38 protein-coding genes (2 of these 38 cut by a window edge) are annotated in these 57,671 nt (G+C 68.9%); 17 read left to right on the forward strand and 21 right to left on the reverse strand.

Annotated features, from left to right (window positions below):
- From AC3WLN_RS02460 to AC3WLN_RS02470, 3 genes are all read left to right on the forward strand, one after another.
- A protein-coding gene (locus AC3WLN_RS02460) for an EAL domain-containing protein (RefSeq protein ID WP_492479315.1) crosses the window boundary here: on the forward strand, positions 1-330 show its final stretch. It extends 2,568 nt beyond the left edge of the window; 330 of the gene's 2,898 nt are visible here — the last part of the coding sequence; its start codon lies beyond the left edge, outside the window; its stop codon occupies positions 328-330.
- A gap of 131 nt (positions 331-461) precedes the next feature.
- Positions 462-818: a hypothetical protein gene (locus AC3WLN_RS02465; RefSeq protein WP_492479316.1), complete on the forward strand. Its 357-nt coding sequence runs from the start codon at positions 462-464 to the stop codon at positions 816-818.
- A gap of 69 nt (positions 819-887) precedes the next feature.
- Positions 888-1,832 (forward strand): ferredoxin reductase domain-containing protein, encoded by a 945-nt coding sequence (locus AC3WLN_RS02470; protein WP_492479317.1) that lies wholly within the window; start codon positions 888-890, stop codon positions 1,830-1,832.
- Positions 1,833-1,960: 128 nt separating this feature from the next.
- Here the strand turns inward: AC3WLN_RS02470 and AC3WLN_RS02475 are convergent, their stop codons facing one another.
- On the reverse strand, positions 1,961-4,420 hold the full coding sequence (locus AC3WLN_RS02475; RefSeq protein ID WP_492479389.1) for a glycogen/starch/alpha-glucan phosphorylase: 2,460 nt from the start codon (positions 4,418-4,420) through the stop codon (positions 1,961-1,963).
- 585 nt (positions 4,421-5,005) lie between these two features.
- On the opposite strand from AC3WLN_RS02475, the gene AC3WLN_RS02480 reads away from it, so the two are divergent.
- Positions 5,006-6,601: an alpha-amylase family glycosyl hydrolase gene (locus AC3WLN_RS02480; protein ID WP_492479318.1), complete on the forward strand. Its 1,596-nt coding sequence runs from the start codon at positions 5,006-5,008 to the stop codon at positions 6,599-6,601.
- A 193-nt stretch (positions 6,602-6,794) separates the two neighbouring features.
- Complete coding sequence (gene glgA, locus AC3WLN_RS02485; protein ID WP_492479319.1) at positions 6,795-8,300, forward strand: glycogen synthase GlgA; 1,506 nt, start codon at positions 6,795-6,797, stop codon at positions 8,298-8,300.
- Positions 8,301-8,418: 118 nt separating this feature from the next.
- On the opposite strand, the gene glgB is transcribed toward glgA, so the two are convergent.
- The 5 genes from glgB to treZ all read right to left on the reverse strand — a co-directional run bounded on the left by glgB (position 8,419) and on the right by treZ (position 24,412).
- Entirely contained in the window at positions 8,419-10,722 is a 2,304-nt protein-coding gene (glgB, locus tag AC3WLN_RS02490; protein WP_492479321.1) for a 1,4-alpha-glucan branching protein GlgB, read from the reverse strand.
- Complete coding sequence (treS, locus tag AC3WLN_RS02495) at positions 10,723-13,980, reverse strand: maltose alpha-D-glucosyltransferase (protein ID WP_492479322.1); 3,258 nt, start codon at positions 13,978-13,980, stop codon at positions 10,723-10,725. It abuts the gene before it with no gap.
- Between the two features lie 172 nt (positions 13,981-14,152).
- Positions 14,153-17,533: a maltotransferase domain-containing protein gene (locus tag AC3WLN_RS02500; protein ID WP_492479323.1), complete on the reverse strand. Its 3,381-nt coding sequence runs from the start codon at positions 17,531-17,533 to the stop codon at positions 14,153-14,155.
- Between the two features lie 169 nt (positions 17,534-17,702).
- Positions 17,703-22,610, reverse strand: a complete 4,908-nt coding sequence (locus AC3WLN_RS02505; RefSeq protein ID WP_492479325.1) for a malto-oligosyltrehalose synthase — start codon at positions 22,608-22,610, stop codon at positions 17,703-17,705.
- A complete protein-coding gene (gene treZ / locus AC3WLN_RS02510) occupies positions 22,610-24,412 on the reverse strand; it encodes a malto-oligosyltrehalose trehalohydrolase (protein WP_492479326.1) in 1,803 nt (600 codons plus the stop codon). The genes AC3WLN_RS02505 and treZ overlap by 1 nt, the downstream gene beginning before the upstream one ends.
- Before the next feature lie 245 nt (positions 24,413-24,657).
- Here treZ and AC3WLN_RS02515 point away from each other — a divergent pair, with 245 nt between their 5' ends.
- Positions 24,658-24,864, forward strand: coding sequence for a hypothetical protein (locus AC3WLN_RS02515; RefSeq protein ID WP_492479327.1), 207 nt, complete (start codon positions 24,658-24,660; stop codon positions 24,862-24,864).
- A 26-nt stretch (positions 24,865-24,890) separates the two neighbouring features.
- Here the strand turns inward: AC3WLN_RS02515 and glgX are convergent, their stop codons facing one another.
- Both glgX and AC3WLN_RS02525 read right to left on the reverse strand, forming a co-directional pair.
- Positions 24,891-26,990: a glycogen debranching protein GlgX gene (glgX, locus tag AC3WLN_RS02520; protein ID WP_492479390.1), complete on the reverse strand. Its 2,100-nt coding sequence runs from the start codon at positions 26,988-26,990 to the stop codon at positions 24,891-24,893.
- Positions 26,991-27,057: 67 nt separating this feature from the next.
- Entirely contained in the window at positions 27,058-28,479 is a 1,422-nt protein-coding gene (locus AC3WLN_RS02525) for an alpha,alpha-trehalose-phosphate synthase (UDP-forming) (protein WP_463775172.1), read from the reverse strand.
- A 411-nt stretch (positions 28,480-28,890) separates the two neighbouring features.
- Between AC3WLN_RS02525 and AC3WLN_RS02530 the strand changes: the two genes are divergently transcribed.
- From AC3WLN_RS02530 to AC3WLN_RS02550, 5 genes are all read left to right on the forward strand, one after another.
- The gene (locus AC3WLN_RS02530; protein ID WP_492479328.1) at positions 28,891-29,370 is read left to right on the forward strand and encodes a hypothetical protein; all 480 of its coding nucleotides are present in this window, start codon (positions 28,891-28,893) and stop codon (positions 29,368-29,370) included.
- 10 nt (positions 29,371-29,380) lie between these two features.
- Positions 29,381-29,776 (forward strand): phage holin family protein, encoded by a 396-nt coding sequence (locus tag AC3WLN_RS02535; RefSeq protein WP_056475805.1) that lies wholly within the window; start codon positions 29,381-29,383, stop codon positions 29,774-29,776.
- On the forward strand, positions 29,773-30,165 hold the full coding sequence (locus tag AC3WLN_RS02540; RefSeq protein ID WP_492479330.1) for a DUF3618 domain-containing protein: 393 nt from the start codon (positions 29,773-29,775) through the stop codon (positions 30,163-30,165). Before AC3WLN_RS02535 ends, AC3WLN_RS02540 begins: the two co-directional genes overlap by 4 nt.
- Before the next feature lie 39 nt (positions 30,166-30,204).
- A complete protein-coding gene (locus AC3WLN_RS02545; RefSeq protein ID WP_492479331.1) occupies positions 30,205-30,954 on the forward strand; it encodes an ElaB/YgaM/YqjD family protein in 750 nt (249 codons plus the stop codon).
- 141 nt (positions 30,955-31,095) lie between these two features.
- Positions 31,096-31,647: an RBBP9/YdeN family alpha/beta hydrolase gene (locus AC3WLN_RS02550; RefSeq protein ID WP_492479332.1), complete on the forward strand. Its 552-nt coding sequence runs from the start codon at positions 31,096-31,098 to the stop codon at positions 31,645-31,647.
- A gap of 3 nt (positions 31,648-31,650) precedes the next feature.
- Here the strand turns inward: AC3WLN_RS02550 and AC3WLN_RS02555 are convergent, their stop codons facing one another.
- From AC3WLN_RS02555 to AC3WLN_RS02590, 8 genes are all read right to left on the reverse strand, one after another.
- Positions 31,651-32,682 (reverse strand): YcjF family protein, encoded by a 1,032-nt coding sequence (locus tag AC3WLN_RS02555; protein ID WP_492479334.1) that lies wholly within the window; start codon positions 32,680-32,682, stop codon positions 31,651-31,653.
- Between the two features lie 23 nt (positions 32,683-32,705).
- On the reverse strand, positions 32,706-34,145 hold the full coding sequence (locus tag AC3WLN_RS02560) for a YcjX family GTP-binding protein (RefSeq protein WP_492479335.1): 1,440 nt from the start codon (positions 34,143-34,145) through the stop codon (positions 32,706-32,708).
- 113 nt (positions 34,146-34,258) lie between these two features.
- Positions 34,259-35,503, reverse strand: a complete 1,245-nt coding sequence (locus AC3WLN_RS02565) for a hypothetical protein (protein WP_492479336.1) — start codon at positions 35,501-35,503, stop codon at positions 34,259-34,261.
- 54 nt (positions 35,504-35,557) lie between these two features.
- Positions 35,558-36,076, reverse strand: coding sequence for a SixA phosphatase family protein (locus AC3WLN_RS02570; RefSeq protein WP_492479337.1), 519 nt, complete (start codon positions 36,074-36,076; stop codon positions 35,558-35,560).
- 14 nt (positions 36,077-36,090) lie between these two features.
- Positions 36,091-37,071, reverse strand: a complete 981-nt coding sequence (locus AC3WLN_RS02575; RefSeq protein WP_492479339.1) for an aldo/keto reductase — start codon at positions 37,069-37,071, stop codon at positions 36,091-36,093.
- A gap of 97 nt (positions 37,072-37,168) precedes the next feature.
- Positions 37,169-38,020, reverse strand: a complete 852-nt coding sequence (locus AC3WLN_RS02580; protein ID WP_492479341.1) for an AAA family ATPase — start codon at positions 38,018-38,020, stop codon at positions 37,169-37,171.
- Positions 38,021-38,115: 95 nt separating this feature from the next.
- Positions 38,116-38,766, reverse strand: a complete 651-nt coding sequence (locus tag AC3WLN_RS02585; RefSeq protein ID WP_492479343.1) for a hypothetical protein — start codon at positions 38,764-38,766, stop codon at positions 38,116-38,118.
- Complete coding sequence (locus tag AC3WLN_RS02590) at positions 38,763-40,013, reverse strand: ATPase (protein WP_492479344.1); 1,251 nt, start codon at positions 40,011-40,013, stop codon at positions 38,763-38,765. Before AC3WLN_RS02590 ends, AC3WLN_RS02585 begins: the two co-directional genes overlap by 4 nt.
- Before the next feature lie 257 nt (positions 40,014-40,270).
- On the opposite strand from AC3WLN_RS02590, the gene AC3WLN_RS02595 reads away from it, so the two are divergent.
- Positions 40,271-42,115, forward strand: coding sequence for a cation:proton antiporter domain-containing protein (locus tag AC3WLN_RS02595; RefSeq protein ID WP_492479345.1), 1,845 nt, complete (start codon positions 40,271-40,273; stop codon positions 42,113-42,115).
- An 18-nt stretch (positions 42,116-42,133) separates the two neighbouring features.
- Here AC3WLN_RS02595 and AC3WLN_RS02600 read toward each other — a convergent pair whose 3' ends face one another.
- Positions 42,134-42,724 carry a hypothetical protein gene (locus AC3WLN_RS02600; protein WP_492479346.1) on the reverse strand — a complete coding sequence of 197 codons (591 nt, stop codon included), beginning with the start codon at positions 42,722-42,724 and terminating at the stop codon, positions 42,134-42,136.
- A 239-nt stretch (positions 42,725-42,963) separates the two neighbouring features.
- Here AC3WLN_RS02600 and AC3WLN_RS02605 point away from each other — a divergent pair, with 239 nt between their 5' ends.
- Both AC3WLN_RS02605 and AC3WLN_RS02610 read left to right on the forward strand, forming a co-directional pair.
- Complete coding sequence (locus AC3WLN_RS02605) at positions 42,964-44,139, forward strand: vWA domain-containing protein (protein WP_492479347.1); 1,176 nt, start codon at positions 42,964-42,966, stop codon at positions 44,137-44,139.
- 110 nt (positions 44,140-44,249) lie between these two features.
- Complete coding sequence (locus AC3WLN_RS02610; protein ID WP_492479348.1) at positions 44,250-44,648, forward strand: bleomycin resistance protein; 399 nt, start codon at positions 44,250-44,252, stop codon at positions 44,646-44,648.
- Here AC3WLN_RS02610 and AC3WLN_RS02615 read toward each other — a convergent pair.
- On the reverse strand, positions 44,623-44,943 hold the full coding sequence (locus AC3WLN_RS02615) for a 2Fe-2S iron-sulfur cluster-binding protein (RefSeq protein ID WP_492479350.1): 321 nt from the start codon (positions 44,941-44,943) through the stop codon (positions 44,623-44,625). The genes AC3WLN_RS02610 and AC3WLN_RS02615 overlap by 26 nt on opposite strands.
- Positions 44,944-45,125: 182 nt before the next feature.
- Positions 45,126-45,476: an Hpt domain-containing protein gene (locus AC3WLN_RS02620; protein ID WP_492479351.1), complete on the reverse strand. Its 351-nt coding sequence runs from the start codon at positions 45,474-45,476 to the stop codon at positions 45,126-45,128.
- A gap of 276 nt (positions 45,477-45,752) precedes the next feature.
- Here AC3WLN_RS02620 and AC3WLN_RS02625 point away from each other — a divergent pair, with 276 nt between their 5' ends.
- Positions 45,753-53,405 carry an apolipoprotein A-IV repeat region-like domain-containing protein gene (locus AC3WLN_RS02625; RefSeq protein ID WP_492479352.1) on the forward strand — a complete coding sequence of 2,551 codons (7,653 nt, stop codon included), beginning with the start codon at positions 45,753-45,755 and terminating at the stop codon, positions 53,403-53,405.
- Between the two features lie 80 nt (positions 53,406-53,485).
- On the opposite strand, the gene AC3WLN_RS02630 is transcribed toward AC3WLN_RS02625, so the two are convergent.
- The gene (locus AC3WLN_RS02630) at positions 53,486-53,953 is read right to left on the reverse strand and encodes a DUF1489 family protein (protein ID WP_463775119.1); all 468 of its coding nucleotides are present in this window, start codon (positions 53,951-53,953) and stop codon (positions 53,486-53,488) included.
- An 80-nt stretch (positions 53,954-54,033) separates the two neighbouring features.
- Positions 54,034-55,179, reverse strand: a complete 1,146-nt coding sequence (locus AC3WLN_RS02635; protein ID WP_492479353.1) for a hypothetical protein — start codon at positions 55,177-55,179, stop codon at positions 54,034-54,036.
- A gap of 273 nt (positions 55,180-55,452) precedes the next feature.
- On the opposite strand from AC3WLN_RS02635, the gene AC3WLN_RS02640 reads away from it, so the two are divergent.
- A complete protein-coding gene (locus AC3WLN_RS02640) occupies positions 55,453-56,616 on the forward strand; it encodes an MFS transporter (protein WP_492479354.1) in 1,164 nt (387 codons plus the stop codon).
- A gap of 60 nt (positions 56,617-56,676) precedes the next feature.
- Positions 56,677-57,671: the 5' portion of an ABC transporter permease gene (locus AC3WLN_RS02645; RefSeq protein WP_492479355.1), read on the forward strand. The gene runs 148 nt beyond the window's last position; the window shows 995 of its 1,143 coding nt (coding positions 1-995); its start codon is at positions 56,677-56,679; its stop codon lies beyond the right edge, outside the window.

The raw sequence follows: 57,671 nt of genomic DNA on the forward strand, positions 1-57,671 counted from the left end.
CACGACCTCGGCGCCGGCCTGTCGCTCGACGATTTCGGCACCGGGTACTCGGCGTTGTCCTATCTGCAGCGCTTTCCGTTCGACACGATCAAGATCGATCAATCTTTCGTGCGCCAGATCTCGACCGGGCAGACCGCGATTTTGCGCTCGATCGTGAAGATGGCTCAGGAACTCGGACTGTCGATCGTGGCCGAAGGTGCGGAATCGGAAGTCGACACGCAGATCCTGTTCGAGCTCGGCTGTGAGTATGCTCAGGGTTTCGCATTCGGCGAACCGATGTCGATGCTCCAGGCCAGGCAATTGCTTGGTGCAGCTCCGGAAGCTGCCTGAACCAGATCGACCGGATGCTCCGTATTGTACGGCATTCGATTAAACCTCCCTTAACCATGATCCGGCATTCTCAGCCACGAGTTGATGTGCGGGCGGCAGGGCGCGGCGCGCCGGCCGAGGGAGATGGCGTCATGGCGCAGGCTGCGTTGCGGATCACGGACGACGAGATCGACACCGGCCTCGTCCGGCGCCTGATGGCGCGCCCGCTCCGCCCGGCTCCCGAGCCTGTGCCGGCGGTTCCGCAGGTGCCGGTTCGCGCCCCCACACCGCTCGAGGCGCCGTCGGCGGCCGCCTCCGGCGAAGTGTCCCGGCTCAAGGCCGAGGTCATGGTCATGAAGGCCGTTCTCGGAGCCGAGCGTCGGGAAGCCGAGCGGCTTCGCGCCTGCATCACCCGGATCGACGGCGCCGAGCCGCTGACCCCGGAAGCCAAAGCCGTCCGCGATCGCTGGGCGGCCCTGGTCGACCACCTGCTCAACGAACCGCGCTGAGACGTGCGGGTCGTCGCACGACCCCGCCGAACACCGCCCGTCCCGTTCCCCACTACCTGAAGGACGACCATGAGCGCCCGCTGCTCGCTCGTCGTCAACGGCAAGTCCGTGCGCGTCTCCACCGGGGATACCCCGATGGAGGCTGCCCTTGCCGATGGGATGATCGCTTCCACACCCGGCCCCGGGGGCCAGGGCTCCGGCCCTGCCCCACGGCGCGCGCAGAGCCGCGCCCATCGCGGCGAGGCCGTCAAGCTCTCACTGCCCCGGGCGGCGGCCATCGAGCCGCCCTCACGCCTGGTTCTGCCGAGCAGACCGGCCGCCGTCCAGAAGCGGACCGGAACGGTCACCGAGATCACTGCCCTGGGTACGCACACCTTTCAGGTCGTCGTCACGATCACCCGCAGGCTCGCCCTGGAGCCCGGACACGGCGTCGAAGTGACCTTCGAGAACTTTGCGCCCGTGATCCTGAGCCCGACCCTGCGCGTCGACGGCTCCGCCGAGCTCAATGAACTCGTGTTCCACCTGCGCCAGGACCGCGAGGGCTTCGGGCTCGGGCACGAACTGGTGGAGGCCTTGGAGCTCGACCACCCGGTGAAGGTGAAGGGTCCTGTCGGTCGCGGCTTCTACCGGGCCGGCGGCGGACGCCTCGTGCTGGTCGCCTCGGAGACCGGGTTCGCCCCCATCTGGTCGATCGCGCATGCGGCGCGCTACATCGAGCCCGCCCGCGAGATCGTCCTCGTCGTCGGCGCGCGCAATCCGCTCGACCTCTACATGTGTCCGGCCCTCGACTGGCTGCGCGCCACCGGCGTAACCCGGATCGTCACGGTCTCGGACCGGACGCGCCAGCGTCCCCCCGATGTCCGTCCGGGCCCTCTCACGGCCCACCTGCCCTCCCTGCGCAGCACCGACGTCGTCCATGTCGCCGGCGACGCCTCGACGGTGGGCGCCGTCGAGGTTCTCGCGGCAACGAGCGGGGCCCGGTGCCATCCGGTCCTGATCGACGCCGGGATCTGAGACCGGCCGCCATCCGACCGGGTGACGGAACAAGGAAAGGCGCATCCCGGGTCACCGGGATGCGCCTTTTTCCATTTCATCAAAAGCCCGCACGGAGGCCGGCCCCGCAGGGGGCCGGAGGAACCCGATCACCCGAGCCGGACGCGCCAGATCTCCTCGGCATATTCACGCATGGAGCGGTCGGAGGAGAACCAGGCCATGCGGGCGGTGTTCAGGATGGCCGTCCGCCACCAAGCCTTCGGATCGGTCCAGGCCTTGTCCACCGAACGCTGCACCCGCCAGTAATCGTCGAAATCGACGGTCAGCAGGTAGCGGTCGTTGTGGCGCAGGTCGTCGACGATCGGCCGGAAGCGGCCGGGTTCCTTCGGCGAGAAGCCGCCGGCCTCGATCAGGTCGAGGGCGGCTTTCAGGCGCGGAGACGCGGCGATCGCGGCTTCGGCATAGTTCGACTCCGCCATCCGGGCCTGTACGCCGGCGGCGTCGAGACCGAAGATGAAGATGTTGTCGGCGCCGACATGGTCGCGGATCTCGATGTTCGCGCCATCGAGGGTCCCGATGGTCAGCGCACCGTTGAGGGCGAGCTTCATGTTGCCGGTGCCCGAGGCTTCCATGCCGGCCGTCGAGATCTGCTCGGAGAGATCGGCGGCCGGAATGATGGCCTCGGCGAGGCTCACCGAATAGTTCGGCAGGAACACCACCTTCAGGCGACCGGCCACGTCCGGATCGGAATTCACGACCTTCGCGACATCGCAGGCGAGCTTGATGATGAGCTTGGCCTGTACATAGCTCGGCGCCGCCTTGCCGCCGAAGATCTTCACCCGCGGCGTCCAGGCGGCCTTCGGATCGGCCTTGATCGCCTGATAGAGGGCGACGGTCTCGATCACGTTGAGGAGCTGGCGCTTGTACTCGTGGATGCGCTTGATCTGCACGTCGAAGAGGGCCGACGGATCGATGCTGATTCCCGTGCGGTCGGCGACGACCTGGGCCAGGGCGACCTTCCGAGCCCGGCGCATGGCGGCGTAGCGGGATTGGAAGTTCGAGTCGGAGGCGACGTCGGCGAGTCCGGCGAGCAATTCCGGCGTATCGAGCACTTCGGGGCCGACCGCCTCGACCGCGAGCGCCGTGAGTTCCGGGTTGGCGTTGTGCAGCCAGCGCCGGAAGGTGATGCCGTTGGTCTTGTTGACGATCTTGTCGGTGTCGAGGGCGTGCAGCTCCTTGAACACGGTCGAGCGCATCAGGTCGGTATGCAGGGCCGAGACGCCGTTCACCCGCCGGGCGCCGAGGAAGGCGAGATGGCCCATGCGGACCCGCTTGCCGTGGCTCTCGTCGATCAGAGAGACGGCCGCGAGCTTTTCGGCCGAGCCGCGGCCCTGCTTGCCCTGCTCCTCAAGATGCATCCAGTTGATGAGATAGATGATCTGCATGTGTCGCGGCAGCACCCGCTCCATCAGCTCGACCGGCCAGGTCTCCAGTGCCTCGGGCAGGAGCGTGTGGTTGGTGTAGCCCAGGGTATGCGTGGTGACGTGCCAGGCATCCTCCCAGTTGAAGCCGTGGTCCTCGAGCATGAGCCGCATCAGCTCCGGCACCGCGATGGCCGGATGCGTGTCGTTCAACTGGATCGCCGCATGGTCGGGGAGCGAGCGCAGGTCGCCGCGCTCGGCGATGTGGCGACGCACGAGATCCTGCAGCGAGGCCGACGTGAAGAAGTATTCCTGCCGCAGGCGCAGTTCCTGGCCTTCGGCGGAGGAATCGCTCGGATAGAGCACACGCGAGATCGCCTCCGCGCGGGAGCGGCTTGCCACCGCGCCGACATGATCTCCGCCGTTGAAGCGCGCGAGTTCGATCGGCGCCTCGGCCTCGGCCTTCCAGAGGCGCAGGGTATTCACGTGCCGCCCGCGCCAGCCGACCACCGGAACGTCGTGCGCCACCGCCCGCACCGTCTCGGCCGGGTGCCAGTGGCGGCGGATCACGCCCTCGGAGACCGACGACATGGTGACGTGGCCACCGAAGCCGATGGTGTAGGTCGCCTCCGGCCGGGGAAACTCCCAGGGATTGCCCTCGGCGAGCCAGGTCTCCGGCGCCTCCTTCTGCCAGCCGTCCTCCAGGGATTGCCGGAACAGGCCGTGATCGTAGCGGATGCCGTAGCCGATGGCCGGAATCGACAGGCTCGCCATGCTTTCCATGAAGCAGGCCGCCAAGCGGCCGAGGCCGCCATTGCCCAGGGCCGCATCCGGCTCAGCGGCTTCGACATCGCCGAGTTCGACGCCGAGTTCGCGCAGCGCCGCACCGGTGGTCTCGACGAGGCCGAGATTGTTCATCGCATCGGAGAGGAGCCGCCCGATCAGAAATTCGAGGGACAGGTAATAGACGCGCTTGTTGGGGATCGATGCGTCGCCGTCGAGGCAGGCATCGACGATCCGGTCGCGGAGGGCGAGGGCCGTGGCGGCGAACCAGTCGCGCTCGCGTGCGGTCCGGGGTGTCTTGCCGATCGCGTAGGCGAGCTTCGCGAGGATCGCCTCGCGCAGGTCGGTCACCGCGTTGCCCGATGTCTTGGCGACCGGCCGGGCCCGTTCCTGAACGGCCGGCATCGGCGCGCGCACCGCCTGTTCCGCGCCAGCCGCCAAGGGGGCGACGTCGGTGTTGTCTCGTCCGATGAGCTTGTCGTTCAGCACGTCTCAGTCCCCCCTTCTCGGCCGAGAAACTTGCAAGCGAGGGCCGGGACGACAACCCTGAGATGGTCCCGCCCCCGGCATTCCTGTCTTGCGTTCGGCCTCGTCCCCTTCGTCGTCGGATCCGGCGCGACGCCACCGGAGTAGCGCTGCGTCGGTCGTCTCTCGCTCGCCTCACGTTCGATGATGCCGCGGGAGCGATTTCCCGCACGTCACCAATCTTGCGAAATCCGTACTTCCTTCGAATGAAGTACTTGGCTTGCCTGAGCATGCCGCCCGTGAGGCCGGGTCGGTCCAGGATCGATCTCCGTCGCGGATCGGTCCTGGCCAGCGACCTATCTGCGTCACGGTGTCCGACAGTCCCAACCAAACCGTGCGGGAATGAGACCACACCACGTTCGAATATTGTCTGAATGACACGGCCCGTGGACGGGTCGCGAAATGTGCCATCTACGGCTAGGGTCCGGCCGGCGAGCGGCGAAGACGCGTCGCCGGAGGAATGGCATGGCGGATACGGTCTGGTGGAAGAGCGGCACGGTCTATCAGGTCTATCCGCGTTCGTTCCAGGACAGCGACGGTGACGGGATCGGGGACCTCCGCGGGATCACGCGCCGGCTCGATTATCTCGCCTGGCTCGGCGTCGACGCGGTCTGGATCTCGCCGTTCTACCCGTCGCCGATGGCGGATTTCGGATACGACGTCGCCGATCACTGCGGCGTGGATCCGCTCTTCGGAACACTCGCGGATTTCGATGAACTGATCGCCGAGGCCCATTTTCGCCGCCTGAAGGTCATCCTCGACTTCGTCCCGAACCACACCTCCATCGCCCATCCGTGGTTCGCGGAAAGCAGAGCCTCGCGCACGAGCCCGAAGCGCGACTGGTACATCTGGCGCGACCCGGCCCCCGACGGCGGTCCGCCCAACAACTGGATCAGCAATTTCGGCGGGCCTGCCTGGAGCCGCGACGAGGCCACCGGGCAGTATTATTACCACGCCTTCCTGCGCGAACAGCCGGACCTGAACTGGCGCAATCCGGAGGTTCGCGCGGCGATGCACGACGCGCTCCGCTTCTGGCTCGACCGCGGCGTCGACGGCTTCCGCGTCGACGTGATCTGGCACCTGATGAAGGACGAGGGTTTCCGCGACAACCCGGAGAACCCCGACTACGGACCCGGGCAGGCGGAGATCAACCGCTTCGCCCAGGTCTATTCCGCCGACCGTCCCGAGGTTTTCGACGTCATCGCAGAGATGCGCGCGGTCTTGGCGCCCTATGGCGAGCGCGTCCTCATCGGCGAGATCTACCTGCCCGTCGAGCGTCTCGTGGCCTATTACGGCACCGATCTGGCGGGCGTCGACCTGCCCTTCAATTTTCAACTCATCCAGACGCCCTGGAACGCCCGTTCCGTCGCCGACCTCGTCGCTTCCTACGAAGAGGCCCTGCCCCCGGGCGGGTGGCCAAACTGGGTGCTGGGCAACCACGATCAGCCCCGGATCGCCGCACGGGTCGGCGCCGAGCAGGCCGCCATCGCGGCGATGCTGCTCCTCACGCTGCGCGGTACGCCGACGCTCTATTACGGCGACGAGATCGGGCTTGCGCACGTGGCCATTCCGCCGGACCGGGTACGCGACCCCTGGGAGCAGAGTGAGCCGGGGCATGGCCGCGACCCGGAACGCACCCCGATGCAGTGGGACGAGTCGCCGAACGCAGGATTCAGTGCGGGCGACCCCTGGCTCCCGCTCAGCCCGGATGCGGGGACCCGGAACGTGGAATGCCAGTGCGACGACGCCCGCTCGCTGCTCACGCTCTATCGCCGCCTGCTGCGGTTGCGCCGCGATCACACGGCGCTCGCCACCGGCGGATTTCGAACCCTGTCCGCCTCGAACGATTTCATCTTTGCCTTCGAGCGCTTCGATGATGATGCAACGCTTCGCATACTGCTGAACTTCAGTGCATCGCGGCAAAATGTTCCGATGGTCGATGCGCAGGCGATCAACTGGGCGATCCTCCTCTCGACGCAGCCGGCACGGACCCGTGGGGCGAACGTCGCCGACCTCGACCTCGAGGCGAACGAAGGCGTAGTCCTAATCCGACAGGCTTGAAGCACGGCGCATTCGGGCCGCGTCGCCGTGTGGAAATCGGGCATTTCCGTCCCGGATCGAGAAAGTTCCTGAACGTGGCTTGAATTGTGCAACGCAACGGAACAAAAGCCGTCTCGCTGCGTTCACGAGGTCGACGTCGATGCTGGGCTCTCGCTCTCCGTTCCCGCCCTCCGCACGACGCGGGAACGAATTCATGAGCCTGGCGGATCAGACCGATCATCTAGACCTTCACCACGCCGCCCGATCCCGTCACCAGCTTCAGCCCCGCATCCTCTTCGCGACCCCGGAGATGGCCGACTTCGTGAAAACGGGCGGCCTCGGTGAGGTCGCTGGCTCCCTCCCCCGGGCTTTGCGCAGGCATTACGACGTCCGTGTCCTGATCCCCGGGTATCGTCAGGTCGTCGAGCAGTTCGACCATATTCCGGTTGTCGCGCAGCTGCCGGCCCAGGCGGGCATCCCGCCCTGCGAACTCGGCCTCGTCGAGACCAGCGACGGCCTGCAGGTCTACGTCATCCTCAACGCCGATCTCTACCAGCGCGACGGCACGCCCTACGGCAATGCCCAGGGCGATTTCGGCGACAACGACATCCGTTTCGCCCGTCTCAGCCTCGCCGCAGCCGAACTCGCCCGTGGCATCGACCCGGCCTGGGCGGCCGATCTCCTGCACCTCAACGACTGGCAGGCAGCCCTCGCCCCCGCCTACCTCGCCTGGAATGGTTTGCGGGTCCCGAGCATCCTCACCGTTCACAACCTCGCCTACCAGGGCGTCTTTCCGAGGGAGTCCCTCGGGCGACTCGGCGTTCCCGAAGACGCCTTCCAGATGGACGGCGTCGAGTTCTACGGTCAACTCTCCTTCCTGAAAGCCGGTCTGTATTACGCCTCGCACGTCACCACGGTCAGCGAGACCTACGCCCGCGAGATCATCACGCCGGAATCCGGCTGCGGCCTGGATGGATTGCTGCGCACCCGTGCGGCGCAGGGCCGTCTCGCCGGCATCCTTAACGGCATCGACGAGAGCTGGGACCCGCGTACGGATTCCCATCTCGCGGCCCGGTTCGAGGTCGACGACTGGAAGGGCAAGCGCGCCAATGCCGAGACCGTCCGGCGCCAGTTCGGTCTGGCCGTCTCGCGCGGTCCGCTCTTCGCCGTGGTGTCCCGCCTGGTCCACCAGAAGGGCATCGATCTCAGCATCGGCGCCGCCGAGTCCATCGTGGCCGAGGGGGGACAGCTCGTGGTCATCGGACAGGGCGAGGGTCGCTTCGAGGGCGCCCTGCGCGACCTCGCCCGGCGCTACCCCTCCTCCGTCGGCGTCCATGTGGGCTTCGAGGAGCGCGATGCGCGCCGGATGTTCGCCGGCAGCGACTTCCTGCTGATGCCCTCGCGCTTCGAGCCCTGCGGGCTCGCCCAGATGTATGCCCAGCGCTTCGGCTCCCTGCCGATCGTCCACCGCACCGGTGGCCTCGCCGATACGGTCGAGGATGGTGTAACCGGCTTCACCTTCAGCGAAGCGTCCGCGCGGGGCTTCTCGGGCGCCATCCGCCGGGCCTTCGACACCTTCGCGCAGAAGAAGCGCTTGAACGCGATGCGGCGGCACGCCATGTCGCGCTCGTTCGGGTGGGATCAGGCCGCGACCAACTACGCGTCCCTCTACGCCAGAGCCTTCGGCAACACCGTAGGGCTCCGCCTGCGCGCCGCCTGATCCGAGGCGCCCAGCGTCGAAAACGAAGAAAGCCGGCGGGTCGACCCGCCGGCTTTCTTCGTTTCATCCACGATCGTGCGCCCCTCCGCGAAAGAGAGGACGCACGGCTCGGAGGCTTTCAGCCCTCGCGGAGGAAGATCGTCGTCGCCAGAGGCGGAATCGTCAGGGACACCGAGTAGGGCTGGCCATGGCTCGCCACCGCTTCGGCCTGGACGCCGCCCATATTGCCGACGTTCGAACCGCCGTAGCGCTCTGCATCCGAGTTGATCGCCTCCCGGTAGAACCCGGCGACGGGGACGCCGATGCGATAGCTCTCGCGGGGGACCGGCGTGAAGTTCGAGACCACCACTGCGATCTCGTCGGGCTCGCGCCCCTTGCGGGCCCAGGCGATGACGCTGTTGTCCTGATCGTCCGCCACCAGCCACTGGAAGCCGCCGGCTTCGGTGTCCCGGCTGTGGAGGGCCGGCGTCGCCGTGTAGAGATGGTTCAGGTCGCGGATCAGATCCTTGACGCCCTGATGCATCCCGTCCTCCAGAAGGTGCCAGTCGAGGCTCTGGTTGTGGTTCCACTCCTTCTCCTGGCCGAATTCGCAGCCCATGAAGAGCAGCTTCTTGCCGGGATGCCCCCACATGAAACCGTAATAGGCGCGCAGGTTCGCGAACTTCTGCCAGCGGTCGCCCGGCATCTTGCCGAGCAGCGAACCCTTCCCGTGCACCACCTCGTCGTGGGACAGCGGCAGGATGAAGTTCTCGGAGAAAGCGTACAGCAGGCCGAACGTCAGGTCGTGATGATGGTAGCGACGGTGGATCGTCTCCTTGGAGACGAAGTTCAGGGTGTCGTGCATCCACCCCATGTTCCACTTGAAACCGAAGCCGAGGCCGCCCGTATAGGTCGGGTGCGAGACCCCCGGCCAGGACGTCGATTCCTCCGCGACCGTGAGCGTTCCCGGCGCATGGGCGTAGGTCGCCTCGTTGGTCTTGCGCAGGAATTCGATGGCGTCGAGATTCTCGTTCCCGCCGTAGCGGTTCGGAATCCACTCGCCCTGCCGACGCGAATAGTCGAGGTAGAGCATCGACGCAACGGCATCCACGCGCAGGCCGTCGAGGTGGTAATGCTCGAGCCAAAAGCGCGCATTGGCCGCCAGGAAGCTCGACACTTCGGTGCGGCCGAAATTGTAGATGTAGGTGCCCCAATCCTGGTGGAAGCCCTGGCGCGGATCGGCGTGCTCGTAGAGATGCGTGCCGTCGAACTGTCCGAGGCCGTGCGCGTCGAGGGGGAAGTGGCCCGGCACCCAGTCCAGCATGACGCCGATCCCGGCGGCATGGGCGGTATCCACGAAGGCCGCGAAGTCGTCCGGCGTGCCGAACCGGCTCGTCGGCGCGAACAGCGAGACCGGCTGGTAGCCCCACGACCCGTCGAAGGGGAACTCCGTGATCGGCAGCATCTCGATATGGGTGAAGCCCATCTCCTTGACGTAGGGGATCAGGCGCTCGCCCAGTTCCCGGTAGGTCAGGTAGCGGTTCCCCTCCTCGGCGACGCGCGCCCAGGAACCGAGATGCACCTCGTAGATCGAGATCGGGATATGGCGCGGGTCCTTCGCGCCCCGCGTCGCCATCCACTTCTCGTCGTGCCATTCGGGGTCGTTCGTCCCCTGGAGGACCGAGGCGGTCTCCGGCGGCTTCTGAGCCGCGAAGGCGACCGGATCGGCCTTGAGGGGCAGCAGCGACCCGTCGGCGCCGCGAATCTCGTACTTGTAGTGCGCGCCGGCCTTCAGGCCCGGGATGAACAGCTCCCAGATCCCGCCGTTCTGCCAGAGGCGCATGGGATGGCGGCGGCCATCCCAGTTGTTGAAGTCGCCGACCACGCTGACGCGGCGGGCATTCGGCGCCCAGACCGCGAAGCGGAAGCCGTCGATGCCGTCCACGGGGTGATGCTGCGCCCCGAGGATGCGGTAGGTGACGTTGCTGCCGACCTCGCGCAGGTTGTCGATGTCCTCCTGGCGGAGCGACGAGCCGAAACCGTAGGGGTCATGGCGCGAGCGCTCGACGCCATCCCAGGTCTCGACGGACAGTTCGTAGAGCGGACGCCCCTCGCTCGGGAGCCGGGCGACGAAGAAGCCGTCGGGGTGTTTGCGCTCGAAGGGGATGCGCCGGCCGCCCACGAGCAAGCTCGCGGATTTCGCCTCCGGCAGCACGGCGCGCACCTCCCACTGTCCCGGCCCGACCTGATGCGGGCCGAGGACGGAAAACGGGTCGCCGTGGTTCGCTGCCATGATGGCCGCGATCGCGTCCGGGTGGAGGGACCCGGTCTCCGGCGTCGCGGCCTGCGGCGCCCGGGTGGCAACGGGCGCAACGTCCGCCGATCCTGAGGTGCCGGACGCCTGGCCGGTCCTGCTCGCGAACGTCTCGTCGATGCCCATCATTCAAACGCCTCTCTTGATCTCGTCCAGAATGTTGAGAACCCCACGGGCGGGGATTTCGATCCAGTCGGGACGATTGTTGGCTTCGTAATCGACCTCGTAGAGCGCCTTGGTCAGGAGTGAGAGCTTCAGGAGGCGGCTCTCGGTCTCCGGATCGGTCACCGCGGCCCGGCTCACGGAGACGGCCTCGCGGTAACCGTCGAGGAAGGCCGCATCGATCATGCCGCGCCACGCGATGGAGGCCCGGCGGGCCCGCTCCTCGGAATCCGAGAAGCGCGCCGCGATCCCGCGGGTCACGGTCTCGGCGCCGTAGGCGAAGGAGCGCAGCATCCCGGCGACGTCGCGCAGGGGCGTGGACTTGATCCGGCGCTCATCGGCCGGCCGCGAGGGCTCGCCCTCGAAGTCGACGATGATCAGATCGTCGTCGGCCGCCAGCACCTGCCCGAGGTGATAATCGCCATGGATGCGCGTCTTCATCGCCCCGTGGGGTGCCTTGGCGGTCAGCGTCTCGATGGCGGTCTCGACCTCGTGGCGGCGGCCCGCCAGCTCGGTGCTCGCCGCGTTGGAGGCGCGGCCCGCGAGGCCGTCGAGGCCCCGGAACGCCCGCTCCGCCTGGCGACGGGTGTCGTCGCCGAGCGCGTAGAGGTCCTCGTGGTCGAACGGCTCGGCCGCGAAGGCCGGGTCGTCGGTCTCGACCGCGAAGGCGTTGTGCATCTCGGCGGTGCGACGGCCGAGCAGGATCGCCCAGCGAAGATGCGTCTCGAAAGCCTCGGCCGGGGACGGCGCCTCGCTCTCCGGCGCCAGCACCACCGTGTCGAAGTCGCGACGCAGGCCTTCGAGCATGAGGGTCCAGGCATCGCCCTGGTTCGGCACGAACTTCTGCAGCACCGCGAGCGCCGTGCGGGTCCCCTTGGCGTCGACGTGCTCGAGGACACCGAGGAGCGCGGGCGTGTTGCCGAAATGGGCGGTCTCGGTGAGGAAGCGCCCGACCTCGATCTCCGGATGGACCCCGGTCTGAAGGCGGCGCAGCAGCTTGAGCATCATCTTCGAGCCGATGGCGATCGAGGTGTTGCTCTGCTCGGCATTGAGCGAGCGGACCTCGCTCGCCTCGAAGGTCATGTCGCGATCGAAGGCCGAGGTGGTCGAGAACACGAGCCGCCCGGTCTCGGTGGCGATCTCGCGGCCCTCGCGCATGCCCTCGATCATCGAGATCGCGAAGGTCGGCGAGGCGGCGGCACCGAGCAGGAGCCCGGTGCGCGGACCGCGGCGCACGCGGGCGACGGCATGCTGGAGCATCGCCTCGTCCTCGCGGCCCTCGTCGACGGCTACGGGCACGAAGTAGTCCTGACGCTCGCCCGTGGAGAGATGGACCGCGACGCGGGGCAGGAGGAACTTGGATTCGCCGGTGCCATCCTTGAGGGCCGCGCTGTCGGTGACCTGTACCGACTTGATGCGCGAGCCCTTCGCGGCGAACCAGCGCCGGGTGGCGATGAAGCGCGGGGCCACGGTGCGCTCGAAGGCCGTCCGCTCACGCCCGGCCATCAGGGTTTCGATCCCGCCGGTGAGCACGAGCGTGAACAGCTCCGGCAGTTCCGGCTGCGGGCCGATGCTGCCCGTGTTCGCAGCACTCAGCGAGAACCAGTAGAACCCGTAGGACGGCAGGGTCAGCAGGTAGGGCAGTTCGCCGATGGCCGGAAACTCCGAACCGCCGGTCAGCTCGATCGGAACCGCGCTGCGCAGCTCGGACAGGTCGAGCTGCACCGCCTGCGGCGCCCGAGACAGGTTGGCGACGCAGAGGACGCGCTCGCCCTCGAACTCGCGGATCCAGGCCAGGACCTTGCGGTTCGACGGATACAGGAACTGCATGCCGCCGCGGCCCAGAGCCACCGAATTGTTGCGGATCGCGATCATCCGGCGCGTCCAGTTGAGCAGGCTGGTCTGCGACTGGGTCTGCGCTTCGACGTTGATCGCGTCGAAGCCGTAGATCGGGTCCTGCACCGAAGGCAGGAACAGCTTCTGCGGGTTGGCCCGCGAGAAGCCGCCGTTGCGGTCCGGGGACCACTGCATCGGCGTGCGCACGCCGTCGCGGTCACCGAGGTAGATGTTGTCGCCCATGCCGATCTCGTCGCCGTAATAGAGCACCGGCGTGCCGGGCATCGACAGGACGAGGGACTTCATCAACTCGATCTTGCGCCGGTCGTTCTCCAGAAGCGGCGCGAGGCGGCGGCGAATGCCGAGATTGATGCGGGCGCGCCGCTCGGCGGCATAGAACGACCACAAGTAATCGCGCTCCTCGGCGGTGACCATCTCGAGGGTCAACTCGTCGTGGTTGCGCAGGAAGATCGCCCACTGGCAGCCCTCGGGGATCTCCGGGGTCTGGCGCATGATGTCGGTGATCGGATGCCGGTCCTCGCGGGCGATCGCCATGTACATGCGCGGCATCAGCGGGAAGTGGAATGCCATGTGGCATTCGTCGCCGTCGCCGAAATACTGGGCCGTCTCCTCCGGCCACTGGTTCGCCTCGGCCAGCAGCATCCGGTCGGGATAGCTCGCGTCCAGAGCCGCGCGGATCGCCTTGATGACCGTGTGGGTCTCCGGCAGGTTCTCGCAGTTCGTGCCATCGCGCTCGATCAGGTACGGGATCGCGTCGAGGCGCAGGCCGTCGACGCCCATGTCGAGCCAGTAGCGCATCACCTCGATGACGGCCTCCAGCACGGCCGGGTTGTCGAAGTTCAGGTCGGGTTGGTGACTGTAGAAGCGGTGCCAGAAATACTGCTTGGCGACCGGGTCCCAGGTCCAGTTCGACACCTCCGTGTCGAGGAAGATGATGCGCGTGTCCGAGTACGGCGTGTCGGTGTCCGACCAGACGTAGAAGTCGCGCTCCGGCGATCCGGCCGGGGCCTCGCGGGCCCGCTGGAACCACGGATGCTGATCGGAGGTGTGGTTGATGACGAGCTCGGTGATCACGCGCAGGCCGCGCTCGTGCGCCGCGTCCACGAATTTCCGGAACTCCTCCATCGTGCCGTAGGATGGATTGACGTCGCGGTAGTCGCCGATGTCGTAGCCGTCGTCGCGCAAGGGCGACGGATAGAACGGCATCAGCCAGATGGCCGTGACGCCGAGGTCGCGGACATAGTCGAGCTTCTGCGTCAGGCCCTCGAAATCGCCGATCCCGTCATTGTTGGAGTCGAAGAACGACTTGACGTGGATCTGGTAGATGATGGCGTCACGGTACCATTGCGGATCGCTGCGATCGATCATCGCGTCGTTGCCTCATACGTCGAGTTCAAGGGCGTGTCCGGGGCATCCGCACCACTCACAGCGATGAGACTGGCGAGCGCGGCGTCCGTCAGCTGGGTAGGCGCCGACAATCGGGCGACACGACGACGGCCCGCCGGGGCCGTCGGGTTTTTTGCTGACACGGGCACGCGGCTTACGCAACCCGACTTGGGGCGCGAAGACGCCAGATCACCGCCGAGCGCTCTGCGGGGTCCAGGGCGATGCGGTGCGATTTCCCACGCAGCTCGAATTTGTAGCCGAGCAACAGGTCCTCGACCTCGACGGCGCCGTCATCGGGCTGGCCGAGAAGCCAGAGCGGCACCTCGTAGGTGCATTCCTGGCGGTTGCGCGGGTCGAGGTTGACGAGGACGAAGATGCAATTGTCCCCGTCCGGCGTCACCTTGGCGTAGGCGATGATCTGGTCGTTGTAGGCACCGGTGAAGACCACATTGCGGAAGTCCCACAGCGCCGGATTATCCCGCCGGATCTGGTTCAACTTGATGATGTGCTCGCGGATGTTCCCCGGGCGGTGGTAGTCCCAGGCCTTGAGCTCGTACTTCTCCGAGTTGAGGTACTCTTCCTTGCCCGGATACGGCTCGGCCTCGCAGAGCTCGAAGCCGTTGTAGATGCCCCAGACGCTGGACAGGGTGGCCGCGAGGGTGGCCCGGACGACGAAGCCCGCCCGTCCGCTGGTCTGCAGGTAGATCGGGTTGATATCGGGCGTATTGGCGAAGAAATTCGGCCGATAATATTCGCCCATCTCGCCGGCGAGTTCGGTGGAATAGGCGATCAGATCGGGCTTCGTATCGCGCCAGGTGAAGTAGGTATAGCTCTGCTGATACCCGGCCTTGGCGAGCTTCTTCATCATCTTCGGCCGGGTGAAGGCCTCGGCGAGGAAGATCACGTCCGGATAGCGGGCGTTGACCTCGGCGATCATCCACTCCCAGAACGGGATCGGCTTGGTGTGCGGGTTGTCGACCCGGAAGATGCGGGCGCCGAGCTGGGCCCAGCCCATGACGATGTCGCGCAACTCGATCCACAGGGACGGCAGGGCGCCGCCGTAGAAGTGGACGTTGGAGATATCCTCGTACTTCTTGGGCGGATTCTCCGCGAATTTCAGAGTGCCGTCGGGGCGCCATTCGAACCATTCCGGGTGGTTCTTGATCCAGGGATGGTCCGGCGAGCACTGGATCGCGAAGTCGAGCGCGATTTCCATGCCGTAGGCATGGCTCGCCGCCACGAGGCGGCGGAAGTCGTCGAGGGTTCCAAGTTCGGGGTGCACGGCCTCGTGGCCGCCCTCCTCCGAGCCGACCGCGTAGACCGAGCCGACATCGCCGGGAAGCGCCGTCAGGGTGTTGTTCTTGCCCTTCCGGTTGGTCTTTCCGATGGGGTGGATCGGCGTGAAATAGAGTACGTCGAAGCCGAGCTCGCGGATCTCCGGCAGGCGCCGGATCACGTCGTCGAAGGTGCCGTGGCGGTTGACGTCCATCGACTGGGAGCGCGGGAAGATCTCGTACCAGGCTGAGAACCGGGCGGCGAGGCGATCGGCGATCACCGGCACGTTCACGGGGTAGCGCGAGAGGTTGATGCGCGGCGCATGGCGCCGGATCAGGTGCGCGTGGGCCGGCGCCAGCATCAGGTCGAGTTGTCCCGCCGAACCGGACGGCTGAGCCTCGAGATCTCCGACCAGGGCCTTCAGGCGGTCGCTGTCCGGGCCGGTGGCGTTCTCGAGGGCGCCGACGACGAAGGCAACGCCCTCGATGGTCTCCAGGCGCACATCGACCCCGGCATCGCGCTTCTTCAGGGTGTCGCGGATCCACGACGAGTAGCCGTCGCGCCAGGCCTGGACAGTGAATTCGTAGCGGGCGTTGCGCAGGAGCGGGAAGTGGCCGCCCCAGCGGTCGTTGTCCACGAAAACCATGCGGTCGGAGCGCCACGCGGTCTCGCCCACCACGCGGGAGAGAATCTCGGCGTCGATGATCTCGTGGCCGTCGCTGAAGATGTCGGCGGTGACGTGGACGCTCTCGCCGACCACGCGCTTCACCGCGGAGCGGCCACCGTCGATCTCCGGCATCACCGCCTCGATGACGACCCGGCCCTCGCCGGTGGGCGTGCTCGGCTTCGGTGCGGTTTTCACCTCCGCGCGTTCCGCCGCGAGAATCCGCACTTCGCCGGGTGCCAAGGCCAGTGCGACCCCCGGCCGGAAGTCGATGGGCTCGGCCTCCGGCGTCCGATCGATGAAATCGCCGAGCATGCCGCCGGTCCGGGCCAGGAGGGCGCCGGGCTCCACCGGCACCGGGATCGCGGTGGGATTGTAGAGCACCAGCGTGGCGCTGCGCGCCGAAGCGCCATGGCCGGTGTCGAAACGAAGGAGCGCGGTGTAGGGCGCGTCCGGCGAGGAGATGCGCGCCTGGGCGCCCTCGACATTGGCCGCCGGAAGTTCGGCTCTCAGGGCGTTGATCGCCGCGATGGAGGCGGAGATGTCGATGCCGGTGTTGGATTCGCGCGCCTCCGGCCTCGTCTCGACGACGTGCAGGGCGCGGCGGTAGCCCCATTCGTAGCCGATCGGCATCAGTACGCCGGCCGAGAAGAACGCCGAGAGGGCGTAGCGCGCCTTCAGGTGACGCGCGACGGCCGCCGGGTCGCCGTCGAGGTCGGCCGCGAGGCGGGCCATGTCGTGATTCTCGGGAAACGCGATCGAGGGCGCGATGACGCGCAGACGCTCGTACTGGTCGAGGGCCCAGGACGCCTTCAGGTCCCACCAGGCGAAGCTGTTGAACAGGTAATCGAACCCGGCGCCGGCGGTGGATTGCGCCTCCTCGAAGGTGCAGCCGAGGGTCTCGGCCGCGAACAGGCAATCCGGCTCCAGCGCCTTGGCGGCCCCGATCAGGTCACGCCACACCGATGCCGGGACCTTGTAGGCGGCGTCACAGCGGAAGCCCTGGACGCCGAGATCCTGAAGGCGATTGACGTAGCCCGACCAGAACGCGGTGAGTTCCAGGCGCGAACCCTCCGAATGGTAGTCGAGCTCAGCGAGGTCGCCCCAGACGGTGCGGATCGACGGGTCGTCCGGATCGACGGCGTAGGGGCTTTCGATCTTGCCCTCGGCGTCCTTCACGAACAGATCGGGGCGCTGCGCGGCGAGGGGCCCGTCCATAGCCGTATGGTTGATGACGAGGTCGGTCATCACGCTGAGGCCGTGCGCCGTGGCGGCGGCGCAGAACCGGCGGATCTGCTCGTCATCCGAGGTGCCGTCCTGGTCGCGGAAGCGCTCGTCCAGGCGGTCGGGATCGGCCACCGCATAGAGGCTGCGTGAGCCGCCGGTCTGGTGGAAGGGGTTGAGATAGACCCAGTCGAAGCCGAGCGCGGCGATCCGGGGCAATTCGGCCGTCCACGTGGAGACGCGGCCGACGAGGAGCGGGAACAGGTTGTAGATGCGCGGTCCCTCGGCGCGGGGCGCCAGGGCGGCGGGAAGCGGCACCCGACCGGCTGCGGTCCGCTGGGCGGCGGTCGTTGCGGGGCTGGGTGCGTTCATGCGTGCTCCATCTCGTCTTTCGCGTGCGCGGCCCGGGACCCGGCTCCGGGTCTCGCGAATCCGCCCAGGGCGGGCCCGCGGGGGCGCGACCGTGACCGGGACGGGAGATCCCTCCCCCGGTCGTTCGTGTGCGGGCGCTCCGTATCCCCGGAGCGCATTCGATCCGCCGTCAGCGCGTTCGCTTCAGGACGGCATAGGGCAGACGCGCGAAGGCCCGTCCGAGTTCGATCCGGCCATCGTCGGAGACGATCTCGTCCCCGGTGACGAGATCGGTCCAGGCCGTTCCGGGCGTCACCGCGACGGCCGTCCCGGCGAAGGCCTCGCCCGACCAAATCGCGTCCCCGACGAGGCCGGAGACCAGGCGCGGGACCACCACCACGAGGTCGCCCTCGCCCGTCGTCGCATCGGAACGTGTGAATGCGATGACATGGTCGGCCTGCGCACCCGAGGCCGGGAGCGCTTGGTAGTCGGCATCGGCATAGAAGGTCGGGCGTGCGGCGCGGTCGGCCAGGAGCCTGGCGAGGGTCGCCTGCTTCACCCGCCCGTCCGTCCAATGGGCCAGGAGATCGGTAGCCGCCCCTCCCTCCTCCAGGGCTTGGGTCAGGGCCGGGTAGTTCACGGGCCGCCGGTTGTCGGGGTCCACGAACGAGAAGTCCCAGAACTCGGTGCCCTGGTAGGTGTCGGGCAGGCCCGGCAGGGTCACCTTCAGGACGGTCCGGCCGAGGCCGGCGATCATGCCCAGATGCGCCAGACGCTTCGCGAAGGGGCGTAGCTGCGCGAGGAATGCGGAGCGAGGGGCGATCAGCTGGGCGAAGAGCGCGTGCACCGCGCCCTCGTAGCCCTCGTCGACATTGACCCAGCTCGACCTGCGCTTGGATTCCCGCAGGGCCTTCTCGGCATAGGCATCGAGCCGGCTGCGGAAATCCTCGATCGCGGCCGGATCGTCCGCGTCGAGCAGCTCCAGAGGCCAGGCGCCGAGAATGGCCTGAAAGAACATCCACTGGTCGTTGGCGTCCGGCACCGGCTCCCGGTCGATCACCGTCAGGTGGGGCTGGGCGAGGTTCGTCCAGGTCTCCCAGGCCGCGGCCCAGTCCTCGGGCATCTCCGAGAGGGCGAGCAGGCGCGAGCGGGCATCCTCGCCGCGCTTGGTGTCGTGGGTCGCGGTGGTGATCATCGCGTTCGGCCAGTCGCGTGCCCGCGCCGCCTGGAGCGCGTGAAAATGCGCCGCGTCGATGCCGTATTCGCCCGGATCGCCGCCGACCTCGTTCAGGGCGAGGAGTTCGGCGAAGCGGTAGAACAGCGTGTCCTCCAGGCTCTTGGCCATCACCGGGCCCGTGAGCTGCTGGAAGCGGCGGCGGAAGCGCAGGATCACCTCCGGGTCCGGGCGGCCCGGTCCGGTCACGTCGATGCGCCCGAGCATGGCGTCGGCGGCGAAGTCGTGCACGGAGCGATCCGGCAACGCGCTCCAGCGCTTGGCCTTCTTCACCGCCGTCTCGATGAGGCGGATGTCCTCGTCCTCGACGTCGCTCTCGTCGAGGTCGCCCGGCAGGTAGCTCCGATAGGTCGGGAAGCGGGCGATGATCTCGATGAGCGCCCGGCGGATGGCGTTGACCGAGAAGTCGCGCGTACGGCGGTCGGCATCGGCCACCGCCTTGAGGTCGGAGGTCATCACCTCGAGCTCGGAGGCAAAGCTGATCTCCAGGATCTCGGCCTTGGCGGCCCGGAGCATGAACTTGTAGGGCTCGTCGAACTGCGTCCGGCTCTCGTAGAGCCGGCGGATCTCGGCGCGCTTGCCCTGGTCGACGAGGATGCCGTCGAGCTGGTTGAGCACGTCGTAGCCGGTGGTGCCCGCCACGGGCCAGGGTCGCAGCCGCTCGCCGGGTTCGAGGATCTTCTCCACGACCACGTAGAAGCCGGGACCGATGGCGGCCTGGAGGGCGCGCGCATAGCCGAGCGGGTCGGCCAGACCGTCGATGTGATCGATGCGCAGCCCGTCGATCCGCCCGGCCTCGATGTGCCGGAAGATCGTCTCGTGCGAGCGCTGGAACACGTCGGACTTCTCGACGCGCAGACCCGCCAGACCGTTCACGTCGAAGAAGCGGCGGTAGTTGATGTCGCTCGCGGCGATCCGCCAATGGGCGAGGCGGTAGGATTGCTGCTCCAAGAGGCGGTGCAGCGGGCCGAAGCTGTCCGGGTGGCCCTTGGCGCCGTTGAGCAGCTTCAAGGTCCGCCCGATGGCCGCCGCGATGGGGGGCGAGGCCTCGACCGCCTCGACCAGGCGCTCCTTGAGTTCCTCGGCCTCGGCCGGGAAGGCGCGGCGGCGCTCGTCGCTCGTCTCCTCGCCCATCAGGCGCAGGCGCTCGGAGATACCGAGCACTTCGAGGGCGGCCGCATCCTCGATGTCCCCGAGCGCCGCGAGGGAGCGGTTCAAGATGGTCGGATACTGCAGCGGGCAGATCGGGAATTCGTGCTCGTAGTGCCAGATGCTGAAGGCGCCCTTCGCCGGGTCGAACCTCAACTCCAGAGTCCCCTTCTCCAGCGCCTCGCCGTAGCGGTCCCCGAGGAAGGGCACCACGAGCTTGTTCTTGGCGCCGAGCCGCGACCAGTCGATGTCGAAGGCTTCCGCCGAGGGCGAGAGGCCGCCCCATTCGAGCACCGAGAGCCACCACGGATTGTCGGCGCCGCCGACGCCCATGTGGTTCGGCACGATGTCGAGCAGGAGCTTCAGGCCGGCGCCGTGCAGCACGTCCGAGAAGCGCGCGAAGCCCTCCTCGCCGCCGAGCTCCGGGTTGATCGTCGAATGGTCGACGATGTCGTAGCCGTGGGTCGAGCCCGGCCGGGCCTTCTGGATCGGCGAGGTGTAGACGTGGCTGATGCCGAGCTTGGCCAGATAAGGCACGATCGCTTCCGCATCCACGAAGGTGAAGTCCTTGTGGAACTGCAGGCGGTAGGTTGACCGGGGCGGCGCCGAAGCGAGGCGCGCGGCACCCGAGCGCGGGCCGCGGTCCTCGGCCGCGAGGGAGGCGGCGAGCTTGGCCAGGGGCCCGCCCGGCGCGGCGATGCTCTCCAGCGTGCGATCGAGCTTGCGCCGCCAGTTCGGATACCCCTCCGTGGAGCCGGGGACGTTGGCCTGCGAGAGTTCGGAGACCACGTCCTCGTACTGGACAGCGGTGAGCATCGACGGCGCGCGCCCGAGATAGCGGGCCGCGGCCTCGAAGGGAGCGGCCTCGGGCGGATCGTAGCTCGGCAGCAGCTGCTCGGCCGCCAGCGCCTCGGTCAGGCGAGCCCGCTCCTCGACGCGCTCGCGGCGCTCCGTATCCGCCCGTTCGGAATCGTAGAGCCCGAGGGCCTGGCGCGTATCGGTGTCGACGCCCCGCCACCAGCCGACGAAGGTCGGCAGGTCGTGGGTGGTGATGGCCGTCAGGGCATCGCGCGGATAGGCCGCCGGCGGCTTGAAGCGGGCGCCCTGCTCGCGCTCGAAGGCGAGGATGCGGTAGCTGAGGATGCCGGCCTGCATCAGCGCATCCGAGAAGCCCTCCGGCGCGGTCCCGAGATCCTCGGCGATCACGAGGCACTTGGCCCGGTGGCTCTCCAGGCGCAGCACCGCGAGCATCGGCTCGAAGGGCATGGCCACGTAGGCGCCCTCCCTGGCGGAGCGTCCGACCGGGATCAGGAAGAGGCGGGCGAGCTGGAAAGCGTGGTCGATCCGGATCGCGCCGGCATGGCGCATGTTCGCCACCACCAGGGCGCGGAAGGCTGCGAGCCCGTCGCGCTCCATCTCCAGCGGATGGAAGGCCGGCAGGCCCCAATCCTGACCCTTCGGGGCCAGCAGGTCCGGCGGCGCACCGATGGAGACGCCGTTGGCGAAGCGCTCGGGATGCGACCAGATCTCGGAGCCGCGGCGGGGGGGGGGGCCCCCCCCCGCGAGGTCGCGGTAGAGTCCGAGGCGCATGCCGGTGGAGAGCGCGGTGTTCGCGGCCTCCTCCAGCTGACGGTCCGCGAGGTATTGCAGCCAGATGTGATAGGTCACGGCCTCGGCATGGGCCTCGGCGAAGGCACGCACGGCGGGCGTGCCGTTGCGGCGCATCTCCTCCGGCCAATCGCCGAGCCACTGGGCCCCCTGCGCCTGGTAATGCTCTGCCAGGGCCTCGAAGGTGCCGTGTGCCTCGAGGTCTTCGCCCCCGGCCGCCCGGAAGGCGGCGAAGCCCGCATCCATCCCGTCGCGCGCCGCAGATTCCTGCCAGAGTGCCTGCAGCACGGGCGAGAGCACCGCCCAGATGCCAGCATGCTCCACGAGCTTGGCCTCGCGCAGCGCCTCGACCCGGTCCGCCATCGAGGCGAGGAGATCGGCAGCCTTCGAGCCGACGAAGCCCGGCAGGACGCCCGGTTCGATGAAGAGGATTTCGAGGAAGAGCCGCGAGGACGGTGAGTAGGGCGAGATCTTGGTGCGGTCGGTAGCGAACAGCGCGTGGACGGGGCTCAGCCCCAGGAACGACGCGCCGCGCAGGCCGGCATCCCGCGCCGCTCGTCCGGCATCAGTGTAGGAGCCGATCCCGAGGTTGTTGGGCGAACGCAAGCCGTAGAGCTGTGCCGCGAGACCCCAGTCGCGGGCTCCCTCGTCGGCATAGGCCCGCGGACGCCAGCAGCGCTGCGGCGCCGAGATCACCCAGGCCTCAGAACGGTGCTCCCCGAGGGTGACCGAGAGGCGATGATAGCCGGGGGTGAGCGGCGGCAGCTCGAAGCCGCTGCCGGTGACCGCGACACGGCCCTCGCGGTGATGTCCGCGCTCGTCGACGAGGCGCCAGGACAGGGTGCCGCCGGCGCCGTCCACCTGGATCGGCACATGCGTGGCGCGGCGCGCCTCGGCCGGCAGGAGCGGCGCGATCAGCCCGCTGCGCACCGCCGCGACCTCGGCGAGGCTCGCGGCGATCTCGGCGTCGGTCTCGACCGGGAAACCCAGGGCCGCGATCATCCCGCGCCGAACGTCGAGGGCGGTTTCCACCGGCTGCCCGAAGGCATCCGTGTAGCCGGCGGCGACGCCGAGGAGGTCGGCGAGGCGTTCGAGGTCGCGGCTCATCACTTCACACCCGTCAGGAAGACACCCGTCCAGGACGGGAGTTCGGTCGATCCGTTGCCCGATCCGCTCGACCAGATGACCTGGCCGGCACCGCGCTCGACGGTGACGTCCTCGGCACCGACATTGGCGACGAAGCGCAGCCAGCCGCCCTCGTAGGTCCAGGTGCAATCGACGACGTCGGGACGCGGCAGGGTCGCCTTCGCACCAAAGTACCGGGTCTTGGTGAGGGGCACGACGCTCTGGTGCCGGATCTGGAGAAGGTTGCGCGTATCGGCCAGCACGGCGCGGTGCGCCGGCTCCGAGCGCTCGGCCCAGTCGATCCGCGAATCCGTGAAGGTCTTCGCCTCGGTGGGATCGGGGATCACCGACGTGTCGTCGGCGAAGGCCGCGAAGCTCTTGAACTCCCGGCGCCGCCCCTCGCGCACCGCCTTGTTCAACGCCTCGTCCGGCGCGAAGTCGACGAAGAACAGGAACGGCGCGGTCGCCGACCATTCCTCGCCCATCCACAGCATCGGGATCTGCGGACTGAGGAGCAGGCCGGCGCGGGCAAGGGCGAGCTTCCGTGGATCGCAGAGGGCGCTCAGGCGCTCCCCGAGGGCCCGGTTTCCGACCTGATCGTGGTTCTGCAGGAAGGTGACGAAGGCCGAGGGCGGCAGGTGAGCCGACGGTTCGCCGCGCGGGTGGTTGTCGAGGGTCGGGAACGGCTCGCCCTGATAGGCGAAGCCCTCCGACAGGCAGCGGGCGAGGTGCTCGACAGGCTTGTCGGCGAAGCTCGCATAGTAGCCGGCGTCTTCGCCCGTCAGCAGCACGTGCCAGCAATGGTGCAGGTCGTCGGCCCATTGCGCATTGTGCTGGATCGCCCGTCCCTGCTGGTCGCGCTCGAGCCAGCGAGCCTGGTTGGCCTCGTTCTCCAGCACGAGGTGGATATGGCGCCCGGGCAGGCGGGCGCGGATGGTCTCGGCGAGTTCGCCGATGAAGTGCTTCTGGGAATCGTCGAGGATGGCGTGGACGGCATCGAAGCGCAGTCCGTCGAAGTGGAATTCTTCGAGCCAGTACAGGGAATTCTCGATGAAGAAGTCGCGGACGACGCGCCCGCTGGTCTCGCCGTCGAAATTGATCCCGGCACCCCAGGGCGTCTGGTGCCGCTCGGTGAAGAAGGTCTTGGCGTAGGCGTTCAGGTAGTTCCCGGCCGGGCCGAAGTGATTGTAGACCGCGTCGAGGAAGACCATCAGCCCGAGGGCATGCGCCCTGTCGATCAGGCGCTTCAGGTCGTCGGGCCGGCCGTAGACGCCATCCGGCGCGTAGGGCAGCACGCCGTCGTAGCCCCAGTTGCGGGTGCCCTTGAAGTCGGCGAGCGGCAGCAGTTCGATGGCGGTGACGCCGAGATCGCGCAGATCTTCGAGCTTCCCCTCCAGCGCCGCGTAGGTGCCTTCGGGCGTCGCGGTGCCGACATGGAGTTCGTAGAGCACGACCTCTTCCCACGGGCGCCCGGTCCAGGCGGCGTCGGCCCAATCGTAGGCGCGCGGGTCGATCACCTCACTGAGGCCCGAGACGTCGTCCGGTTGGAAGCGCGAGGCCGGGTCCGGCACGACGAGATCGCCGTCGATCCGGTAGCCGTAGCGGGCTCCGCCGGCGGCACCCGGCACGGTAAGTCGCCGCCAGCCATCGCCCGCCTCCGGCATCGCATGATCGGTCCCGTCGAGGACGAGACTGACCTCCTTGGCGGTCGGCGCCCAGAAGGCGAACCGGACCCCGTCCTTCGACGTTTCGCTGCCGAAGGCCATGCTGTGGGCGCGCCGCATCAAGCCACCATCTTCCGTCTCTCGCGTTCGCCGGGGGTCGTGAGCGTCCGTCGCACCTTGCAGAAGCCCGCCCGCACCGTGTTGTTCCCTGCAGCGTTACCGTCGAGGTAAGGCGTGGCTTGGCTGCGACAACCACCGGAGGACAGACTTTTGTGCACTGCACCGCCAAGCGAGGTTGGTAGCGCCCGCGGTCCGAGATTTGCCTCGGGCCCCGCCGCAATGTTCGCGCCGTTCCGGAGTTGGAAATGAAGGACGTCGACGCGTTCCTGGTCCTGGCCAGGGCCAAGCTGAATTTCGCCCGCAAGGGCCACGGCGAACGGTGCTGGGATGCCGACACCGCCGACGCCCACCTGACGACCGACTGTACGCTGCTGCCCCTCTCCGAAGCCGAACGCGAAGAATTTCTCGAACAGGCACGCCACGAGTTGCGCCGCGAGGCATCGGACGCCTGACAGGCCGTCCAGTCAGGCCTTGCCGATCAGGCCTTGTAGGCGGCTGCGGGCCTCGCCCGCAGAACGTAGATCGCCTGCGCGTCGAGGCGCATGCCGGCCCCGGGAGGAAACAGGGCCTGGCCGGCCGTCACGGCGCCGGTCTGCTTCGTGGTGTCGAAAACGAGGGTCCAGGGCCCCCCGATGATCGGGGCCAGGGTGAAGTCGCAGGGCGCCTCGGCCGCGTTGACGAGGATCAGCAGCCGGTCCGCCTGAGGCAGGTCGTTGCCGATCTGCATGCCGAAGGCCTGGCGCTCGGAATCCGACCAATCGCCATCGGCCATCTCGGTGCCGCCCGGTGCGAGCCAGTGCACGTCGCGCAGCGGGCCGTTCTCGACCGGTGCCCCGGTGAGATAATCGCGCCGCCGCAGGGCCGGCTGCTCCCGGCGCAGGCGCGTCAGATTTCCGACGAAGGTCGTGAGACTAAGGTCGGGGTCGTTCTCCCAATCCATCCAGCTCGTGGCGTTGTCCTGCGCATAGGCGTTGTTGTTGCCGCCCTGGCTGCGCGAGCGTTCGTCGCCCATCAGCAGCATCGGCACGCCCTGGGCCAGGAAGACCGTGGTGAGGAGGTTGCGCTTCTGGCGGGCGCGCAGGTTGAGGATGACGGGATCGGTCGTCTCACCCTCGACGCCGTAATTGCGGGAGAGGTTGTGCCCGTGGCCGTCGCGATTGTCCTCGCCATTGGCGAGATTGTGCTTCTCCTCGTAGGCGACGACGTCCGCCAGGGTGAACCCGTCATGGGAGGCGGCGAAGTTGATGCTCGACAGCGGCCAGCGCCCCGAGGCGGCAAAGATCTCGCGTGAGCCCGAAAGCCCCTGCGTGACCTTAGCGAGGGTGCCGCGGTCGCCGCGCCAGAAGCCCCGGATGCTGTCGCGGAACTGATCGTTCCACTCGCTCCAGCCCCGGGGATAACCGCCGAGCTGATACCCGCCCGCGCCGATGTCCCAGGGCTCGGCGATCATCTTCACATGGGCGAGGACCGGGTCCTGCGCCACGGCCTGGAAGAAAGCAGCCTTCGGGCTGAAATCGTGCGGGTTGCGCCCCAGGCTCGTCGCCAGATCGAATCGGAAGCCCGCGACCCCATAGGCCGTCACCCAGTGGCGCAGGGAATCCAGCACCATCTGCATCACGCGTGGATGGTCGAGGTCGAGGGTATTGCCGCAACCGGTGCAGTCGATTTCCTCGCGGCGATTGTCCGGCTTCAGCTTGTAGTAGCTGGCATTGTCGACGCCGCGGAACGACAGGGTCGGCCCGGTGTGATCGGCCTCGGCGGTGTGGTTGTAGACCACGTCGAGGATCACCTCGATCTCGGCGGCGGCGAGTTCTCGGATGGCCGCGCGCAGGCCGCCGATGCCCGCCGGTCCGCGATAGCGCGGATCGGCGGCGAAGTAGTTGAGCGGCGAGTAGCCCCAGAAGTTCACCAGGCCCTTCTCGACCAAGAAACGGTCGTCGGCGAAGGACTGGATCGGCAGCAATTCGATCGCGGTGACCCCAAGCTTGAGCAGGTGCTCGATGATGGCCGGGTGAGCGAGAGCCGCGTAGGTGCCCCGTGCCGCGTCCGGAATGTCCGGATGGGTCTGGGTCAGCGCCTTGACATGGGCCTCGTAGATCACGGTCTGGGACAGCGATCGCCTGACCGGGCTCACCGCGAGATCGGGGACCTCGGGCGGCGTGACGATGCCGCGGGGCATGAACGCGGCGCTGTCGCGCCGGTCGATCTGGTCGGCCCGCTGGATGCCGCGGCGGTGCCCGTAGAGGGAATCGTGCCAGCGGATGCGCCCCTGGATGTCGCGGGCATAGGGGTCGAGCAGGAGCTTGGCGGGATTGAAGCGGTGTCCCTGCGCCGGATCCCAGGGTCCGTGGACGCGATATCCGTAGAGCTGGCCCGGGAACACGCCGCGCAGGTAGCCGTGCCAGACGTCGTCGGTGCGGCAGGGCAGGCGGATGCGCCGGGTCTCGTGGCGCTCGCCGGGGTCGAACAGACACAGGTCGACCGCCGTGGCGTTCTGCGAAAACAGCGCGAAATTGACCCCGCGCCCGTCGAAATGCGCGCCGAGCGGCGCCGGCACGCCGTCATCGACGCCGATCATGTGGTCAGAAGCGATCAAGAAGCTGTTGCCGTCCCGGAGTTGGGCGCCGCCGGGCGACGCCTGAAGATCATTCCGCAGCGGCTGCGGTGCGGGGCGGCTCGCGCTCGATCGTGCGGAAGTTCTCGAGTTCCGCCATGAAGTTGCGTGCCCACCAGTCGACGTCCTCGCGGGTCATCCGATCGACCATGGGCTTCCACCGCTCGAGACGCTCGCCGCGCGGCATGTAGAGGGCCGTGCGGATCGCCTCGGCGACCTCGAACCGGTCGTAAGGGTTGACCAGCAGGGCCTCAGGCAATTGTCGCGCCGCGCCGGCGAATTTCGAGAGCACGAGGACGCCGGGGTCCTCCTCGGTCTGCGCCACCACATATTCCTTTGCGACGAGATTCATCCCGTCTCGCATCGGCGTGACGAGACCGACCCGGGCGGCCCGGTAGAGCCCGGCCAGGACCGGCCGCGGATAGGCCTTGGTCACGTACTGGATCGGCGTCCAGTTCGGTTCGCCCAGAGTGCCGTTGATGTGCCCGACGGTCTCGTTCACCTCACGGCTCAGTTCCTCGTATTCCGGGACCTCGGTACGGGATTTCGGCGTAATCTGGATGTATACCACGTTGCCGCGCTGGTCGGGATTCGAGGCGAAAAAGCGGTCCACCGCCTCCATGCGCTCCGGCACGCCCTTCGAATAATCGAGGCGGTCCACGCCGATGAGGAGCTTGCGCGTCCGCAGGCCCGCCATGGTCTCGCGCACGGTCCGGTTCGAACCCGCGTTCTCGGCCGCCTCCCTGAAGCCGGCGACATCGATGCCGATTGGGAAGCTGCGGATGCGCGTGCGGCGCCCGTCCACCATGAGCGATCCGCCGCCGAGGGGGATCGCGCGCAGCTCATCGATCAGGTTACGGGTCAGGTTGTGGACGTCCGGATCGGTCTGCAGGCCGATCAGGTCGTAATCCGCGATCCCGCGCAGAAGGTCGCCGCTGGCAGGCAGCGTGTTGAACACGTCGGCGGCCGGCCAGGGGATGTGGTGGAAGTAGCCGATCGGGTTCGCGATTCCGAGACCGCGGAGCTCGGAAGCCAGGGGCAGCAGGTGGTAGTCGTGCACCCAGATGATGTCGTCGGGCTCGACGAGGTTCGCCAGTGCGCGGGCGAAGATGCGATTGACCCGCTGGTACCCCGCATAGTCGGAACGCGAGAACGCCCCGAGCCCGAGCCGATAATGCATGATCGGCCACAGCGCCCGATTGGCGAAGCCGCTGTAATATTCGCGGTGATCCTGGGGTGACAGATCGACCACGGCGTAACTGATATGGCCTCGATCGATCAGCGTCGGCTCACTGGAGGGGTTCTCGACGACATTGCCGCTCCAGCCGAACCACAGGCCCTCATAGGCCGTGAAGGCCTCCTTGACGGCGACCGCGAGGCCGCCGGCCGCGACGGCCTTTCCCCCTTCCTCGGGGACTGCAACGCGGTTCGATACGATGACGAGACGTGCCACGAAGCCGGCTCCGGTCCTCATGGGCCTCGCGCAGAATTGCGCGCGACCAGAATGATACATTGGGTGAACGCGCGGAAGCCGAGCGCGATCCGTCGGTGCAGCCAAGCGCGTTCGATGGACCCGGGTCAAGACCTGAATGTCCCGGGTTCACGGCAAACAAAGCCCCACCGAAACACCTCCCGCCCAATTCCGCCGCACGGCGCCGCATCTTGCGGACCTTACCCGTTACCTCTGACGATGCCCCCACGGCCAAGCTTCCCCGTTATGCACGACCGGACCTGAACGCCGCCTGACGCACGCCCGGCCGGACCTTTTGGGTGCGTGCGAGCGAAGGCGGAACCCTGCCTCTCCGGCTGCTGTTTAACCGTCGCAAATCGCAGTTCTTTCCATCTCGTGCCGAGGAGTATCACCGTGACCGCAAACCAATCCCCAGGTCCCACGGGCGCGGAGCCGGCGAACCCGACGGCTGACTGGAAGGCCCTGCGCGGCGACGTCGAGGGGATCGCGGACGTGGCGGCCGAGCGTGGCCGCAGCTTCGTCGAGGCGGCTCGTTCGCATGCGACCGACTATGTCGACCAGCGCAAGGGCGATGCCGCGCGCTCGGTGACGGACCTCGCCAAGTCGGTGCGGGAATCGAGCAAGACCTTCGAGGCACAGCCGAACATTCGGGCGTTCTTCGACAGCGCCGCCGATGGCCTGGAGCATCTCGGCGCCTCCATCGAGGAGCGCAGCTTCTCGGAGTTCTACGAGGAGGCCGAGGCCTTCGCGCGCCGCGCACCGGTCGCCGTGGCGGTCGCCACTTTCCTCACCGGCTTCGTGGTCGCCCGCTTCATCAAGTCGACGAGCGCCGCACCCCTGAACGATTCCTACCCGAACCAACACCGTCTCTGAGGACCGCGCGATGACCACCGGTCCTCAATCCAGCATCCAGGGCCTCATCGGCGATGCCCTGCGGGAGACCAACGAACTCGCGCGGAAGGAGATCGCCCTCTTCCGCAACGAGATGACGAGCAACGTCCGGGCGTTGTTCATCGGCCTCGGCCTCTTGGTCGGCGCCGCGGTGTTCGGTGTCGTCGCCCTCTTCGTCCTCGTGGACGCGCTGGTGAAGTGGCTCGCCACCGTCGTTCATTCCGAGGCGTTGGCCGCGCTGATCGTCGGCGGCGTCCTCCTCGTGGTGGCCGTGGCCCTGGCCCTGATCGGGCGGAACGCCATGTCGCTCTCGACCCTCGCCCCCGTCCGGACGACCCGACAGGTCCGCGAAGACGCCCGTACTTTGTCTGAGAGGGTCTCGGGATGACCGAATCGCTTAACGAACTCGAGAAGGACATCGAGGCGAGCCGCGCCCGCCTCGATCAGACGATCGACCAGATCCAGGAAAGACTGTCGGTTTCCAGTATCGTCGACGAGATGCTGGGCAACGCCCGGCGTACACCGCTCAGCGGTGCCTATGATGGGGCCCTGGAGGCGGTTCGGCGCAATCCGATCCCGGTGCTGCTCATCGCGGCCGGTGTCGGCTGGCTCGTCCACCGCATGTCGACGAACCAGACCAGCCCGGCTTTGCGTCGGCGTGCCCGCCTCGCCGCCGATGGTCTGCCCGTGACGAAAACCGGGGCCGACCGCGTCTACGACCCGGATCTCCCGACCCAGCACCCCGTCGCCCCGCTCGCGAGCGAGACCCAGATCTGAGCCGTTCCGGCCGATCCCAAAAGACCCGATCCGGCCCCCGTGGCCTTCGCCGACCCTCAGGAGTATCCCATGAGTTCGACTCAGAAACCCGGTGACGAGCACCGCTCGCTCCCCGACGACATCGCCCTCGCCGCCGGCATACCGCGCGGTCACCAGTCCGAAGGCTCCCTGCACGATGTGCCGAGCCCGGGTCTTCATCACACCGGCACGCAGACGCACAGCATTTACGCGGAGGGCAGCCATGGTTCCTCCACGGCCGACGAGGTGAAGGCGCGGGCCGGTGATCTGCGCGATCGGGCCGCCGAGACCGCAGGCGATCTCCGGGAGCAGGTCTCCGGCAAGGTCCAGGACCTGCGTGAGCGTGCATCGGACGCCTACGACGATGCCCGGAGTTGGGCTTCCGACACTCAGCAGGAAGGACGCCGCCGGATCAGCGACCTGAGCGAGCGAGGCAGCGCCCGCCTCCAGGACGGCCGGTCCGCGGTCGAGGACTTCGTGTCCGAACATCCGCTCCTGGTCGGTGTCGTCGGTCTCGCCGCCGGCCTTCTCATCGGTGCATTGCTGCCGCGCACGCGCACCGAGGACGAGAACGTCGGCCCCTGGGCCGACGAGGTCCGGGATCAGGGCCTGCGCTACGCGCGAGACGTCACGCATCGCGGCCGCGAATTCGTCGCCAGCGCCCTCGACCCCGAGAACCTGAACGCAGCTGTGCAGCGTGCGACCGGCGGCGAAGAGCCAGCCACCGCAACACCGCCCTCGCCCCAGTCTTCGGCCTCGAAGCCCCACTGAGAGGCCGGGCCGCCGGTCGGACTCGACAGAGAGGAGCGGCACGCGATCCGTGCCGCTCCTCTCGTCGTTCGAGCCACGAGTTCCGAGAACCGACCTTCACGACCCTCGACGCTGCAAAATGAACCCGTTATCGGGTGAGCCATGAAGATTGCCGATTGCGAAATCCTCATCCTGCCGGGCTATGCCGGGTCCGAAGACGAGCACTGGCAGGCGCGCTGGGCAGAGAGGCTTTCGACGGGGCGGATAGTCGTCCAGGATGACTGGCACCATCCGAATGCGGAGGCCTGGCGAACCCGGATCGCCGAGGCGGTCAACACCGCGACCCGCCCGGTCGTCCTGATCGCGCACAGCCTCGGCGTGGTCGCGGCAGTCCAGGCTGCGCCGGGCTTCAGGGAGGGGGCCGTGCGCGGTGCCCTTCTGGTTGCCTTCCCGGATGTGGAGACGACGCCGAACCTGCCCGCCAGCGTGACGGCCTTCGCTCCCGTCCCCCGCGATCCCCTGCCCTTTCCGTCCCTCGTGGTCGCCAGCCGCAACGATCCCTATTGCAGCTACGCCCGCGCCGAGGATTTCGCCTATGCCTGGGGCGCCGTCGTGGTGGATGCCGGCGAATCCGGCCACATCAACGTGGCAAGTGGGCACGGTCCGTGGCCCGAAGGCCTGATGCGCCTCGCCGGGTTCATGAAGACCCTATAGCGGTCAGGCCTTCGCCTCGTCCGCCAAGGGCTTCAAGAGTTCGCCCGCCACGTCGGCGAGGCGTGGTGGGGCCTCACGGACGAACGGCAGGGGCCGGCACACCGCCATCGCGGCGAGGCCGAAGCGCGCCGTCATCAGGCCGTTGAGCACGCCCTCGCCGAGCTTGGCCGAGACCCGCGCGGCGATCCCGAGCCCGAGCACCTGCTGGATCATGCTCTCGCCGACGGCCATGCCTCCCGTCACCGTGAGGTGGGCGAAGGCCGCTCGCGCCAGGCGCAGGAAGCCGAGGAAACCGGGCCGGCCGCCATAGATCGTCGCGATCCGCCGCAACAGGCGCACCGCAGCGAAGACCACGAAGGCGACGTCGACGATGGCGCGCGGGCTGAGAGCAGTCACCGCCGAGACCTGCTTGGCCGCTGACGCGATGGCGTTCCGGGCCTGACGGTCGAGGGGCGCGAGCAATTCGTGCTCGGCGAGCCCGAGGCGGTCGTCGACGTCGAGGATCGCGTCCCCGAGGGTTTCGAGGCGAGCGCGTCCGGCCGAGAGAGCCGGTCGTTCGGCGTAGAGTCCCGAGAGGTCGCGGACCACGGATTGCGCGGCGGAATGATCGCGCTCGGCGATCGCCGCCATCGCCTTGGCCCGGACGCGCTCGATCTGGCGCTCGCGCCAGATTCCGGACAGTTCCCGAGCGACGATGGCCAGGAACGCAATGGTGGCGACGCCGAGCAGGACCAGCGCCACGGCGCCGAGCCACGGGGCCGCGCTGAACAGGTCGGCGATCAGGCGCTCCACCGACAGCCCGACTCCGAGCGAGACGAGGCCGCCCAAGGCGACGAGGAGCAGGCTGAGCCAGGATGCGCGGGCCTTCGGCGCCACCGGTACCGCCACCCCATCCGCCGCATCGACGATCTCGAAGGGCTCCTCGACGATTCGAACCTGAGACGGCGGTACCGGGGGCGGCACAACGCCGTCGGGTGCCTCCTCGGGGGCGGCAGAGGGGATGCGGAAGGCGCGGGGGCGATTGGTCGAACTCATGGGATGTAACTTCCCCGGAAGCCTCAGGCGAGCTTGTCGCCGATGAGGAACTGCATGGCGCGGTCGAGACGGATCTGCGGCAGGTCGCCCGGCCTGCCGAGGGCATCGGGCTTCACCAGAGGCGGGCGGAACCGCGGGAAGCGCAGGGAGCCGGGCGGCACAGCTCCCTCAAGGACGGATTCCGGCCGCGGCGGCAGTTCGCCGGGGAAGATCGCGGCCTCGCTCACGCCGTCGAAGACGTCGTCGCCGACGCGCTCGCCCGCCTCGGGCGTGCCCGACACGGCACGCAGGATCTCGTTCCCGTCGTGGACGGTGGTCTCCCGCGTCGCACGGACGGAGGCCAGGGCCACGGTGCCGACCCGCGCGCCGGCCGCCTCGGTCCGCCGCATGGCCCGCGAGACGAGCAGGCGCAGCAGGGCATCGAGGCGGTCGTGGCTGGTCTGATGCAGGTGATCGGCCTTGGTGGCGGCGAACAGGATGCGCTCCGCACGCGGCGCGAACAACCGGGACAGGATGGTGTTGCGCCCGATGCGGAAGCTGAGGAGAACCGAATCCAGGGCCTCCTCCAGTTCGGCCAGCGCGGCCGGCCCGGCATCCACCGCCGCCAGGACATCCACCAGGACGATCTGCCGATCGACCCGTTGGAAGTGGTTTCGGAAGAACGGTTCAACGACCTTCGCCTTGTAGGCCTCGAATCGGCGTTCCATGAGGCCGGCGAGGCTGTCCGGGGCCAGGATCTCGGGGAGGTTGTCGAGGGGCGCGAAGGTGAGGGCCGGCGAGCCCGCGAGGTCTCCGGGCATGAGGAAGCGTCCGGGTGGCGTGGTGGCCACGGCCTCGGGGCCGGCGCGCAGAGCGGACAGGTAGGTCTTGAAGGCCGTGCTGGCGTGCTCGGCCACGACCTCGTCGAGGGGCGCCAGCGGATCGAGCCCCTTGAGGGTCTCCAGCCAGGGCGCAGCCATCGCGCTCCGGCCGCTGCGACGCGTGCCGGCGATCGTGGCGCGGGACCAGGCGGTGTAGCTCTGGTCGATCAGCGCGAGGTCGAGCAGCCATTCGCCCGGGTAATCGACGACGTCGAGCATCAGCGTACCCGGTCCGGATCGCCAGCCGCCCGAGCGCTCGTACTCGATGGCGAGGCGAAACTGGCTGATCCGGTCGGTCGAGCGCGGCCACAGGCGCTGCTCGGTGAGCGCCGCGTAGTGCTCCTCGTAGGGAAAGCGCGGGATGTCGTCGTCGGGCTGCGGCACGAGGCGGGCACGGCGCAGCCGGCCCTCGTGTGCCGGCGCAAAGGCCGGGAGCGCATGCGCCTCGACGAGGTGGTGGATTAGGGCCGTGGTGAAGACGGTCTTGCCCGAGCGCGCGAGACCGGTGACGCCGAGCCGCAAGGTCGGCTGGATCAGGAGATCGCTGGATGCCTCGGCGAAGGCCTTGACCGCGGAACCCGCACGCGCGGCGAAGCTGTTCATGGCAACCTGTTCATGGGACGGCGAGGGAGGGCGGTGCGGGAACGCCGCGGCGTTGCCGATGAGGTGGCGCGGCTCGAACGCCGCCGCAAGGCTTGGGGGAACAAGCCGGATGATCAGGGTGTCGTGACCGGCGTGCCGAGGGTGGCGAGGGTCGTGGCGTCCAGGCGCGCGATGGCGGCCTCGACCAGGGCGGGCCCCGCACGCAGAGCGCCGAGTTCCACGCCCGACATCGCCAGCATCACAGGGCGCAGGTTCGGCAGAGGACGCCCCTCGAGGTCGAACAGCTTCAGGTCGTCTTCGATCTTGACGCCGACGCTGGCGGCGATCCGCGTGGCGTAGTTGCGGATCCGGGTCTCGTCGTTGCCGCAGAACGGCGCCGGCACGCTGAGATCGAGGAGCGGCAGGCTCGGCAGCCCCGCCGCGATGGCCGGCAACGCGGCGGATTCCGCCACGAAGCGCTCCTGCAGGCTTGCCACCGAACCGACCTTCGGCGGCGTCCGCTTCGGCGCGGTCGGCGCGGCGCCGAGGACGGCATTGGGCTTGACGAGAAGGACGGACGGTTTGGCAATGACCGTCGACGGCTTGACCAGGATTTCCGAGGGGCGGACGAGCAGCGCGGATTTCGTGGCCGCCGGGATCGCGGGCTTCACCGGGGGAGCCGCCTTCGCCGCCTCGCGCGTCGGGCTCGGACGCCCGCGCATGCGCGCGAGCGGCGACCAGGGCTGAATCCGCAGCGGACCGCCCCGTACGGCGGTCCTAGCGCGGGCGACGCCGCCGCGTGGGTGGCGGGCGAGGAAGCGAGCCCGCAGCGTGCCGCCGATGCCGCGCGGTGCGATCTCGGACGCGATCCTCGCGCCTGTCACCCGGCGGGCGAGCGGGACCGGCGCACCGCCGACGCGGCACTCGGCGGGGGCCCAGCGCCGAACGATGGCGAGAGCCGAGCGGCGACCGAACGCGCGATAGTAGCGCCGGAGGAGCTGGGCCGCCGCGTCGGCCCCGTCGGCCGCGGTGGCGAAGCCGGTATGGCCCTCGGTATCGGCACCGATCTCGCCGTTCCAGCGGGCCTTCTTGATGCACCAGTAATTGTTGAGCTTGATGCAGCGGGCGACGAAGGCGGGCTCCGTGGCCGTGTAGCGTGCGACCAGAGCGAGCGAGGCGGGTCGCAGGCCGGCGGCTGCTTCGTAGCGCCAGTTCGAGACGGCCCTGATCTCGGGCTGGAAGACCGGAAAGGGCACGGGGCTGTCCTCGAACGCCGCCAGCGCCGCGCTCCAGCGCGACATCTCGGGCGTGAGGTCACCCACCGCTCCCTCAAGGCGCGGCATCAGCGTCGTGAGAACGAGGAGCGTGGTCAGGAGCACGGGATCTGCGAAGCTTGATCAGGACCAGGGCAACGGCGCCCGGGCGAAAAGGGTTCAATCCGCGATGTCGAGATCCTTCGGGGCGACGAAGCGCTCGAGACGGCCCGTGCCGGCGGCGATCGCGCTCCACACATCGATCTCGAAATCCAAGACCACCACGGCGGCAGTGGGAAACTCGAGCGACAGCCGGCGGCGTCCGGCCTTCTCGCCGGAGCCGGCGAGCCGCGTCGCCAGATCCTGAAGCCCCGGATTGTGACCGATCATCAGCAGGCTCTGCGCGGTATCGGGCGCCGCCTTCACCACGGCGAGCAGGGCCGTCTCCGGCGCTTCGTAGATGGAAGGGACGATCTCGGCCTCGACCCCCGTCAGGGCGGCCCGCACCGCCTCCCAGGTCTCGCGGGTGCGCAGGGACGGCGAGACCACGACGGCGTCCGGGATCAGGCCCTCGGCCGCCAGATATGCGCCCATCTGCGGCGCGGCGCGCCTGCCCCGGTCGTTCAGGGGCCTGTCCAGGTCGGTGATGCCGGGCGGACGATCGGACTTGGCGTGGCGCAGGAGAATCAGGCGGCGCATGCGGGAACGGACCTTCAGGAGAAACCGACGACGGGATGGGGGGTGTAGGGGGCTTCGAGGGCGCTCATCTCGTCGAAGGTCAGGTCGAGATCGAGGGCTGCGACGGCATCGGCCAGGTGAGCGGGCTTCGAGGCGCCGATGATCGGAGCCGTCACCACCGATTTCTGCAGGACCCAGGCCAGGGCGACCTGGGCGCGCGGAACGCCCCGGGCGGCCGCGATCGCCGAGACTTCCGTGACGATGGCGCGGTCGGCGGCATCGGCCGATGCGTAGAGGTGGCGTCCGACCTCGTCGCTGTCCTGGCGCGCACTGCGCACGTCCCAGTCACGGGTGAGACGGCCCCGGGCCAGCGGGCTCCAGGGCAGCACCGCGATATCCTGATCCAGGCAGAGCGGCAGCATCTCGCGCTCCTCCTCCCGGTGCAGCAGGTTGTAGTGATCCTGCATCGTAGCGAAGCGCGTCCAGCCGTAGCGGTCGGCCGTGAACAGAGCCTTGGCGAACTGCCAGGCGTACATCGACGAAGCGCCGATGTAGCGGGCCTTGCCGGCCTTCACCACGTCGTGCAGCGCCTCGAGGGTGACCTCGATCGGTGTCCCGTAATCCCAGCGGTGGATCTGGAAGAGATCGACGTAGTCGGTACCGAGCCGCTTCAGGCTGGCATCGATGGATGCGAAGATCGCCTTGCGCGACAGCCCGCCGGCATTGGGCTGGCTCTTGAGGGGGAAGAAGCACTTGGTGGCCAGCACGATGGCGTCGCGGTCGGCATAGTCGCGCAGGGCGCGCCCGACGATCTCCTCGCTTGTGCCGTCCGAGTAGGCATTGGCGGTGTCGAAGAAGTTGATGCCGAGATCCAGCGCCTGCTTGATCAGTGGCCGGCTCTCGTCCTCGCGCAGGGTCCAGGGATGGGGTCCGCGCTCGGGCACGCCGTAGGTCATGCAGCCGAGACAGAGGGGCGAGATGTCGAGGCCGGTGCGGCCGAGCTTCTTCAGTTTCATCGGGAGCGTTCCGCTGGAGATGAGCCTGCGCGGGCTGCCCGCCCTATCTGGGTCCCGCGGGCGCTCCGGGCCAGGGGGCGACGCCCGATCGCACCACTCAGCCGCCGCGCTGCTCGCGCCGCATCAGGAAGGCGAGCTTCTCGAACAGCCCGACATCCTGCTCGTTCTTCAGGAGTGCGCCGTGCAGCGGCGGGATCAGCTTGCGACCGTCCCGCTCGCGCAGCGTCTCGGGGGCGATATCTTCCGAGACGAGGAGCTTGAGCCAGTCGAGCAACTCCGAGGTCGAAGGCTTTTTCTTCAGGCCGGGCACTTCGCGGGTCTCGAGGAAGACCCGCAGGGCTTCCTCCACCAGGCGGTGCTTGATGCCGGGGTAATGCACCTCGACGATGGCCTTGAGCGTCTCGGCGTCGGGGAACTTGATGTAGTGGAAGAAGCAGCGGCGCAGGAAGGCGTCCGGCAACTCCTTCTCGTTGTTCGAGGTGATGATGACGATCGGGCGTCGCTCGGCCCGGACCGTCTCGCCGGTCTCGTAGACGTGAAACTCCATCCGGTCGAGTTCGGTGAGCAGGTCGTTGGGGAATTCGATGTCGGCCTTGTCGATCTCGTCGATGAGCAGCACCGGGCGCTCCGGCGCGGTGAACGCCTCCCAGAGCTTGCCGCGACGGATGTAATTGCCGATGTCGGACACGCGCGGGTCGCCGAGCTGGCTGTCGCGCAGGCGCGAGACCGCATCGTACTCGTAGAGGCCCTGCTGCGCCTTCGTGGTCGACTTGACGTTCCAGGTCAGCAGCGGCGCTCCGAGCCCCTTAGCAATCTCCTCGGCCAGCACCGTCTTGCCGGTGCCGGGCTCGCCCTTCACCAGCAACGGCCGCTCCAGCACGATGGCGGCATTGACCGCCGTGGTGAGGTCGGAGGTCGCGACGTAGTCGGCGGTGCCGGTGAAGCGCATGGAGGAACTCGCGGGATGGGACGCAGGCGTCCGGGGTTGAAGCGCGGCCGGCCTCCCCGCAAGGCGCCGGCGGCGATCGAGGAGGACCGCTTAGGCTAGAGGGTCTTGCCGTCGTGCCAGACGCAGTTCGAGGCCAGGATGCCGAGATTGACGTCGGACTTCTGCGGCTGCGGCAGGGTCTTCCCGTCCATGGCGAGATCGATCTTGATCTCGACCTGTCCCTTGGCCTCGTTCTGGCGCCGCGAGAAGTAGCAATATTGCTGGAACGGCTGATCTTCGTTGGCGCGGAAATTCCAGCCGGTGACGATCTGGCCGTCCATGTAGGGTACTTGCTTGAACACCGTGAAGGTCGTGTTCACGGGGGCCTTCGAGGCCGGCGCGGCGTCGTTGCCGAGCTGCGCCTTCGTCGGGGTCGGGGCTCCGCCCGCCTTGGGCAGGCCGCCCTCGAGCTTGAGCACGTTGTCCGTGAGCGTGACCTCACCCTTGGTCTTCAGGGTCACGTCGGACAGGGCGGCCTGCATGGCGGCGGCGATCTTCTCGGCCGCCGAATCGAACTGGTTCATGTAGGCGTAGCCGTAGGACGCCGCACCGACGCCCGCGCCGGCGAGGAGCAGGAAGGCGCCCGCCCCGAGGGAGCGGAAGAGGAAGGCGCGTGCGGCGACGATGCGCGCCTCGGCCCGGAGGCGCCCGTTGACGCTCTGCGCCAGGACGACGTTCTCGGGGGTGCCGGAAGTATGGATGCTCATGCGCCGGCTCCCGCGCTGGCGGCCTGGACAGGGCCGCGACGATCGATCGGGATCACGGCCCCGCCGGGCGCGGTGGCGGCCGCCGGAGCGGTCGTCGCCGCCGCAGCGGCGGACGCCTGGGGCGCGACCGCAGGCTCATCGGGCACGCCGCGCGGTTGGCTCAGGGCCATTTCCTGGCGCAGGGCGTCGGTGATGGAATCAAGCATGTAGGGGGTCGCCGCCGGGTCCACGGTGGCGCCAAGATCGTCCTCGTCCATGAAAGTCTTGCGCACGGACACGGCGCAGAGGGCGAGGATCGTCGAGGCGAAGGCGGCGCAGAGCGCCGGCACGAAGACGAAGATGCGCAGGAAGGCGTGGACCTGCGCCTCGGTCACGTCGATCGGGTCGACGCCGTAGACCATCGCCGTGAAGGAATGCAGCTGCGAGCGATTGACCGAGTTGCGGTAGGCCTGCTCGGCATCCGCGACCTTGCGCTCGGCCGCGCCGCGGTCGAGTTCGCCACGCGCCTTGCGCGCCTCTTCCAGCATCTTCGTCACCGCACCCCGGTCCGAGCCGGCCTTGGCGACGCTGGCATTGAGGGTCGCGGTCCGCGGATCGGTGACGCACTTCATGTTGGAATAGCGCTGGCCGCGACTGTTGGTGCCGTAGACGCGTTCGCAGCGCTGCGCCGGCAGGCCGGCGAGCTGGCTGGCATTCTCCGCCGCGCGCTTCTCGATCTGGTCGAGTTCGGTCGTGTACTGCGCCACGCGCGCGTCCGCCGCGGCGATGCGGTTGTCGATGGTGCCGCGGTCGGCCTGGGCGTCCTTCAGGGCGGTCTTGGCCTTGGCGGCGTCCATCAGGCGGGGATGGAACATCATCTCGCCGAGCTGGGACACCGACTTGGTGGTGACGCCCGCCGCGAAGATGATGCCGACGATCGCCAGCGCGCGGATGAAGTAGGAGCGCTGCGTCCGGGCCAGGATGCCCAGCGGCACGCGGCACAGCTCCACCGCCGCGTAGACCAGCGGGGCCAGGAGCATGAAGTAGAAGGCCTGGGAATCACCGTCGCTGTAGACGCCCGCGAACAGCCATGCACCCCAGAGCGAGGCGCCGATGACCATGAACTCGACGAGGTAGGCGATCGCGACGTAGCCCCACTTGATGCGGTAGCCCTTCTCGATATGCCGCTCGTGGGTCCAGCGCTCGGATTCCCGGCGCCATTCCCGGGCTTCACGTTGCACGTCGCGGTTGGGCGGCGTCTTTCGCATGGGGCACTCGTATCTCAAAACGCGACGCAGCGCGCTTAACCGTCCGTTAAGGCTTTGCGTTATGCGCATATTGTGCCGTTTTTGCGCCGCATCGGCGGTGCTGACCAGCACGGTCTCCCCATCCGAATGGTCGCAGCCGGCCAATTTGTCGGTTCCCCGTGTCTGCGCTGTTGCACCGCGACGCCACCGGTGCCCATGGTCGGGGTGGATGGGCCGTGCCCCGGCCCCCGATCCGGCACAGGAGACATCCCGAACCGATGACGGACGTGCACGCCGGCTCCTACAAGGAAGCGATCCTGTTCCTCGTCACCGCGGGCGTGGTGGTGCCGCTGTTCCATCGGCTGCGCATCAGTCCGGTACTCGGGTTCATCGGGGCGGGAGCGCTCCTGGGCCCCTTCGGCCTCGGGCGCTTCGCCGAGACGCACCCGTGGGTCTCGATCTTCACGATCGCGAACCGGGCGGAAATCGCTCATCTCGCCGAGTTCGGCGTCATCTTCCTCATGTTCATGATCGGGGTGGAACTCTCCTGGGAACGCCTGCGGACGCTTCGCCGGCTCGTGTTCGGGCTCGGCTCCATCCAGGTGCTGGCCTCCTCCGTCGTGATCGGCGTGATCCTGCTCTGCCTCTCCGTGCCGCTCGCCGCCGCGATCATCGTCGGCCTCGCCCTCGCACTCTCTTCGACGGCCATCGTCCTGCCGGTCCTCGCGGATCAGAAGCGGCTGAACACGCCGGCGGGGCGCGCCAGCTTCGCGGTGCTGCTGTTCCAAGACCTGGCGGTCGCCCCCGTCCTGTTCGCGATCGCGGTGCTCGGGCGCAACGACGGCGCGGATGTCGGGGGCGCCCTCGCCCTCGCCCTCGGCCAGGCGGCGGTCGCCATCGTGGTCATCGTGGTGGTCGGGCGCGTGGCGCTGCGGCCGCTGTTCCAGCTCGTGGCCCGGACGCGCTCGCCCGAACTGTTCATGGCGGCCTGCCTCCTCGTCATCATCGGCACCGCCGTGACGGCCGCCGCCGCGGGCCTGTCGATGACGCTGGGCGCCTTCGTGGCGGGCCTGCTGCTCGCCGAGACCGAGTATCGCCGCGCCATCGAGGCGACGATCGACCCGTTCAAGGGCCTGCTCCTCGGCGTGTTCTTCGTCTCCGTGGGGATGAACCTCGATCCGGCCCACCTGATGTCGGCGCCGGGAGCGGTCCTGGGTCTCGCCCTCGCGCTGATCCTGATCAAGGGGGCCGTCATCGTGCTCGCCGCACGCGTCCTCAAGCTGTCGCGGGCGGTGGCGATGGAGGCGGCCCTGCTGCTCGGACCCGGCGGCGAGTTCGCCTTCGTGCTGATCGGCGGCGCGCTGGCGGGCAACCTCGTGCCCGAGGAGGTCGGGCAGGCCGCCCTGATCGTCACCACCGTGACCATGATCGCGATCCCGGCCCTCGCCGTCCTGGGGCGGCGCCTGGGCAAGCGCCTCACCGTCGCGCAGCTCGGACGGGCCCGGGCGGAGCCGGTGCCGGACCGCCAGCAGAACCGGGTCATCATCGCGGGCTACGGCCGCGTCGGGCGCCTGGTCGGCGAGATGCTGGTGCGCCACAAAATCCCGTACCTCGCCCTCGACGCGGATGCGGCCCGGGTCTCGGAGCATCGCCGCCTCGGGAATCCCGTCTATTTTGGCGATTCGGCCAATCCGGAGCTGCTGCGCCGCTGCGACATCGCCAATGCCCGTGCCCTCGTCGTCACCCTGGACACTCCGCGGGCGGTCGAGGCGGTGGTGCAGGCCGCACGGGCGGAACGGCGCGACATCACCATCGTGGCCCGGGCGCGCGACGCCCGCCATGCCACGGCGCTCTACGAGATGGGCGTGGACGATGCCGTTCCCGAGACGATCGAGGCGTCGCTTCAGCTGTCCGAGGCGGTGCTCGTCGATGTCGGGGTTCCGATGGGGCTCGTGATCGCCTCGATCCACGAGCGACGCGACGAGTACCGCGCGATGCTCAAGAAGAAGGAGACCGAGGTCCGTCCGGCCTTCCGGGCTCGTCGTACCGTCGGCAAAGGCGTCGAGGTGCGGGAGCCGCCTGCGGTCGTCGACGAGGGCAAATCGGTGATCAAGAGCGCCTGAGCGGCGATCCTGGATATCTCAGAGAAGGCGGCCCTGCCCGCGTGACGGCATCATCGGTGTCGGGAGTGGACCTGCCCCGGACGGAGTCGCTGTGCCGGAGGCGTTGCCCGGCGCGGATTTGATGCCGCGGGGCGATTTCGGCCCGGCCGGCTTCAGGGTGTCGGGAGGTTTCAGAGTGTTCGGAGACTTCAGGGTCTTGGGGGGCTTGGATGTCCGGGCGTTGGGCGCACGCGGCTTGGCGCGGGGGTTAGCAGGACGGGCGGCAGGCTCCATGCCGGGCGCGTAGCTACAGCGGTAGACGATCTCGTCCGGCGGACCGAGCCCGGTATCGAGCGGGATCGTCACCGTATCGTCGTTGAACCGCCATTTGCGCGTGCCCTTGTCCCAGTAGAGCCAGATCGTCGTCGGATGCCCCTGGATCGAGAAGATGGCCGCCTTCTTGGACACTGCCCGGATCGTCCGAGGCTCGTACATCCCCTTGGCCCGGTAGGCGTCCGCGAAGGAGGCTGGCTGGCGATCGATGAAGGTGTTGCGCACCACCTGAATCGTCGCGCCCGGCTCGGACAGGAACCGCTTGAAATCGCTCAACGAGCGCAACGCGAGCGCCATGTCGGTCACTCCCAACTCTACCCGTAGACCATGCGCCCTGACGACTTGTCCTGACTTGCACGAGACCGTGCGGCCAAGATGTTCGATTCAGATGACAAGTCCTGTTCGTCGGAATAACGTCCGCATGGCACTATCAACAGAAAACCCGGGTTATACCCAGTTTAACGTATGTGAACCGGACCGACGACGGCGCCGGACGACCCCTTGACCCCGATCGCGGCTTCCCGCGTTGTCGCGCCATGCTGCTCCAGTTCTTCACCGCCCTGCGCGAGGCCAAGGTCCCCGTCACCCTGCGGGAATTCCTGACGCTCCTGGAAGCGCTCGACCGCGACCTGGCCGAGAAGCGCGTCGAGGAGTTCTACCTCCTCGCCCGCACCGCCCTGGTGAAGGACGAGCGGCACCTCGACCGGTTCGATCGGGTGTTCGGCACCGTGTTCGCGGGCATCGAGACCCTGGGCGAGGCCACCGAACCGACGGCGATTCCCGAGGAATGGCTCCGCAAGCTCGCCGAGAAATACCTCACCGATGCCGAGAAGGCGGACCTTCAGGCGCTCGGTTGGGACAAGCTGTTCGAGACCCTGAAGCAGCGCCTCGCCGAGCAGCGCGAGCGCCACCAGGGCGGCAGCAAGTGGATTGGCACCGGCGGGACTTCGCCGTTCGGCGCCTACGGCTACAACCCCGAGGGCATCCGGATCGGTCAGGACGGCAACCGCAATTTCCGCGCCGTGAAGGTCTGGGACAAGCGCACCTTCAAGGACCTCGACGACACGGTCGAACTCGGCACCCGGAACATGCGCGTGGCACTCCGCCGTCTACGCCGCTTCGCCCGGACCGGCGCGGCCGACGAGCTCGACCTCGACGGGACCATCCGCGAGACGGCGGCCAAGGGCTACCTCGACGTGAAGCTCCGGCCGGAGCGCCGAAATGCCGTGAAGGTGCTGCTGTTCCTCGATGTCGGCGGCTCGATGGATTGGCACGTGGCGCTCGCCGAGGAGCTGTTCTCCGCCGCCCGCTCGGAGTTCAAGCACTTCGAGCATTTCTACTTTCACAACTGCCCCTACGAGCGGGTCTGGCGCGAAAACCGGCGCCGGCACGACGAGACGCTGCCGCTCCTGAACGTCCTGCGGACCTATCCCCCGGACTACCGCGTGGTCTTCGTAGGCGACGCCTCCATGAGCCCGTACGAGATCGCCATGGCGGGCGGATCGGTGGAGCACTGGAACGAGGAACCCGGCGAGGTCTGGCTGAACCGCATCCTCGAGCGGTTTCCGAAGGCGGCCTGGCTCAACCCGGTACCGGCCGAGCACTGGGCCTACACCCAGTCGATCGGGATGGTCCGCCGCCTGATGGGCGAGCGCATGTACGCGCTCAACCTCGAAGGCATCGACGCGGCCATGCGGGCGCTCGTTCGGTAGCAGCCGGCGGCGCAGTCCGAACCGGATGAACAGTCTTTTGGCGAGAAGGACCTGGCATGTAGGACAGGCTGCCGGAAGGCGGATTTTCCGTCCTCGTTCCGGAACTGGGCGTGCGCAATCTCGCGCGAAGCCTCGAATTCTGGTGCGACGGTCTGGGGTTCGCGATCGCCTACCAACGGCCCGAGAGCGGCTTCGCCTACCTCGAACGCGCGGGCGCTCAGGTGATGCTGGACGCGATCAACGAAGCCTGGATCACCGGTCCCATGACGCCGCCCTTCGGCCGCGGCATCAACCTGCAGATCGAGGTGACCTCCGTCGCACCGATCCTCGCGCGCCTGACAGTGCTCGATTGGCCGCTGTTCGAACCGTTGCACGACGCCTGGTATCGGGCCGGCCAGGAGGAGGTCGGGTGCCGACAATTCCTGGTACAGGACCCGGACGGCTACCTCCTCCGCTTCAGCGAAAGTCTCGGGCGCCGCCCGTTCAGCCCTGGCGCGCCGGCGTCGTGACGCTGAGGCCGTCGAGTTCCGGGGTGATCCGGATCTGGCAGCACAGGCGCGAGGTCGCGCGCACGTCGGAGGCGAAGTCGAGCATGTCCTGCTCCATAGCTTCGGCCGACCCAACCACTTCGGCCCAGGCCGCATCGACGTAGACGTGGCAGGTGGCGCAGGCACAGGCGCCGCCGCATTCCGCATCGATGCCCGGGATGTTGTTGCGGATCGCCGCTTCCATCACGGTCGATCCCACGTCGCCCTCCACGGTCCTGGCCGTTCCGGCGTGGTCGACGTAGGTGATCTTGGGCATCGGGGGCTCCGGGCTCGGACAACGCGTAGAAAGGCCGGTTGTGCGGCGCACCGCCTGCCTTGAAGGGGCAGGCTTCCGAATGCAAGCGCGCTCGCCGACCGGGCGAGGATTCCTGCGCTTACGCCGCAGAGGCCCCGCCGTTCCATCGCTCTGCCGCGACCCGACGTCCGAGGCCGCTCGGATCAGGCGGTCCGCGGCAGAACCGCGAGGGTCGCCGCCACGGCGTCGGTGAGCCGGTCGCAGGGAAACGCCGTGTCGCCGGCCCGCAGCGCATCCTCGGCCGCGCCCGACCACAGGGCGACCCGGACCGCGCCGACACCGAGGGCCGAACCCTTCAGGGTATGGGCGAGGTCCGCCCGTTCGGGCCCCGGTCGGTCTCCATCGACAATGCCGGGCAGGAGGCGCTCGCACTGCTCGGCGAAGAGGCCGAGCAGTTCCGCGGCGAGATCCACATCGCCGAAGGTCTGGCGCGACAGGTGCCCGGCGTCGAGGAGCGTCGCTCCGGCGCCGTCCGGCGAATTCGGATCTGACAAAGCGTCTCCTCGTTCGGGCGCGAGCCATCCAGGCTATCCACAGCTCAGCCCCGCCGCCGTTCGCTTCCGTTTACGCGTTGAGGCATCATGCAGAAAGACGACGGCACGGTGCCGGCCCCGAGCTTGGTAACCATTCCGTTAAGGTTTTTTGGGCGCTGCGGCGGGCTCGGGTATCGGAGCCTCGCGCCGAAGTCTAAAGTTCCTTGGTAAATTGGTAAAAGTAACCTTGATCGGCGGGCGCGGCCGGCGATCGGGATACGCGTAACGAGGCGTTGTATGGCCACGGAAAAGAAGCTCAAGGACCCGGCCGAGGCGGCTCTGTCGGCGATCGAGCAGGCTCTCAACCTCGACGCTTTCGCTCAGGGCGACGAGGCATCGCGGGTGGAACCGCGCCTTCCGGACGTCGGCGACAGCGATCCCTTGCGCGATCCCAGCGGGCGCCTCGCGCCGCCGCGCCTCGACCTCGACCAACCCCTCGCCTCGGACCTGCCGCCGCCGGACCGCAACCGGCCGCGCCGCGAAGGCGGCCTGCTGCCGCCCGACCGCTCCATGGTGGCCAACGACGATCGCCAGAACATCGGTATCCTGCAACAGACCCTGCGCGTCCGTCCCTCTCGCACGCCCTACCTGATCGCCGCTGCGGCCGGCGCCCTCTGGGTCGCGGGTCTCCTCACCCTGGCCTGGGTCCAGTCCTCCGGCGACCTGCGCGGCTTCTTCCAGGGCCTGACCGCGATCCAGGGGGCCGTCGCGGCGACTGCCCTCGTGGGTCCCGTGGTGCTCTTCGCCATCATGGGGATGCTCGCCGTGCGCGCCCAGGAGATGCGCCTCGTCGCCCGTGCCGTGGGCGAGGTCGCGATCCGTCTGGCCGAGCCCGAGAACTTCTCCACCGACGCGGTGCTGACCATGTCGCAGACCGTCCGGCGCGAGGTCGCGGCGGTCGGCGACGGCGTCGAGCGGGCGCTGGCCCGGGCCGGCGAACTCGAGACCCTGGTGCGCGGCGAGATCGCCACCCTGGAGCGGGCCTATTCCGACAACGAGATCCGCATCCGCTCCCTGGTCGACGAACTCGTCGCCCAGCGCGAGTCGATCATCGCCAATGCGGAGCGCGTGCGCGGCGCCATCGCGGGTACCCATCAGAGCCTGACGGCCGAACTCGACGGCGCCGCCGAGCGCATCGTCTCCGCCGTCAACGGCGCCGGCGACCGGGTCACCAGTGCCCTCGATGCCCGCGGCGAGGCCATCACCTCGGCTCTCGGGGATCGCGGCGACGCGATCACCGCCGCCCTCGGTGAGGCCGGCGACCGCGTCGTCGAACTGGTCTCCGGACGCGGCGACGACCTCGTGCAGCGCCTGGCCTCCACCAGCGAAGGCGTGCGCGGCAGCCTCGCCGAGGTTGGCAGCGCCCTGACCCTGTCCCTGGAGACTCGGGCCGACGAGGTCACCCGGGCCTTCGAGCGCACCGGCGGAATCCTGACCACCACCCTGGCGGAGAATGCCGGGCAGGTGGCGCGCACCCTGGCCCAGACCGGCTCAGAGGTCATCGAGGCCCTGAACCGCCAGGGCGGCGAGGTCCGCCAGACCTTCGAACTCTCCACGCGCGGCCTGGAGGAGGCCTTCCTCGCCCGCGGCTCCGAGCTGACGGCCCAGTTCTCGTCCACGGGCGGCGAGATCACCGCTCGCTTCGCCGAGACGGGCGATGCCCTGCGCGCCCATTTCGCCGAGACGGGTGCCGCCCTCACCCACGACATCTCCGCCCGCGGCGATGCCCTGCGCAGCGAGATCGAGACCGCGGGGACCGGCGTGTCCGCCCTCATCGAGGCCCGGGCCCGCGAGGCGCAGACGGATCTGGCCGCCGCCGCCGGCAGCATCATCGAGACCTTCGCGGCCCGCGCCGACGGCATGCGGGAGGATCTCATCCGATCGGTGGACGGCATCGCCTCTGGCCTCGACACACAGGGCGGCGCCCTGGCCGAGCGCATCGAATCCGCCGCTTCCCGCCTGCACGAGACCCTCACGGTGCATGGCTCGGAGGTCTCGAACCTGTTCGAGGCCCGGGGCCGCGACACACAGGCCGGCCTGGCGCTGGCCGCCAGCGCGATCATCGAGAGCTTCGGCGCCCGCGCGGAGTCCCTCCGGGAGAGCCTGATCGGCTCCGTCGAGGACGCGACGACCCGCCTCGACGAGCGCGGCGGCACCCTGGCCGAGCGCATCGAGGCCGCGGCCAACCGGCTCCGGGAGACCATCGACGTTCACGGCGGATCGGTCTCCGAGCGCATCGACGCGTCGGGCCGCGAGGCCCAGGCCGCCCTGGCGCTCGCCGCCAGTGCCATCGTGGAGACCTTCGGCAACCGTGCCGGCGGCGTACGCGACGACCTCCTCCGTTCGGTCGAAGGCCTCGCCAATGGCCTAAACCAGCACGGAGGTGCCCTGGCCGAGCGCATCGAGGCAGCGGCGAACCAGCTGCACCGGACCGTCACGGTCGAGGGCGCGAACCTGGAGAACACCCTCGGGGTGACCGGCGACCGCGTCGGCGAACTCGTCCGCCTCCGCACGCAGGAAGCGACGCAGACCCTCGAGGGGGCCCTGTCGTCCCTCGGGCACACCTTCGAGACCCGCGCCCTCGAGGCGGTGGACAGCCTGCGGACCACGGCCGCCAACCTCGACGCGCAGATCGGCAACCGCACCGCCGAGGCGGCAGACACCTTCCGCCGCAGCGCGGAGGAGACCACTGTGGCCCTCGGCGCCAGCACCACCGAGGCCGCGCAGTCCCTGCGCCGCGCCTCGGCCAGCGCCACCGGCGAGCTGGAGGCCCGCACCGTCGAGGCGGTGCAGATCTTCGAGAACAGGCTGGCCGCCACGTCGGCGGATCTCGCAGCCCGGACCGCGGAGGCGGCCGAGCTTCTGCGCAACGCCGCCGACAGCCTCGGGGGCACGGTCGGGACCAAGGCCAGCGCTTCCATCGAAGCCCTGCGCAGCACCCTGGATGCCGTCAACGAGGAACTGGCCCGGCGCGCGGAAGACGCCGCCGGCACCATCGCCCGCGCGGCCGACGGGCTGGGTGGCGATCTCATCGCCCGCATCCGCGACGTCGAGACGGTCTTCGACAACCACGGTCGTACCCTCGGCGACCTCATCGCCGCCCAGGCGCAGGAGGCCCAGTCGCAGCTCGCCAGTACCGGACGCGACATCGTACTCGCCGTGACCGCCCAGGGCGCGCGCGTGAACGACGCCCTGAACCAGACCGGCGCGAGCTTCGCCGACACCACGGAGACCCGCGTCCAGGCCATCGACCGGGTCCTCAACGACCGGCTCGCGACGCTGCAGGAGACCATCGCGCGCGGCGACATCCTCGCCGATCGCATCTCCCGCGACACCACCGCCCTGACCGAAACCGTGTCGGGCCGGCTGGAGGAGATGGACCGCGTCATCAGCGTGCAGGGCAAGGTGGTGGCCGACAGCATCGCCGAGCGCACGCGGGAAGCGCAGGAGGCCGTTGAGAGCCAGCTCGGCGCCCTCGAGGAGCGCTCCGCCCGCCGCTCGACTGAAATCGGCGAGACCTTCGCCAACCTGGTGGCTCAGATCGACGGCCATCTCGGCAGCCGCGCCACCGCCCTGAACGAGACCCTGATCGTGCGCACCGCCGAGATGGCCCGCGTCATGGTCGAGGGCGGTCGCGACCTCGTCCAGACCCTCGACGCCCGGGCGGACACCATGGCCGTCGACATCGCCCAGCGCGGCGCCAGCCTGGGTGACGTCCTCGGCGAGCGCTCGGCCGAGATCGCGCGTCGCCTCGACGAGCAGACCCTCGAACTGTCCCGCCGCCTCGACGAGGGCGTGGGGCGCTTCGATACCGGCGTGATCGGCCGGCTCGAGTCGATCGGCGCCGCGCTGCAGGAGCGCAGCCGCCTGATCGAGGAATCCTTCGGCGCACAGGCCTTCGAGGCGATCCGCCTGATCGAGAGCCGCACCCGTGCGGTGGACGAGGACCTGGCCAATCGCACCCGCGAGTTGGTCGACATGATCGTCGAGCGCACCGGTGGAGCCAATCAGGCCCTCGACGGCCAGGCCGCGGCGATCCGCGAAGCCTTCTCTCAGCGCGCCGACGAACTCGTCCGCCTCATCGATGCCCGCACCGCCGCCATGGGTACGGAACTCGACGAGAAGGGCCGCGCCGTGTTCGGAGCCCTGGGCGGCCGCATCACCGAGCTGGCTCGGCTGTTCGACCTCGGCAGCAATTCCCTCGGCCAGGTCCTGGAGCAGCGCGGCGAGGCGATCCTGTCTCGCCTGCGCGAGATGGTGGCCGAGGCCGACCGTCAGCTCAGCGAGGGTGAGGGTCGCCTCGGGACCACGCTCGACCGTCGGACCCTCGACATCAGCTCCCTCCTCGACGAGGGCGTGCGGACCGTGCACCAACTGCTCGACGACCGCACCGGCGAGATCCGGGCGCTCCTCGACAATCACGCCGGCTCGCTCAGCTCCAACTTCAGCGATCGCATCACACCGCTGCACGACGCCCTGGACCAGCGCGGACGCGCCTTCGTCGACACCATCGCGGCGAGCCTCGGCACCGCGAGCGAGGCCGTCGAAGCGCGCACCCGCGCGCTGGCCGCCCTGTTCGACGAGCGCGTCGAGCACCTCGACGAGGTGGTCGACCGCAGAAGCGGCGAGATGGCCCAGGCCGTGGACGACCGCACGCGTGCGCTGGCCAATCTGTTCGACCACCGCATCAACATCCTCGGTCAGCTGGTCGATCATCGTGGCACACATCTGACCGAGACCCTGGAGAGCCGGACCGAGGCCCTGTCGACCCTGCTCGACCAGCGCATCGGTGCGCTCGACGAGATCGTCGATCGTCGTGGCGCTCACCTGAGCCAGTCCCTCGACGCCCGCGCCCAGGGACTGCGCAGCCTCTTCGACGAGGTGCTGAGCGCCTTCGACGGCCTGCTCGACGGCCGTGCCGAAGCCTTGACCAACCGGGTCGAGACCCAGACGCGCGGTTTGACCACGCTGTTCGACGAGCGCCTCGGCGCCCTCGACCGGCTGGTGGATCACCGCACCGGCACGTTGTCCGACGAGGTCGATGCCCGCGCCCAGGCTCTGGTCTCGCTCATCGACTCCCGCATCGGCGCCCTCGACCAGGTCGTCGATGCCCGTGCGGGCGCCCTGCGCGAGCAGGCCGAGGCCATGGCGCAGACCCTCGTCGCCCTGTTCGAGGACCGTGCCGCCGGCCTGACCGCCCAGACGGACGAGCGCACCCGTGCCCTCGTGTCGATCTTCGACGAGCGCCTGCGCGCCCTGGAAAGCCTCGTCGACGGACGCGCCGGCACCCTCGCCGACCGCGTCGAGGAGCGCACCCGGACCCTCGCATCGGTCTTCGACACCCAGATGCGCACCCTCGACGAGACGGTGGACCACCGCGCCACCGTCCTGGCCCAGCAGACGGAAGAGCGCGGCAATGCGCTCGCCGCCCTGTTCAACGAGCGTCTCTCGGCGCTCGGTGGCCTCGTCGAAGCCAGCGCGGCGGAATTCGCCCGTACCATCGACACCCAGGGTCATGCCCTGACGGAGGCGGTGGACAGCCGGTCCGCGGCCTTCACCAGCCGCATCGACAACCGGATGAAGGTGTTCGCCACCCTCGTTGCCTCGCGCGGCGATGCCCTCGCGGCGGCCTTCGACGACCGCCAGGAGGCCTACGCCTCCCTGGTCGACGAACGCACCGCGGCGATGCTGGCGGCCTTCGAAGAGCGCGTCGATCGGCACGCCGCCCTGGCCGAGGCGCACAGCCAGGCCCTGGCTGCGGCCCTCGATCAGCGCAACGAGGCCGTGGCGGCGCTGCTGGACAGCGGCACCGGTGCGATGACCGAGGCGTTCGATCGCCGGTCGACGGCCCTGACCGGCCTCATCGAGGCGCGCGGCCACGCTCTCGCCCGGCGACTGGCGGAGAGTGCCGAGACCATCACCCGTGCCATCGAGATGGGCGGCGGTGCCCTCGTCGAGACGCTGGACGGACGTGGCAACGCGGTCGTCGCCAAGCTCACCGACCAGTCCGAGCGCCTGCGCGAGATCGTCGACGGGCCGGCGGCTCAGCTCGTGGAGGCTCTGGCCCTGCGCGGGGACGCCATCGAGCAGGCCCTCGAGAAGAGCGGGGCGCCGCTGATCGCCGCGATCCGGGAACGGACCGAGGCCCTGGCCGCGCAGTCGCGAGCCTCCGCGGCGGCCCTGCTGTCGGCCATCGACGGCGGCGCGGCACGCGCCATCGCATCCCTCACCGATGCCAACGACCAGATGCGCGGCGAACTCGCCCATGTGCTCGAGCGGATCGACGGCGCCAACGAGGCCCTGCGCGAATTGCTGGCGGGTACGGGCCGGAACCTCGGCAATATCGAGGAAGGCCTGTCACACCGCATCGCCGATCTGCGCGACGGGCTCGTGGCGGTGGCCGGTGAGACCGAGCGGGCGAGTGCCGGCGTGTCCGAACAGGTCAAGGCCCTCCGGAGCGTCGCCGAGGGCGCGCTGCGGGACGCTGCCGACCTGGCGGCCTCCCTCGACGAGCGCGGCCGCACCCTCGACGCGATCGGTCGCACCCATGTCGGCACCCTGCACCAGGCGGTCGGCCATCTCGAAGGCGCCGCCGGACAGCTGCAGGGCGCGGCCGGCGAAATCCAGAGCGCCGAGACTCGCCTCGCGGAGCGGCTGAACGAGCGCGAGGCCGCCATCGCCAATGTCCTGTCCCGGATCGAGGAGCGTTCCGGCATCCTCGATGCGCAGACGGCACGGTTCGACGCGATGATCGGCGAGACGCTGCGCGCCGCCGAGGAGCGGGCCCGGGCCGTGAGCACGCGGCTCTCCGAGACTGCCGCGGGGGCGGGCACCACCGTCGCCAAGGCCTTCGAGGGGCTGCGCAACGCTGCCGACAGCGAGAGCGGACGCACCGCCGAGGCCGTGCGGACCGCGATCGAGGCTGCGTCGCAGCAGATGATGGGCGTACTCGAGACGGCCTCCGGCCGCTTCGGGGACTCCGTCTCGAGCCTGCGGGAGATGGCGGCCGAGATCCGGCGCGAGCTCGATGCCACCCGTGCCGACCTCCAGCGCGGCGTGCTGGAGCTCCCGCGGGAGACGCAGGATGCCACCGGCGAGATGCGCCGGGTGGTCTCCGAGCAGCTCAAAGCCCTGACCGAGCTGTCGAGCCTCGTCCAGAGCTCGGGACGCGCGGTGGATGCGGCGGCCCCGAAGATTTCGGAGCCGAAGGCGCCTGCGACGCCCGCCCCGGTCTCACCCCCGACTCCGGCCGCCGCAGCACCGGCTCCGGCCGCCGCGGCGAAGCCCGCCTCCATCAAGCCGGCCGCTGCTCCGGCGGCGGCCAAGCCCGCCGCCTCGAGCCCGCGTCCGGGGACGTCGATGAACCTCGTCGCGGCTCCGGCAGCCCGGACGGGTACGGCTGCCCGCGGCGGGGAGAACCGCGGCTGGCTCTCGGACCTCCTGACGCGCGCCTCCATCGACGACGATGCCGAGCCGGCACCGAACGCTCCGGCTCCGGCGAACAAGCAGCAGGCGGATGCGCAGAAGAATGCCGCCGAGCGTGGACGCACGGCCCTGGAGACGATCTCCAGCGACATCGCCAAGATGATCGACCACCAGACCGCGGTGGAGCTGTGGGAGCGCTATCGCCGGGGAGAGCCGAACCTGTTCGACCGTCGCATCTACACGGCGCAGGGCCGGCAGACTTTCGAGGAAGTGCGCCGCCGCTACGCCGCCGATGCCGATTTCCGGCGTACGGTGGACCGCTATGTCGGCGAGTTCGAGCGTCTGCTCGGCGACGTCTCGAAGAACGACCGCGATTCCTCGCGGGCGGATGCCTATCTCACCTCGGAGACCGGCAAGGTCTACACGATGCTGGCCCATGCCAGCGGACGCTTCGACGGGGCGTAGGCTCCGGACGCGCAACGCCCGACCGAAAACCCCCGCCCTCCTCCCGGAAGGCGGGGGGTTCTCGTTTTCGATCCGCCCGTTCAGATCAGGCCCAGACCGGCGAGTTCGCGACGCAGAGCCTCCGGCATCTCGGCGAGCCCGCCGGCGGTGCGGGCGTCGAGGTCGGCCGGCGCATCCTCGGCCTTCAGGTAGCGCCAGCCCTGGAACGGGCGGCACGGGCGCGGCGAGACGGCGGTCACCTCGGGTTCGAGGATGAGCCGGCAACGCCCGATGCCATCGGTATCGGTGAAGGGTGTGATGGCGGTGATCGACTGGCGGCACAGCAGGGTGCCCTTGATGACCCAGTAGATCGAACCGCGCCCGACGATGTCGACGGCCCGGGTCGGCACCATGCGTGTGGTGTGCACCGGAGCCGGATCGCGACCCTCCCGCAGGGCCGCCTCGCGATGGCGCGCGATCCGCTCCTCCAGCTCGCCGATGCTGGCGGGACCGACGCAGAGCTTCAGGAGGTGCAGGATACGGGCGGCGGGCGTTTCAGCGGCGGGCATGGCGGCGTTGTAGCAGTCCCGCCGTGGCCGCGCGCGGTCTCGATCCGCGCCGCGATCCGCCGTCGTTCACGATTCGGTTCTCAGGAAAACAGGGCGCGCTTCTCGTCTTCAGTGAGCGCATCGATCTCGGCGAAGGCCGCGGCGATGTCGGTCTGCGCTTCCTCTCGGACCGGCACGGTCGACGCGGTCGTCGCACCGGGACGATCGGCCGCCGAAGCGGATGCCTCGGACGTCTTCGCTTCGATATCGGTCTCGGACTCCGCTTCGATCTCCGCCGCGGCAAAGGTCACGGAATCGATGCGATCTGCCGAGACTTCCTGCTCCCCTGCGTCGTCTCGCTCGACCAAGTTTTTCTGATCTGCGACGTCTTCTCGGTCTACCGTGTCTTGAAGCTCAGCCTCCGCGAGGTCGGCCTCTTCCGGCGACGCTTCGCGGTCCATCGACGCGAATTCCGTCTCGGCTTCGTGCCGAAGTTCGGGAGGCGCCTCCGCTGTGGCATCCGTGACGGCATCCGTCACCTCGAGGAAGACGATGTCGTCCTCGGCGGACGGATCGCTGGGCACCCGGCCCTGAAGCGGCGTGTGTGACGGCGCCGGTTCGGCGGTGGACCCGTCCATGTCGATGTAGCGGTCGACGTCGCTCTGGCAGAGGTCGGCCGGCATCTCAGGCGTCGCCGCTCCATCGGGGGATGCCGGGACCGGGTCCAGGGCATCACCCCAGATCGCCATCATGGCGGCGAGGCGCTCCTCGAGGTAGCGCAAGGTGTGGATGATCCGCGCCGTGCGCTGGGCCGTCAGGTCCTGGAACGAACAGGCGGTGTAGATGGCGGTGGCCCGACGATCGAGCTCGTCGCAGATCGCAGCGTCCGAACCGGACTCGCGCAGGGTCCAGGCGGCCTCCTGCACCTGCTCGGCTGCGCCGAGAATGTCGGAGGTGGCGCGCTCGGTCGAGCGCACGATGGCGTCGAGGGCGGCGGAGGCACCGCCGAGCCGGCTCTGGTCCTGGTCGGGGGCGTGGATGGCGGCGATCTCGGCCTTGGTCCGGGCGATGGCATGGGCCATGTCCATCAGGTCGCCACGCACCCGCCCGATCTGGCTGCTCTCGCGGTCGCTGGTGACCACGCTCTCCAGCCGCGCGATCGCGTCGAGAAGGATCCCCGTGTCATTGGTGCGGTTGCGCCGAAGATAGGCGTCGAGGAACCAGCGACCGCGCTCGCTCTCGGTCATCGCCGCTTCGATGCGATCGTATTCCGAGATGTCGACGGATGTCAGCGAATGGGAACTCGACATCAAACACGTGTCCTTGGCCGGACCGGGACCGGCAGGCGTTGGCCGGGTCCAGGCCGTCGCAGGTTGACAGCATCGATTTAACGCCGGCTTTACGCAGCCTCCGCCTGACGCGACGTTCACAGGCCCCCTCGTCCCGGTCCGGTCGTTTTGTCTGATCCCTCTTCCGTACGTCCGGAGCCGAACGCCTTTCGGCTATCGGTTCTCTACGCCGTGGTCTTCGTCGAGATCGGCATCGCCATGCCGTTCATGCCGGTTTGGCTGAATGCGCTGGGCCTCGACGCGGCGGTGATCGGCGCCCTGCTGGCCCTGCCGATCGCGATCCGCATCGTCGCCACCGCTCCGCTGGTCGGCTTGATCGACCGGGGGATCGCGGCGCGCCGGATCCTGCTGGTCGGGAGCCTCGTCCTGGCCGGCACCTACGTGCTGATGCCGTCGGGCGCCGCCCTGGGCTGGCCGGTCCTCGCGCTGCTCATCGGCCTGAACGCCGTCGCGGCCGCGCCGCTGGTTCCGAGCATCGACTACCTGACCCTCGGCGCCGTTCGGCGGAGCCGGCGCCTCGACTATGCTCGCATCCGGATGGCCGGCTCCATCGGCTTTCTCCTCGCGAACTTCGCCGGCGGAGCGGCCCTCGGCGCCATGGGCGAACGCCTGGCCGTGCCCCTGCTCCTCACCGTGCTGGCCCTGATCGCCGCAGCCGTGGTGCTCGCCGCCCCCGTCGAGGCGGGCCCCACCGCGCCGCACCATCCCGAAGCGGGGCGGCTGCGCCTTCCCGCCGTCCTGTGGTTCTCGATCGGGGCGGCCGCCCTGATCCAGTCGAGCCACGCGGCGATCTATGCGTTCGGCAGCATCCATTGGAGCACACACGGCATCCCGACCACGTGGATCGGGACGCTCTGGGCCATCGGCGTGGCCTCCGAGATCCTGCTCTTCGCGGTGATCGGTCGCGCGCCGACCCGCTGGCGGACCCCCTTCGCACTCCTCGGCCTGGGTGGGGGTGCTGCCCTCCTGCGGGCTGTCGGCATGGCGTCCTTCGGGGACCGCCTCGGGCCGGTGATCGCCCTGCAGGTGCTGCACGGCCTCACCTTCGGGGCGACGCAGCTCGGGGCGATGGCGGCGGTGTCGCGCTTCGCCCCCGACGGCGCCCGGGGCCGGGCCCAGGGCACCGTTAGTTCGGTGGGGGCCCTCGCCTCGGCCAGCGCGACGCTGATGACGGGCATGGCCTACCAGACCGGCGGCGGGCCCCTCGCCTTCGGCCTGATGGCGCCGCTGGCGGCTCTCGGCTTGTGCCTCGTGGCACGCGCCGCGCAAGCGGCTCGCGCATTCAGCCTTCACAGCACCACGATTGTGGGCCAGGGGGCGGGACAACCCGATTAACCTTGACCGTCCGGTAACCGGGATCGGTGTTTCGTGACCGCGGCATGGAGTGCGGCGTCATTGGCTAGAGCCGAGATCAGGACCAACCCGGAAACCGCCGACGCCGCGATCCTCGAGGGCGGGCGCGTCGGCCTGTCCGGCCGCTGGACCGCCGACCAGGGCGCGGCCGTCGAGATCGCCGCTGCGCGCATCGTCGGCAGCGCCGCGGGGACGTCCCTCCTCGTCGACCTCAGCCGCATCGCCCGCCTCGACACCCTCGGCGCCTGGGTGCTGGAGCGGACCCGCGCCGAAATCGAGGCCGCGGGCGGGCGCCTGGCCTATGCCGGTGCGACGCCCGAACACCGGATCCTCCTCAGCGAGGTGAAGCTGCGGGCGGCCGAGCCGCCGCCGCCGCGCCGCGGGCGGCTGATCGGCTTCCTCGACGACCTCGGGCGGCGTGTCGTCGGCGCGAAGTCGGACCTCGTCACCGGCCTCGCCTTCTTCGGCGAAGTCGTCATCGCCTGCATCCGGGTCGCCGCTCGCCCCAGCACCTTCCGGGGCACCGCCCTCGTCAATCAGATCGAGCAGGTCGCTTTCCGGGGCGTCCCCATCATCGTGCTGATCTCGTTCCTCGTGGGCGGCATCGTCGCGCAGCAGGGCATCTTCCAGCTCCAGCGTTTCGGCGCCCAGAGCTTCGTCGTGAACCTGATCGGGCTCCTCATCCTGCGCGAACTCGGCGTGCTGTTGACCTCGATCATGGTGGCCGGCCGCTCCGGCTCGGCCTTCACCGCCGAAATCGGCTCGATGCGGATGCGCGAGGAGGTCGACGCCCTGCGGGTCATGGGCCTCGACCCGATCGAGATCCTGATCGTACCACGCATCCTCGCCCTGGTGATCGGACTGCCGATCCTGACCTTCCTTGCCTCGCTGGCGGCCCTGGCCGGCGGAGGGCTCACCGCCTCGCTCTACGGCGGCATGACCGTCGATGCCTTCCTGGCCCGTCTCCAGGCGGCGGTGTCTCTGCACCACGTGGCGGTCGGCCTGATCAAGGCACCATTCATGGCCCTGATCATCGG

The organism is Methylobacterium sp. FW306-05-D (genome assembly GCF_058782155.1).

Excerpts from the sequence above, each read along its gene's own strand:
- AC3WLN_RS02585 (WP_492479343.1), bottom strand. The coding sequence starts at position 38,766 with ATGAGCATCCATACTTCCGGCACCCCCGAGAACGTCGTCCTGGCGCAG.
- AC3WLN_RS02630 (WP_463775119.1), bottom strand. The coding sequence starts at position 53,953 with ATGCCCGCCGCTGAAACGCCCGCCGCCCGTATCCTGCACCTCCTGAAG.
- AC3WLN_RS02515 (WP_492479327.1), top strand. The coding sequence starts at position 24,658 with ATGAAGGACGTCGACGCGTTCCTGGTCCTGGCCAGGGCCAAGCTGAAT.
- AC3WLN_RS02560 (WP_492479335.1), bottom strand. The coding sequence starts at position 34,145 with ATGAACAGCTTCGCCGCGCGTGCGGGTTCCGCGGTCAAGGCCTTCGCC.
- AC3WLN_RS02575 (WP_492479339.1), bottom strand. The coding sequence starts at position 37,071 with ATGAAACTGAAGAAGCTCGGCCGCACCGGCCTCGACATCTCGCCCCTC.
- AC3WLN_RS02555 (WP_492479334.1), bottom strand. The coding sequence starts at position 32,682 with ATGAGTTCGACCAATCGCCCCCGCGCCTTCCGCATCCCCTCTGCCGCC.
- glgA (WP_492479319.1), top strand. The coding sequence starts at position 6,795 with ATGAGCCTGGCGGATCAGACCGATCATCTAGACCTTCACCACGCCGCC.
- AC3WLN_RS02540 (WP_492479330.1), top strand. The coding sequence starts at position 29,773 with ATGACCGAATCGCTTAACGAACTCGAGAAGGACATCGAGGCGAGCCGC.
- AC3WLN_RS02465 (WP_492479316.1), top strand. The coding sequence starts at position 462 with ATGGCGCAGGCTGCGTTGCGGATCACGGACGACGAGATCGACACCGGC.
- AC3WLN_RS02615 (WP_492479350.1), bottom strand. The coding sequence starts at position 44,943 with ATGCCCAAGATCACCTACGTCGACCACGCCGGAACGGCCAGGACCGTG.
- glgX (WP_492479390.1), bottom strand. The coding sequence starts at position 26,990 with ATGATCGGCGTCGATGACGGCGTGCCGGCGCCGCTCGGCGCGCATTTC.
- treS (WP_492479322.1), bottom strand. The coding sequence starts at position 13,980 with ATGATCGATCGCAGCGATCCGCAATGGTACCGTGACGCCATCATCTAC.
- AC3WLN_RS02595 (WP_492479345.1), top strand. The coding sequence starts at position 40,271 with ATGACGGACGTGCACGCCGGCTCCTACAAGGAAGCGATCCTGTTCCTC.
- AC3WLN_RS02605 (WP_492479347.1), top strand. The coding sequence starts at position 42,964 with ATGCTGCTCCAGTTCTTCACCGCCCTGCGCGAGGCCAAGGTCCCCGTC.
- AC3WLN_RS02580 (WP_492479341.1), bottom strand. The coding sequence starts at position 38,020 with ATGCGCTTCACCGGCACCGCCGACTACGTCGCGACCTCCGACCTCACC.
- AC3WLN_RS02475 (WP_492479389.1), bottom strand. The coding sequence starts at position 4,420 with ATGCCGGCCGTTCAGGAACGGGCCCGGCCGGTCGCCAAGACATCGGGC.
- AC3WLN_RS02535 (WP_056475805.1), top strand. The coding sequence starts at position 29,381 with ATGACCACCGGTCCTCAATCCAGCATCCAGGGCCTCATCGGCGATGCC.
- AC3WLN_RS02625 (WP_492479352.1), top strand. The coding sequence starts at position 45,753 with ATGGCCACGGAAAAGAAGCTCAAGGACCCGGCCGAGGCGGCTCTGTCG.
- AC3WLN_RS02505 (WP_492479325.1), bottom strand. The coding sequence starts at position 22,610 with ATGAGCCGCGACCTCGAACGCCTCGCCGACCTCCTCGGCGTCGCCGCC.
- AC3WLN_RS02590 (WP_492479344.1), bottom strand. The coding sequence starts at position 40,013 with ATGCGAAAGACGCCGCCCAACCGCGACGTGCAACGTGAAGCCCGGGAA.
- AC3WLN_RS02550 (WP_492479332.1), top strand. The coding sequence starts at position 31,096 with ATGAAGATTGCCGATTGCGAAATCCTCATCCTGCCGGGCTATGCCGGG.
- AC3WLN_RS02480 (WP_492479318.1), top strand. The coding sequence starts at position 5,006 with ATGGCGGATACGGTCTGGTGGAAGAGCGGCACGGTCTATCAGGTCTAT.
- AC3WLN_RS02570 (WP_492479337.1), bottom strand. The coding sequence starts at position 36,076 with ATGCGCCGCCTGATTCTCCTGCGCCACGCCAAGTCCGATCGTCCGCCC.
- AC3WLN_RS02600 (WP_492479346.1), bottom strand. The coding sequence starts at position 42,724 with ATGGCGCTCGCGTTGCGCTCGTTGAGCGATTTCAAGCGGTTCCTGTCC.
- AC3WLN_RS02470 (WP_492479317.1), top strand. The coding sequence starts at position 888 with ATGAGCGCCCGCTGCTCGCTCGTCGTCAACGGCAAGTCCGTGCGCGTC.
- treZ (WP_492479326.1), bottom strand. The coding sequence starts at position 24,412 with ATGCGGCGCGCCCACAGCATGGCCTTCGGCAGCGAAACGTCGAAGGAC.
- glgB (WP_492479321.1), bottom strand. The coding sequence starts at position 10,722 with ATGATGGGCATCGACGAGACGTTCGCGAGCAGGACCGGCCAGGCGTCC.
- AC3WLN_RS02635 (WP_492479353.1), bottom strand. The coding sequence starts at position 55,179 with ATGACCGAGAGCGAGCGCGGTCGCTGGTTCCTCGACGCCTATCTTCGG.
- AC3WLN_RS02500 (WP_492479323.1), bottom strand. The coding sequence starts at position 17,533 with ATGAACGCACCCAGCCCCGCAACGACCGCCGCCCAGCGGACCGCAGCC.